This window comes from Bacteroides sp. AF25-38AC (genome assembly GCF_003602995.1).
Classification (GTDB): domain Bacteria; phylum Bacteroidota; class Bacteroidia; order Bacteroidales; family Bacteroidaceae; genus Bacteroides; species Bacteroides uniformis.
This window is the reverse complement of record NZ_QTMD01000031.1, coordinates 1-55,574: the sequence shown is the minus strand read 5'-3', so window position 1 is coordinate 55,574 and position 55,574 is coordinate 1. Positions and strand designations below refer to the sequence as shown.

The window sequence follows — 55,574 nt, the reverse complement described above, 5'->3', positions numbered from 1 at the left end:
ATAGACTTGCTAAATTATATGCTTAAATATAAAATACCTCAGATTGTTACGTTGACCCCATTTCTACTGCTAAAATCAGGAAATGTATAAAAAGAAAAAGTGCCGATAATCATTGGATTACCAGCACTTTACTCAGTCGGGATGACAAGATTCGAACTTGCGACCACACGCCCCCCAGACGCGTACTCTACCGGGCTGAGCTACATCCCGAATTGCGGGTGCAAATGTACGGCTTTATTTTAAAATAGCAAATATTTATAGTGCTTTTTTTATTGAATGAACCTATATTTTGCAGTTTCAAGGCTTTCGGTCAACGTGTCCTGCTCTCTTTTTACTTGTATGCCTGCTTCGCAAGGCAATGGCTTTGAGCGGGCAGGCATACTTTGAATGAAGTTATTGCAGGTTTAGGCTGTTTCTTACGGAAGTGATAGCCGGACTTTCGGGCGTTACGGATTTCCGGGTACAATAATCGAATTCCGCAGATTTTTCGCCGCTAAATGATTTCCACTTCAGTTTCAATTTAACGGTCTTGCCTTCTGTATCAGGCAGGGCATCCAACTTGAAAGCAACCAGTCCGTCCGCATACCTGCCGTAAATGTCGCCCTTGGCATTGTGGCGGAATTCTACTTCATACGGGTTTTCCGGATTCTCGCTCAGCAGCAGATTGACAAAGTGCTTTGTTTGATAGTCTCCTTGCTGAGTTCTAAAGCGAAGGGTCAGATAACCGTCTTCTGCGATGGTTACCCAATCGTTCACTATTTCCACCGGGTCGGTGCCGTATACGGTATCGTTCTCTTCACCCAAATCCGGGGCGATGGGTTTGGTAAGGATACTGTCTATCCAGTTTATATGTACAGCTTGGGTGTAGATATCGCTGGGCTCGTCCACTTCCTTGTAGTTTACTAAAGCGCGGACTTCCTTCTCGCCGTAGGGAGATTTCGTCATGTTGGTAGGCAGCAGAGTGGTCTTGTCATCCAATTGCAGAAAGACTGTCTGGTCTGCATCGGTCTTTACCGTTACCAGGGCATTGGGGAATCTCATGGCATAATTATCATCGTCGTCCAGGCACGATTGGAGGCTTAAGGAGCTGATGGTTGCAATAGCGATTAAAATTTTCTTGTTAAAGATTGACTTCATTTTCATAGTGTACTCTTTTAAATTAAACATTTGGAATAGGTCTTGCTTTTATAGAAATAGCATATTTGCGAAAACCCTGCATGCAGCATTGTTAATTAATGATAAGAGCCGGAGTAAGCTGGTGCGGAATATTATTCCCCGATACATGAAAGATATTTGTATATCAGGTGGAATATGATTACCTTTGCTGTATGAGATGCACATCTCGCGTGTGTTGAGATGTATGTCTCGAACTGCATGAGATGTGCATCTCGTGCATGTTGGGGAATAGCTGTCCGGCCGTATGGAAACTGGCTTTCTGTTTAGGGGAAGTAACTTTCGGGTGGGGTGTCAGCGGTCTGGTTGCAGTAAGAAACATTATGTTCATTGTGAAAAGAGTATGAGTATAGTCTATTTGGTTCGAAAGAAGGTTTTCCGCACGGCAGAAGGGGTGAAGCAACTCTATTATGCTGTGCAGCGTGTGTTACAGCGGCGTGGAGGTGTGACGGCAGAGCTGCTGGCGCAGCGTATGGCATCCAGAAAAGGGATGAGTTCGGGAGACGTGCAGAGTGTATTGATAGATTTGCCGAAGTTTATAGAGGAAGCGCTGATGGAGGGAGAGTCGGTGACCATTAAGGGGCTGGGTTCCTTCCATGTGGCGGTGACGAGTGACGGGTTTGAGCATCCCGACGATGTGATGCCGGGCAAGGTACGCTTATCCCGTGTCTATTTTCGTCCGGATAAGTCGCTGGTGGCGAGGCTGAACAGCGGGATGGATTTCTACCGTTATCCGCTTAGCCGATATTTCCCTCACGATATGTTGCGACCGGAAACGCTGCGAAAGGAGCGGGCCGAGGGAAAGACGGGAATTCCGGATGAAGACCCAGTTGGGATGGAAAATGATACGGAGGACTTTTCGGGGGAGGAGTGAGCGATGAATGTGGAAGAATTCAGAGAATACTGTCTCTCCTTGCCGGGAGTGAGCGAGAAGATGCCTTTTCCTAATGTGGCCGACAGATACAGCCGCGATGTGCTTTGCTTTTATGTGGGCGACAAGTGGTTCTGCTTTGTCAATATCGAAGTGTTCGACTTCTGCTGCATCAAGTGCCGCCCGGAGGAATCAACGGAGCTGCGGGCAAGGTACGAGGGGGTGAAGCCGGGGTGGCACATGAACAAGAAGTATTGGAACAGTGTGTATTTTAATCAGGATGTACCGGACAGCATTATCCGAGAACTGGTGGCACGCTCCTATCGGCTGGTTGTGGAGAGCCTGCCGAAGAGGGAGCGGGAGCGTTATACCCCCATGCACTCCCTATAAAAGTCGAACATTTCGAAGATAGTCTCCTTGTCTGCCGTCTGGTTGAGACAGATGTTACCCACTTCTTTCAATAGGGTGAAGTTGATGACTCCGGCGGTATTCTTCTTGTCATGCTTCATCAGTTCGTACAGCTGGTCGTACTGTTTGCAGTTGAAGGTGAAGCTGCCATAATTCTCTTTGACGAATTGGATGGTCTGGCGCATCTTGTCCTTCGGGAATCCGGTCTTTATATAAGAAAGGTAGAGTTCGCAGACCAGCCCCCATGCCACTGCATAGCCGTGCAGCACCGGACGCCTTTCGGCAAGGGCGAGGCTTTCGAAGGCGTGTCCCACGGTGTGCCCCAGGTTCAAGGCTTTGCGGATGCCATGTTCCAGTGGGTCCTCTTCTACGATGCGTTCCTTTACCTGCACGGAACGTCCTACCATGGACTTCAGCAAGGCATAATCTATCTTTTCCGTATCGAATGACAGCAGTTCTGCCAGATGTTCCGGGGTACTGATGAGGCCGTGCTTCAACATCTCCGCATAGCCGGAGAAGAAGTTATGGGCATCGAGGCTGCGCAGGAATTCGGTTTCCAGCAGCACGCAGGCGGCAGGAGCAAAAACACCGATTTCATTCTTCAGACCGTTGAAGTTGATGCCCGTCTTGCCTCCCACGGAAGCGTCGACCATGGCGAGTAGCGTAGTGGGAACGTTGATGTAGGCGATGCCCCGCTTGAAGGTGGAAGCGGCAAAACCGCCAAGGTCGGTCACCATGCCACCGCCCAGATTGATGAGCAGGGAGTGGCGGCTGGCCCCTTTCTCGCTCAGGGCTTGCCATACGGCAGCCAGCGTTTCCATATTCTTGTGCACATCTTCTGCCCCGATAATAATCTCTTCCGCTTCTTCCAGGGCGGGGATACCGTCCAGATGCGGGCGGCAGAGGCGGTGGGTATGCTCGTCGGTAAGGATGAAAAGCTTGTCATGGGGACACTTCGCTATGGCATGCGTCAGGCTGTTTGCCAGTCCTTCGCAAAGGATTACTTCTTGTTTACTCATCTTGTTAATTACAAATTACGAATTACCAATTACTGATGTTACGGATTATGAAGGAAAGGGAGCCTTCTTCATTATATTGTGGCACAAAGATAGCTCTTTTGGCAATAAAACGTTATCTTTGTCCCGTGAAATTCTATGGGTGGCAAGGCGTTTCCGTCATCTGTCTCCTGCTATTTGTAATTTGTAATTGATTGATAGAAATGAGAGCATTACTTCCCGTTTATTGCCGTCCGCTGGGTTATTTCATCATAGCTCTGGCGTTGTTCCTCCCTTTCATATTCCTATTGTGGGGAAAAGTGACAGATGCCAACCTGCTGTTTTACAAGGAATGCTCCAAACTCCTGATGATGATGGGGGCACTGATGATAATCTTTGCCTTGACGAAGAACGAGAATAAGGAGATAGAGCAGGTGCGCAACAAGTCCACGCGCAATGCCATCTTTCTGACCGTTCTTTTTATCTTCGGCGGTATGCTCTACCGGGTGGCGCAGGGTGACCTCCTTTCGGTCGATTCTTCTTCTTTTCTCATATTTCTTATATTGAATGTGCTTTGCTTGGAATTTGGTATAAAGAAAGCGACCGTTGATAGATTATTTAAGCGGAATAGTCGATAAACGGAGCAAATCGTCATGTGGGGCATTAAACCTTTTGCCCGGAAGTCTGTCAAATGAAACAGTGAATAAAAGGCATTGTTCATTTAGAATAGACAAAGAATAGACACATGAAGAAAATTATCACGGGGATGGCGTTGCTGTTGGTAACAACGCTGTCTGCATTTTCACAGACCAAAAACATTACGGTATCGGGCCGTGTCGTGGAGGACACCAAGGAGCCTGCGATACAAGCTACCGTGCAGTTGCTTTTGTTGCCAGACAGTGTTCAGGCATCGGGTACGGCCACTACGGCACAAGGTTATTTCACTCTTCCCAAAGTCAGTGCGGGTAAATACGTGCTGAAGGTTTCCTACATTGGATTCAAGAGCCAGTACATCCCTTTACACCTTTATGCTACGACAACTGCCAAGAACATGGGTACACTGACACTGGAAACGGATGCGGTGATGCTGGCCGAGGCTGTGGTTACGGCGGAAGCGCCGCAAGTGCAGGTGGTGGAAGATACACTGGTATATACCTCATCTGCCTATCGTACCCCCGAGGGAGCCATGCTCGAAGAGCTGGTGAAGAAGCTGCCCGGTGCGGAGATTGACGACGAGGGTAATGTGAAAATCAACGGTAAGGACTTGTCGAAGATTATGGTCGACGGTAAGGAATTCTTCGGTGGAGACGTAAAGACCGGTTTGAAGAACCTGCCGGTAGATATGATAGAGAAGCTGAAAACCTACGACAAGAAGTCCGATTTGGCACGTATCACCGGTATTGACGACGGTGAGGAGGAGACGGTGCTCGACCTGACCGTAAAGAAAGGCATGAACCAGGGTTGGTTCGGTAATGCCGACGTGGCCGGAGGGACGGAAGACCGCTATATGGGCCGCTTCATGCTGAACCGCTTCGTGGACAAAACCCAGGTGTCGGTAGTGGGTTCTGCCAATAACGTGAACGACCAGGGCTTTTCGGGCGGTGGTGGTCCTCCGCGCTGGCGCAGGAACAACGGACTTACTGCAACGAAAATGCTGGGTGTGAACTTCGCTACCCAAACCGATAAGCTGGAACTGGGCGGTAGTGCACGCTACAACTATCAGGATGGGGATATTGCAAGTATCGGTTCTACCGAGGACTTTCTGCCGGACGGCAACTCTTACTCCAACTCGAACAGCAGGCAACGTAACAAAGCCAAGAATTTCAATGCCGATTTCCGTATGGAGTGGAAGCCGGACTCGATGACGAATATCATTTTCCGTCCCAACTTCTCGTACGGCAAAACGGACAATCTCTCCAATTCTGAGAGCGGTACGTTCAATTCCGACCCTTACAGTCTGGTGAGCGACCCCAATAACTGGCTGAATCTGGAGAAGATTCTCAATCCGGACGATGACCCGTTGAGAAGTATCCGTATAAATGCTATCAACAGCGGTTCGCTGAACGACAACAAGAGTGTGTCTACGGATGCAACCTTGCAGTTGAACAGAAAGCTGAATGACAAAGGACGCAATGTCACGTTCCGTGGAAGATTCGGTTATACCAATAATGACAACAACCAGTATACGGAGTCGGAAACACATTACTTCCAGTTACTGAATGCTTTGGGAGGAGACTCCATCTTGGTTCGTAACCAGTACATCACTACTCCTACCAAGAACTACAATTACAGTGCACAGCTGACTTACAGCGAACCGATAGCCCGCGCCACTTTCTTGCAATTCAGCTATCAGTTCCAGTACAAGTATAGCGAGAGCGACAAGACGACGTATGATTTGCAGGGTTTTCCGGATTGGGGATTGTCAACCCAGCTTCCCACGGGATATGAAGAGCATGCGGTGGATAGTCTGGGTAAGTATGCGGAATACCGCTACTACAACCACGATGCATCCGTGTCTTTGCGCTTTATCCGCGAGAAGTATCAGTTGAGCGCAGGTATGTCGTTCCAGCCGCAGCATTCTGTATTGTCCTATAAGCGCGGCGACTATATGATTGATACCACCCGCAATGTGTTCAACTTCGCTCCGAACCTGGACTTGCGCATCCGTTTCTCCAAGGTGAGCCAGTTGCGTATGACATATCGCGGGCGTAGCAGCCAACCGAGTATGGAGAATCTGTTGCCGATTGTGGACAACTCCAATCCGCAGAATGTACGTATCGGTAATCCGGGCTTGAAGCCTTCCTTCACGCACAACATGCGATTCTTCTATAATACGTATAATGCCGAAAAGCAGCGCGGTATTATGTCGCACGTCAACTTCTCGGCAACGCAGAATAGCATCAGCAATAGCCGTGTGTACAATTCGGAGACTGGTGGATGGACTACAACTCCGAAGAATATCAACGGTAATTGGAATGCGTTCGGCATGTTTGGCTTCAATACGGCACTGCCCAATAAGAAGTATACCATCAACTCCTTCTCCAATGCCAACTATCAGAACAATGTGGCTTATCTGACGTCCGGTAAGGGAGCAGATGCCGTGGAACGGAAGAATACAACCACCAACCTGACGCTGGGCGAACGTCTGAATGCCGCCTATCGTAATGACTGGTTTGAATTCGGCTTGAACGGAAGCATCTCCTATTCAATAGAGAAGGATAAACTGACGCCTGACAATAATCAGGAGCCCTATACCTTCTCCTACGGTGCCAATACGCAGATTTCCATGCCGTGGAACATGACGCTCTCTACCAACATTGCCAACCAGAGCCGTCGAGGATATACGGACAGCAGTATGAACCGTAACGAGCTTATCTGGAATGCACAGTTGTCGCAGACTTTCCTGAAAGGGAATGCCACCGTCAGCTTCGAGATGTACGACATTCTGAAGAAGCAGAGTAACATCAGCCGTTCGCTGACTGCAAGCGGCCGCTCGGTGTACGAATATAACGGCGTGAACAGCTATTGCATGCTTCACTTCATCTATCGTCTGAATATTTTCGGCAGCAAGGCCGCCCGCGATAAGATGCAGGGCAGACGCGGCTTCGGCGGTCCGGGCTTCGGTCCGGGTCATGGTCCTGGCGGTTTCGGAGGACGCAGGCCGTTCTAAAGCGGAGGGGATCACCCCCCTAATCAGCTTGTCATTCTGATACACTCTCAATTCTGTGGCAGGTTTCTTTTTGATTATTTTTCAGACGCGGATGACGCAGATAAGAATATTAAAAATCTGCGTCATCCGCGTCAAAGCGATAGCAAGTATAAGTTTTCAGACAAGTTGGGGGAAGAGGGACTTTTATGTTAATCTCTGTAATCTTCGGTGAAAGTTTCTGTGTTTTTCCTACATTTGTTTCACACTTAATTGTCTGTGAACATGCTTGATTGGAACTTCATTGCCAGCCAGATTGCTACGATAGCCTTCGACATTGTTTATTTCGGTGCCATCATCGGAACGATTGTCGTCATTATTCTCGACAACCGCAATCCGGTGAAAACCATGGCATGGATACTGATACTGATGTTCCTTCCCATCGTGGGGCTGGTGTTTTACTTCTTCTTCGGGCGTAGTCAGCGCCGTGTGCGCATGATAGGGAAGAAGAGTTACAGCCGCTTGTTGAAGAAACCTATGGCGGAATATCTGGCGCAGGACTCATGTGCGCTTCCCATCAATTATAGTCGTCTCATATCCTTGTTCCGTAATACCAACCAGGCTTTCCCCTTCGATGGAAACCGGGTGGAAGCCTATACCCTGGGGCTCTCCATGCTGCAATCCCTGCTGCGCGAACTGGGGAAAGCAACGAAGCATATCCACATGGAATTCTATATCTTTGAGGACGATGCCATTGGGCGCTTGGTGCGTGATGTCCTGATGGAAAAGGCGCGTGCCGGGGTAGAGGTACGTGTGATTTATGATGATGTGGGTTGCTGGCATGTTCCCAACCGTTTTTTTGAAGAGATGCGCGAGGCCGGTATCGAGGTACGCAGCTTTCTGAAGGTACGTTTTCCGCTTTTCACCAGTAAGGTGAACTATCGTAATCATCGGAAAATAGTTGTCATTGACGGGCGCATCGGCTTTGTGGGGGGTATGAATCTTGCCGAACGCTATATGCGCGGATTCTCATGGGGCATCTGGCGGGACACACATCTGCTGCTGGAGGGCAAGGCTGTTCACGGATTGCAGACCGCCTTCCTACTCGATTGGTACTTTGTGGACCGTACACTGATTACGTCTACCCGCTATTTCCCGAAAATAGAAAACTGCGGTACTTCCTTGGCGCAGATTGTAACGAGTGAGCCCGTAGGCCCATGGAAAGACATTATGCAGGGACTTGTCATATCCATTTCCAGCGCAAAGAAATATTTCTATATCCAGACTCCCTACTTCCTGCCCACCGAAGCCGTACTTGTTGCTATGCAGACAGCCGCCTTGTCAGGTGTCGATGTGCGTCTGATGTTGCCCATGCGTGCTGATAACCGCTTGACGCATCTGGGTTCCTGCTCTTATCTGGCAGATGTGCTCTATTCGGGAGTCAAGGTCTATTTCTATAAGAAAGGCTTCTTGCACTCCAAACTGATGGTTTCGGATGATGAGTTGTCCACGGTAGGCTCTACGAATGTGGATTTCCGCAGTTTTGAACATAACTTTGAGGTGAATGCCTTCATCTATGACACAGAAACAGCGCTTCAGATGCGCGAAATCTTCCTTCAAGACCAGCGCGACTGCGTACAAGTATTCCTGAAGAACTGGGTGAAGCGCCCCTGGTATCGTAAGGCTGCAGAGAGTGTGGTGCGGCTGATGGCGCCGCTGTTATAATGAAGAATGATGAATGAAGAATTTCTTGAAGTGTATTCATATCGTACCATTCTTCATTCATCATTTAAATATCGTGAAGTTCACGCTCCCGTATACCCTTCTCTCCACAAAGTGCGGATGTTCCTCGAAACTGTTTTTCTTCCCGTGTTCCAAGACGAAGAGTCCGTCTTCTTTCAGCAAGTTGTTCTCGAAGATGAGATCGGGCAAGGTTTCCAGCCCGGCAAGCTCGTAGGGAGGGTCAGCAAAGATAAAGTCGAACTGCTCGCGTCCGCTTTTGAGGTATTTGAATACGTCACCGCGTATGGGTAGGCACTTGTCCGTCTTTAATTCCTGCATAATTTTGCAGATGAAGGCATAGTGGTCGCGGTCTTTTTCCACGCTGATTACTTGGTCGCAGCCTCTGGACACAAGCTCGATGCTGATGCTGCCCGTACCGGCAAATAGGTCGAGGGCACGGATGCCGTCCTCAAAGTCCATGTAGTTGGAGAGCACATTGAACAGATTCTCTTTGGCAAAGTCTGTGGTGGGGCGTGCCTTGAAGGAGTGGGGCACGTCGAAACGTCTTCTTTTGTATATTCCGCTGATTACTCGCATAGGGTTATGGCTTGCAGGTCAAGATTAGTGGCGGGATTCATGATGAATACCTGCCGGATGAATTTTCGCAGTTCGGGCAGTAGCAGTTCTTTGTCGTTTAGGTCACCGGTCAGGTGCAGCTCATCGCGTTCCTGCTCGAAGCCGAGTTGTTTCCATATATATAATAGGTAGTAGACACGGTCGGGTGTGCTTCTGCATTCAAAGGAATTGGCAAGAAGGAGGCGTCCGCGCTCGTAGCCGTATACGTCTACGGCATCTTTTCGCAAGTGTGCATACATCTTCCGGTTGTTGCCCAAGCGGCTCTTTGAGGAGAAGAACTCAATGAAGGGGCTGGCTTGGGAATAGAACTTGACATCGGGATACTGTTCGCGAAGGAAGGAGCAGGCACTCTTATCCATGCCGAACAGTACGACAGTGCTGCTCTTATGCAGTATGTTGTATTGTACGGTTTCGTTTTCCCGTTTAGGATGGTTGTGATAGAAAATGATTTCCGTTTGTTCGTCCTCGAAGAACTCCAGGGGAATGAACGTGAAGCGTTTGTCTGCCATGAGCACATTGACACGGCGGAAGGGGCGTTCCAGCCATGCCAGTTCGCGGAAGGTCTGTTTCAGATTGGCAGTGAGGGAGAGGGACTCGTCCACTGCACGGTCGTAGTAAGAGAACTCGCCGTCGCCCAGAGGGTTGAACACAGAAAAAGAAAATCCATCCGTACTGAGACGGATGGATAATGTATACTGTTCCGATTTATTAAAATCAGTCGTTTCTATCATACGTTTGTCGGGGTGAGATTATTCCCAGTTACCGGCGTTGTTGTTAGCTGTTTCCAAGCTACCAATCATCAGACCGCAGTACTTGCCAAGTTTGGTTTGTACGTCCTTGATGTTGGCAATTTCTTGTGCATCCAGACCGTTCAAATAAACTTCGTACGGAGTCTTCACTTCGAGCAGACAGAAAGGAGCACCGGATTTAGCTGTATCGTTCTTGATGGCCATTTCGAACTGTGCACCGTTTCCGAAGGGAACATATCTCATTGAATCGGGGTTGAAGCCCTTCGGGAAGATAGTGTCCAATACGGCTACCCACAAGGTGTCACGTTTGAAGTTTTCCAATCCCCATTTCTTGACGTCAGCATAGTTACCTGTCTTCTTTGCCTTATTGATGATGTTGATGGCTTTCTTTTCAGTCAGACCGTCTTCCAGCTGCTTATCGTTCAGTTCTCCTTGCTTGAAGATGAACGGAAGTTTCTGGTTTTTAACAAAGTCAATCAGAGAGTCGAAGCTTGCAGTATATTGCTGGTCATGTAAAGTACGATATTCCAATTGTGCTTTACGGATGTCAATCAGACGTGCAATGACGGCTGCGTCTCTGTGCTTCTTTGCTTTTTCAAAGTTGATAGGACCCATAATGCTGGCATAACAAATATAAATTAGCACCAAAGCACATAAGCCTAAAATGACATTAAATACTGTTTTCATGATAAATATGTTTTTTAGTTGTTATATTCGCACCGCAAAAATAAAAGAAATTAATTTAAAAACGATAGTTCCCTTTACTTTTTTCTGTTACAAAAATGATAAATAACTATTTAGAAAGGCAAATTAAGGAAAATTTTCCTTACCAACCAACTCCTGAACAAGAAATTGCTCTAAAATCTTTATCGGAGTTCCTGCTGTCGCCCCGTAGCGAGGTGGTTTTTATGCTTCGTGGTTATGCGGGGACGGGTAAAACATCGTTGGTCGGTGCCTTGGTGCGGACGCTGGACAAGTTGCAACAGAAGTCGGTATTGCTGGCACCGACCGGACGGGCGGCAAAGGTTTTCTCGGCGTATGCGGGGCATCCGGCGTTTACGATTCATAAAAAAATCTATAGACAGCAATCTTTCTCCAACGAGCTGAGCAATTTTTCTGTGAACGATAATTTGACAACTCACACTCTCTATATAGTGGATGAGGCATCGATGATTTCCAATGAGGGACTGTCCGGTTCGATGTTCGGCACGGGCAGGCTGCTGGACGACCTGGTGCAGTTTGTCTATTCCGGCCAGGGATGCCGCTTGTTGCTGATGGGCGATACGGCGCAGTTGCCGCCGGTGGGGGAGGAGCAGAGTCCTGCCCTTTTTGCCGATGCCTTGAGAGGCTACGGGCTGGAAGTGGTGGAGGTGGACTTGACGCAGGTGGTGCGCCAGGAACAGCAGTCGGGTATTTTGTGGAACGCCACCCGCCTGCGGCAGTTGATAGCGGAAGACGATTGCTACAGCCTGCCGAAGATAAAGGTTTCGGGGTTTGCCGACATTAAAGTTCTGCCCGGAAATGAGCTGATAGAAACGCTGAACTCTTGCTACGACCATGACGGGTTGGATGAAACTATCGTGGTGTGCCGCTCCAACAAGAGGGCGAACATCTACAACAAAGGCATCCGTGCGCAGATTCTCTGGCGTGAGGATGAATTAAACACCGGTGATTTGTTGATGGTGGCGAAAAATAACTACTTCTGGACGGAAAAGGAGAAGGAGATGGATTTCATTGCCAACGGTGAGACTGCCGTGGTGCGCCGCGTGCGCCGTACGCGAGAGCTGTATGGCTTCCGCTTTGCAGACGTGACGCTGGTCTTTCCCGACTATAACGACTTTGAACTGGAAGTGAACATGCTGCTCGATACGCTGCATACCGACTCGCCTGCGCTGCCCAAGGCAGAAAACGACCGGCTTTTCTACTCCGTCCTCGAAGATTATGCCGACATCACCGTGAAGCGCGAGCGGATGAAGAAGATGAAGGTAGACCCGTACTACAACGCCTTGCAAGTGAAGTATGCCTATGCCGTGACTTGCCACAAGGCGCAGGGCGGGCAATGGAAGAATGTCTTTCTGGACCAGGGGTATATGACGGATGAATACCTGACACCCGATTATTTCCGTTGGCTCTACACCGCCTTTACCCGTGCCACGGGAACGCTCTACTTGGTGAACTATCCGGAAGAACAAATAGTTTGAAAAAGAGAGGGGTACCGATGCAGTATTCCGGCATTTTTTGTATTTTTGTAGATAGAACAACTATAACTGAACAAGTATGAAGAAACTATACTCTCTCTTTGCCTTGATAGCACTGCTGTTTACCGCTTCCGGTTGCGAGGACGATTACCGAAGCATGGTACTTTTCGAAGGTGTGGAGCCTATCTACCAGATTGGGACATGTGACAATCTGGTGTCCAATCTTTCTTATTATCTTTCTGAAACAAACGAAGATACAGTGCTGGGCATTGACGGCGGCGACGGTTCCTATAATGTGATTAACGAGCACGAGTCGGTGGCTTCCGTGACTTTTACCGATGATGTCAACGGGTATCAGCGTATCAAGATTCATCCGCTGGCAGAGGGGGAGACGATTGTGAAGGTGATGGATGGTTCCGGTGAGGAAACACAACTGCGCATCACGGTGAAAGGTCGTAGGCAATATACGTTGACGAAAATGGGCTTCGAGTATGGTATCAGTAGTGGTGCACCGACGGAACTGCTGGGTGATGTTTCTAAGGCACTTGCCGAGCGTCCTTGGGTGAAGGATGGCGGGTATTATGTGCTGGTGCCCGAAGATTTCTCCAATAGTATGTGGAAAGGTGTATTGGAAATCTATCCGACGGGAAAAGAGGAGGAACCGCTAATGGGGATATACGAGACAGTTCCGGTGGAAGATGAGAACGGAGATACATATGCATTGTGGCAGTTTACTTATAATGGAGAGAAGAGGCTCTTTACGCGGACGGTCTCGGGAAATGGTAAATGTGTACTTGCGGAAAATGTAACTCCTTTCTGTCCTTCCGGTTTGCTGCCCGAAGGTGCACTGGTGGTTTATCGCGAAATGTTTATACTTCGGATGGAATAAGGTTTTAGTGGAAATCTTGTCAAGAGCAGATTTACGAAAGATTAACAGACGGGAGGCTTAGGCTTCCCGTTTTTGTTTCTGTTGCGCATCATCTGTCTGTTCTGTATGCATCATTCGTTTGCTTCGAATGCATTGTCTGTTTGTTCTGGACTAATCATCCGTTCCCTCCACTTCACTGTCCCAAACCTTAGGGTTTTTCACGGAAACCCCAGGGCTTTGGAGGGTAAATGCCAGCCATTTCACTTGCTAAGGTGTGGCATTTAGGATGGTAAGGTGTGGAGTTTGGGGAGCCGGCATGTGGCATTTCAAATGGAATACCGTGGAGGATAAAAAGAAAAGGAGAAGCAATGCTCCTCCTTTCCCGGTAGTTTAATTTTGAAATATCTAAAAAATGACATTACAAATATACAACATCACAGAGGCGATGTCAAGTGTTTCGCCAATTATTTTCAATTATAATCCTGCCAATTCCAAAACTTTGTCAATGGCAGCGTTCAGTCCGTCAGCATTCTTACCGCCGGCAGTTGCAAAGTGGGGCTGGCCACCGCCACCGCCTTGGATAAGTTTGGCAGCTTCTTTCACCAGGTTACCGGCTTTCAGTCCGCCTGCCACGAGGTTGTCGCTCAGCATGACGGTCAGCATCGGCTTGCCTTCGGCTTCTGTTCCCGCTACGAAGAACAGGTTTTCCGTAATCTGGCCACGCAACTGGAAGGCGATGTTCTTCACTGTTTCTGCCGACAGGGGAGCACAGAACTTGATGACTTTAACGCCATTGACTTCCTGCACGTTCTTCAGCAGTCTTTCTTTCAGCTGTGCTTCTTTCTCTTTCATGAAGTCCTCTACCTGCTTCTTCAGTCCGGCGTTTTCGTCAATATACTTACGGATGGTTCCGGCAAGGTCGGGTGCGTTGTTGAAGAGCGCCTTCAAGTCGTGCAGCGTGTCCTCGATGGTGTTCATCAGTTCCTCCACGCGTGCACCCGTGTAGGCTTCGATACGGCGCACACCGGCAGCCACGGAGCTTTCGGAGATAATCTTCACCATACCGATGTTTCCGGTTGCAGCCACGTGCGTACCACCACAGAATTCTACGGAAGAACCGAACTGGATAACGCGTACATGGTCACCGTACTTCTCGCCGAACAGAGCGATGGCGCCCAGTTCTTTGGCTTCTTCGATAGGAATGTTGCGGTATTCCTTCAAAGGTATGTTGGCGCGAATCTTTGCATTAACGATGTGTTCCACCTTGCGGATTTCCTCGTCCGTCACCTTCTGGAAGTGTGAGAAGTCGAAACGCAGGGAGTCCGGTGTAACCAAAGAGCCCTTCTGCTCTACATGCTCGCCCAATACTTCGCGCAGCGCAGCATCCAGCAAGTGGGTGGCAGAGTGGTTGGCGGCACAAGCGGCACGCTTGTCGGTATCCACGCATGCCATCATCGGAGCTTCCATGTGTTCGGGCAGCTTCTTGGTGATGTGGATAGGCAGGTTGTTCTCCTTCTTGGTGTCTACCACTTCGATGGTTTCAAACTCGTTCACCAATACACCGGTGTCACCTACCTGACCGCCGCTTTCGGCATAGAACGGAGTCTTGTCCAGTACAATCTGATACAAGGTTTGGTTCTTCTGCTTCACTTGGCGGTAGCGCAGAATGGATGTTTCGTATTCCGTATAGTCATATCCTACGAATTCGGTAGTACCCTCCTTTAGCGTAATCCAGTCACCAGTCTCTATGGCGGCGGCATTGCGGGCACGCTGTTTCTGCTGCTGCATTTCGGCGTCAAACTCCTTGATGTCGGCAGTCATGCCGTTTTCGCGGAGAATCAGTTCCGTCAAGTCGAGCGGGAAACCGAAGGTATCATATAAGGTAAAGGCATCCTTTCCGCTGATTTCGTTCTTGCCGGCGGCTTTGGCGTCTGCCATGGTCTTTTCCAGCAGGCGGATACCCGTCTCCAGGGTGCGGAGGAAGGAATCTTCTTCTTCCTTGATAACTTTGGCAATCAGTTCCTTCTGTGCATCCAGTTCGGGATAAGCGGCGCCCATGTTCTCGATGAGTACGGGGAGGAGCTTGTACATGAATGCCTGCTTCTGTCCGAGGAACGTGTAACCGTAGCGCACGGCACGGCGGAGGATACGACGGATGACGTAACCTGCCTTGGCATTGCTCGGAAGCTGTCCGTCGGTGATGGAGAAGGCGATGGTGCGGATGTGGTCGGCAATTACACGCATGGCGATGTCCGACTTCTCATCTTCGCCATACTTCTTGCCTGCCATGTCTCCGATGGCTTTCAGTATCGGTTGGAATACGTCGGTGTCGTAGTTGGAGGTCTTTCCTTGCAGTGTGCGCACCAGTCGCTCGAAGCCCATGCCGGTGTCGATAACCTTGGCGGGAAGTCCTTCCAGGCTGCCGTCCGCCTTGCGGTTGAACTGCATGAACACGAGGTTCCAGATTTCAATCACCTGCGGGTGGTCTTTGTTCACCAGCTGGCTGCCGGGTACTTTGGCCTTCTCTTCTTCCGAACGGGAGTCCACATGGATTTCCGAACACGGACCGCACGGTCCCGTATCACCCATTTCCCAGAAGTTATCGTGTTTGTTGCCATTCAGAATGTGGTCTTTCGGCAAGAACTGCTCCCAGTAAGAAGCGGCTTCGTTGTCGCGTTCCAGTCCTTCTTCGGCGCTACCTTCGAATACGGTGGCGTAGAGGTCTTTGGGGTCGAGTTTCAATACATCCACCAGATACTCCCATGCCCAGGAGATGGCTTCCTTCTTGAAGTAGTCGCCAAACGACCAGTTGCCCAGCATCTCGAACATGGTGTGGTGGTAGGTATCGTGACCCACTTCCTCCAGGTCGTTGTGCTTTCCGCTTACGCGAAGGCATTTCTGCGAGTCAGCAACTCTTTTGTATTTCGCCGGGTGGTTGCCCAAAATGATATCTTTAAACTGGTTCATTCCCGCATTGGTGAACATCAACGTGGGGTCATCCTTAATCACCATCGGGGCCGAAGGCACTATCTGGTGGCCTTTACTTTCGAAGAAACTCTTGAAAGAGTCTCTGATTTCGTTTGCAGTCAACATACTCTCTATTGATTTATCTGATTCTAATTTGATTTACCTTCTCTTGTCGTTTTTTGCCCGTTTCTTACTACTAACTACTTGCTACTTAGTCTTAATATTCTTGAAAAAACTGTGCAAAGATAGCTTGTTTTTATTACTTTTGTCGCATTGACAAGCGAAATATTTCCTAAGATGCGCAAAGTTTACTACATTTATAATCCCCAGACGCAGACGTACGACCGTATTTATCCTACCGTGAGGCAGCGGGCGCTGAGCATTCTCCGCCGTTTGTTCATCGGTATGGGGCTGGGTGCGGGCAGTTTCATCGTATTGCTGCTTATCTTCGGCTCTCCGTCGGAGAAGGAGTTGCGAAAGGAGAACAGCAAACTGCAGGCGCAGTACAACGTCCTCTCCCGCCGGCTGGACGAGGCTATGGGAGTGCTGCAAGACATACAGCAGCGTGATGACAATCTGTACCGGGTGATTTTCATGGCCGACCCTATTCCTTCTGCCATCCGTCAGGCTGGATACGGCGGTACCAACCGCTATGAGCATCTGATGGATATGGCTAACTCCGACTTGGTTATCAATACCACGCAGAAAATGGATATGATTAGCAAGCAACTCTATATCCAGTCCCGCTCCTTTGACGATGTGGTGGAGATGTGCAAGAATCATGATGAAATGCTGCGCTGCATTCCTGCCATACAGCCGGTTTCCAATAAAGACCTCCGTAAGACCGCTTCGGGTTACGGTACGCGTATCGACCCCATTTATGGTACCAGCAAGTTCCATGAGGGTATGGACTTTTCGGCTCCCCAGGGCACGGATGTCTATGCCACGGGAGATGGCACCGTGGTGCAGATGGGCTGGCAATCGGGCTATGGCAACAGAATTGTGATAGACCACGGCTTCGGTTATCAGACGGTGTATGCACACTTGCGCGATTTCCGGACGAAGTTGGGCAAGAAAGTGGTACGTGGTGAGGTCATTGGCGGGGTAGGCAGTACGGGCAAGAGTACTGGTCCGCACTTGCACTACGAAGTACACGTCAAGGGAAAAGTTGTGAATCCCGTCAACTACTACTTCATGGATCTCAGTGCCGAGGATTATGACCGCATGATACAGATTGCGGCGAACCATGGTAAGGTGCTTGATTGACGGATGATTTATAGAGAAAGGATTACATCATGCTGAATACAGATAAGAATTTAAAGTTATATTACTCCATCAGCGAGGTGGCTGCCATGTTCGATGTCAACGAATCACTGCTCCGTTTCTGGGAAAAGGAGTTTCCGCAACTCAATCCGAAGAAGGGGGGGCGGGGAATACGCCAGTACCGTAAGGAGGACATTGAGACAGTGAAACTTATCTATCATCTGGTGAAGGAGCGCGGAATGACCTTGCCCGGCGCCCGCCAACGGATGAAAGACAATAAAGAAGCTACGATACGCAACTTTGAAATCGTAGATCGCCTGAGAGCTATCCGCGAAGAACTGGTAGGCATGAAACTGGCATTGGATGAGTTTACTTACGAGGATGTGGAGAGCTTGAAGGAAAATATTCAAGGACTGAAGTAGAATAAATACCACTCCGTTTATTCCTCTACTCTCGTCACTTGTTTTATATTCTGTATCTGCTTCAGGTTATTGCAGATAGTGCGCACGTCGTCCACATCGTGTACATAGAGTTGTATCTTTCCTTCGAAGATACCGTCGTTGGTTTCGATGGTCAGTTTACGGATATTCACGTTGAGCTGGCGGGAGATGACTTGAGTTACTTCGTTCAGCAATCCCATGCTGTCTATACCTTTTATATATATGGTGACGAGGAACGACAAATCCTTGTGAGTGTCCCACTCGGTGGCGATGATACGGTTTCCGTAGCTACTCTTAAGGCGGGTGGCAACGGGGCATTGGCGCTTGTGGATGACAACACGGTTTTGCTCGTCGATGTATCCCAGTACGTCGTCACCCGGAATGGGATGGCAACAGTCGGCCATAATATAGTTCTTTGAGATGGTCTCTTCCGTCAGCTTCAGAATCTGCTTAGTGTTGATTTTCTCTTGCGGTGTTTTCTCTTCCGGTTGTTCTTTGGCATCCTTGTTGTCCTTGTTACCGAAGGAGAAGGTCAGGAACTTCTTCCAGTTGCTGTTCTGCTTTTCCTTGAACACGTTCTTGTCGGCATCGCCCAGCACAACCCGTTTGTTGCCGATGGCAACGAGCAGCTCGTCGCGGGTGTGGAAGCCGTGCAGCCTGGTCAGCTTGTCCAGAGCAGCATCATCCATACGTATATCCTCGTTTTTGAAGAATTCGTTCAGTATGGTTTCACCTTCTTTCTGATAGGTTTTCGCCTCTTTGCGCAGGATGGCGGCAATCTTGGCGCGGGCGCGGGCGGTGGTGGCATACACTTCCCACTCCGGCTGCACGCGTTGCGATTTGGAGGTCAATATCTCTACCTGGTCACCGCTTTGCAGTTTGTGGCTTAGGGGAACCAGTTTGTGGTTTACCTTGGCGCCGATGCAGTGGCTGCCGATGTCGGTATGCAAGGAGAAGGCAAAGTCCAGTGCCGTAGAGTTCTGCGGCATGGTCTTGAGGTCGCCTTTCGGGGTGAAGACGAAAATTTCCGATGCAAACAAGTTCAGTTTGATGGTATCGAGAAAATCGATGGCGTCCGGTTGTGGGTCGTCCAGAATTTCCTTGATGGTACGCAACCATTTCTCCAGTTCGCCTTCATCTTCGCTGCCTCCGCCTTCTTTGTATTTCCAGTGGGCGGCAAAGCCTTGTTCGGCAACGTCATTCATGCGTTCACTGCGGATTTGTACTTCAATCCATTGCCCGTTGTTACCCATAAGGGTGACGTGCAGGGCTTGGTAGCCGTTGGCTTTGGGATGGCTCACCCAGTCGCGCAGGCGGTCAGGGTGGGGCTTGTATATCTTGGATATGGAGACGTAAATGTCGAAGCAGTCGTTTAGCTCTTCCTCTATATTGCGGGGCTCGAAGATGATGCGGACAGCAAGCAAATCATAGATTTCCTCGAAGGGGACATGCTTGGTCTGCATTTTGTTCCAGATGGAGTAGATGGACTTTACACGGGCAAGGATACGGTATTTCAGTCCCATTTTGTCCAGTTGCGCCCGTATCGGAGCGGTGAACTCATTGAATACCTTGTCGCGCTCCACGGCGGTGGCTTCCAGTTTCTCTTCTATCTCGTGGTACTCTTCCGGATGTTCGTACTTGAAGCTCAGGTTTTCCAGTTCTGTCTTGATTTTGTACAAGCCGAGGCGGTTGGCGAGCGGGGCATAAATATAGAGTGTTTCGCCTGCAATCTTGAACTGCTTGTTGGGCAGCATGGAGCCGAGTGTACGCATGTTATGCAGACGGTCGGCTATCTTGATGAGGATAACCCGGATATCGTCGGACATGGTGAGCAGCAGCTTCTTGAAGTTCTCTGCCTGCGCCGAGGCACGGTCGCCGAAGATACCGCCGGAAATCTTTGTCAGCCCGTCTACAATCTGGGCGATTTTGGGACCGAAGATGTTTTCAATATCCTCTACGGTGTAGTCGGTGTCCTCCACCACATCATGCAGCAATGCCGAGCATATGGAAGTAGACCCCAGTCCTATCTCATTACAGACAATCTTTGCCACAGCAATGGGGTGCATGATGTAGGGCTCGCCGGAACGACGCTTGATGCCCTTATGCGCCTGGTTGGCAAAGTTGAATGCTTTGGTTATTATTTCGACGCGCTTGCGGTGCTTGGTGGCCAAATAGTCGTTCAACAGTTCTTGGAATGCCTGTTCGATCATTTCCTCTTCGGCTTTTTCCTTTTCCTTCTGACTTATATTTTCTTCCATATACTGCTTTCTCCTTTCTTCACTTCACTTTTTGCAAAAATAAGCAATTTTCAACACCGGGCAAGCGTTTATGTCTTTATTTATAAATCTTCAAGCGCTTTCCTGCGGAGATTCTGGTACTGCGCAATCCATTCCAACTTTTTAACTGATTGACAGTGACGCCGTATTTCCGTGCAATGCTGCCGAGATTCTCGCCACTGCGTATCTTGTGGTAGGTGACATTCCCCGTAGCGGTACTGCCTTTGCTGCTACGTGCCGTCGAGCGTGTATTGGAAACGGCCACGACTCTGCGGTTCTTGAACAGCTCGTTACTGCGGTGGGCATAGATGGTGTCTTGCTTGTCAATGAAGGCACTGATGTAGTTGATGGGGAGGCGTAGCGTCTGCGGCTTGCTCTCTCCGGGGATGATGCTTTTCTTGAATTGGGGATTTAGGCTCTTTATCTGGTCCAGGCTGATGCCGCATAGGTCGGAAATCTGCTCGAAATGAAGGTTACGGCTTACTTGCACCGTATCGGTTGCTTCCGGAATGTCGGTTTCCATGGGGCAGATGTTGTGCTTGCAGTAGTAGGTCATTACGTAGTTGGCGGCAATGAAGGCGGGCACGTAGCCGCGTGTCTCTTTGGGCAGATAGTTGTAGATTTCCCAATAATCGGTTTTCCCTCCCGAGCGGCGGATGGCTTTGTTGATGGTGCCCGGACCGCAGTTGTAGGCGGCAATCACCAGGTTCCAGTCTTTGTAAATGTCATACATGTCCTTCAGGTAGCGTGCTGCCGCCCAGGTCGCCTTTATCGGGTCACGGCGTTCGTCTACGAGGCTGTTGCTTTCCAGTCCGTATATCTTTCCGGTGGCGAGCATAAACTGCCATAGTCCGCAGGCTCCCGCGCGGGATACGGCAGAAGGGTTGAGAGCGGATTCTATGATGGGCAGGTATTTCAGCTCGAGCGGCAGGCCGTAGGCATCCAGCGCTTCTTCGAAGATGGGCATATAGAAGTTGCAGGCGCTCAGCATGAAGGCAACCTGGTTGCGCAGACGTCCGGCATACATGTCGATGAACTTGCGCACAATCTCGTTGTATGGCATTTCCATGACGGTCGGCATGCGCGACAACCGGTCTATGTATACAGAGTCACTGAACATCGGGTTTACGGTAGAGGTGCTGCAGTCTTTTCCCAAGTCTATGTAATTCTTGGCTTTCCAGTCATTGAGCAGGCTGTCCAGCGGATAGGTCATGCTTTTGGGCAGCTCGATGGATTCCTGGCGTTCCGTGCCGTTTTCGCGGATAAGCACTTCCACGCTTTCTTGCGCATGCATGGCCGGAGCGGTGAAGAGGGCACAAAACAGAAGCGAGGAACCGAGAATAATTCTTTTCATATATATGGCCTTGTGTGTCATTAGGTAATAATTTATGCTTTAATTTTCGTTTTTAGAATCGGAAACTGCATTGCACGCCGACGTTCTTATTAGAGGAACCAGTCATCTGGCTGTTGATTATGGCAGGTTCCACTTTCATGCTGAGGTCGGGGGTGATGTCAAAGTTGGACAGCTCTGCGTCTACGTATGCGTCGACAACAGACAGCAGGTATACACCGATAAAGGCGAAGATGCTCAAGTCGCGGTATCGTCGGAAGGTATCCTTACGCTTCCGTAGTGTCTCCGTCAGCTGGCTTTCGGTATAGTTATAGTTGGGAGGCAGCAGGTCGGTAATGGTACTGGAGTTGAAATTACCATTTACGGCATCCTTGTAGGCGGCCGAATAGTCCTTATACATCTTGCTGTTCCACGTAAGGGCATAGGCACAACCGGCAAATCCTCCATAGAAGATGGGCAGTTTCCAATACTTGCGGTTGTAAATTTGTCCACCGCCGGGAATGACGAGGGCAAGCCAGGTGGCTTTTGTGGGATTAGGTACCCACCTTTTGGGGTCGATGGCCTTTTGCAGACTGTCTGTAGGCACGGGCTGTTCCTTCAGGTCGGGGCTGGCAGTCATTTCCAGCATCTTCCGCTTGTTTTCGGCTGCAAGACTGTCGGCAACAGTGAGGCTGTCCCGGTTCACCACGGTGTTGAGTGTATCGGTCTGATGCCGCTGCGCACGCTTGGAAGCGGCACGTGGACGGTCCTGACCATACATAGCAATCCCTGCCATCTGTAAAAAACAGAGCAGCAGGGCAATGGCTAACTGATATATTCTTCCTTTTTTCCTCATTTATTTCTTCAGCGTATCAAGAATGCCGATGATACGTTCCAATTCTTCTTCGTTATTGAACGGGATACTGATTTTACCTTTTCCTTTCTCCGAGCAGGTTAGCTGCACCTTGGTACTGAAAAAGCCCGAGAGCTGTTGTTTCAGCATATTGAATTCTTCGGGCAGTTTGGCGCGCTTGGGGGCAATCTTACGACCACCGCTCTTCACGCTTTCGCCTTCACTCAGTGACTTTACGATTTCTTCCACTTTGCGTACGGAATACCCGTGCTCCAGGATTTCTTCGAAAATCTTCACTTGCAGTTTGGGATCGCCAAGCGTTACCAAAGCGCGGGCATGTCCCATGTCTATCTGCTTGTTCTGCAGTCCCATCTGGACGGGGGCGGGCAGTTTGAGCAGGCGCAGGTAGTTGGCAATGGTGGTACGCTTCTTACCAACGCGTTCGCTGAGGCGTTCCTGCGTCAGTCCGTATTGTTCCAACAGATGCTGGTAAGCGAGGGCTATTTCTACGGAGTTCAAGTCTTCGCGCTGTATGTTTTCGATGAGCGCCATTTCCATGACGTTCTCGTCATCTGCAGTGCGGATATAGGCAGGGATGCTTGTCAGTCCGGCAAGCTGCGAAGCACGGAAACGACGCTCGCCGGCGATAATCTGGTATTCGTCGTCGCTAAGCTTGCGCAGGGTGATGGGCTGTATGATGCCGATTTCGGAGATGGAATCGGCTAACTCCTGCAACGCAACCGGGTCGAATTCATGACGGGGCTGGTTGGGATTGACCGTAATCTTCGACAGCTCTATCTCATTGATAGAGGAGGAGCCTTCGGTCTTTACTTCATCCATGGAGAAGAGGGCGTCTAGCCCGCGTCCTAATGCATTTCTTTGTGCCATCTGTTTATTTACTATTTGACGATTTACAATTTAACCATACGGGATGATTTGTTTGTGCATTGTAAATATGGTATTTATCACTAATCATTAATCACTAACCACTATAATCACTTCTTTTCGTTTCTGCTTATCAATTCCTTGGCAAGTGCCATGTGGTTTTTGGCTCCGGTTGAGTCTGCGTCATAGAGAATGGTGGGCAGGCCGTAGCTGGGAGCTTCGCTCAGTTTCACATTGCGCTGGATGACGGTGTTGAATACCAATTCCTGGAAGTGGCGTTTCACTTCATCGTAAATCTGGTTGGCCTGGCGCAGGCGCGAGTCGTACATCGTCAGCAGGAAGCCTTCGATTTCGAGGGCAGGGTTCAGCTTGGACTTGATGATTTTAATGGTATTCAGCAATTTGCTGATGCCTTCCAGTGCAAAATATTCCGCTTGTACGGGGATGATTACCGAATCGGCGGCAGTCAGTGCGTTGACCGTAATCAGACCCAAAGACGGGGAACAGTCTATCAAGATATAATCAAACTCATTCTTCAGCGGAGCGAGTACTTCTTTCAGTATCTTTTCGCGGTTTTTCAGATTGAGCATCTCTATTTCGGCACCTACCAGATTGATGTGGGAGGAGATTACCTTCAGTGTGTCTATCTCCGTGTCATGAAGGGCCTCGCGTACGTCTGCACGGTCAATAATGCACTCGTAGATAGTACATTCCGACTGCTTGATGTCCACACCCAATCCTGAGGAGGCATTGGCCTGCGGGTCGGCATCTACAACGAGCACTTTCTTTTCAAGCGTGGCGAGTGAGGCTGCGAGGTTGATTGTCGTCGTAGTCTTGCCTACACCACCCTTTTGGTTAGCCATAGCAATTATTTTTCCCATAATCTCAATATTTATTGGCAGCGAAATAAGTGATAATTCCGGATAGCGCCTACAAATTTGGAGAAAGATTGCAAAAACGGTTGATAAGTCGGCTGTTTTGTTAATAACTCACAGACGTTTACCGCTGTTTTTCTTCTTGTAAATTGCGCGTAAAGCGTTCTTTCTCTGTTTAGTGGGCAAATATACGTATTTATCTTGAAATGAAGCTGATTTTTTGTCTCGCTTGCAGAAGATTAAGATTTGTAAACCAATGGAAGACATTGGCTTGGACTATTCTCTCTACTTGCATGAGATGTACATCTCGTGTTGTTTGAAACGTGCATCTCATGTTGCTCGAGATGTACATCTCATGCAGATGGACTACCGTGTGGAAGATGGTCGGGGGATAAGTTGTTCCCGGGCAGAAGGAGAGGAGCTGGTGTCAGACCAAGGCTTTGACGAACTCCCAGCAGAAGTACGCACACATCACACATTTCACTACTGTGCCCAGCAAGAATCCAAGCAGCGAGCCCAGCCCCGATTTCAAGGCCTGGTCTGTCTTGCTGCCTCCCATCAGTTCGCCGGCAAAGGCTCCGAGAAAGGGGCCGAGGATGATGCCCCAAGGCATGAAGAACAACCCTACGATGGTGCCTATGAGGCAGCCGCGCGTTCCCCACCGACTGCCTCCGCTGTATTTGCTGCCCAGCATCGGGACGAAATAATCCAGTATCTGTACAAGGACGACTGCTGCCAGCCATAAAAGTAACTGCGTGGTGGAAAACTGCGCCTTGTCCGTGAAATGTAGAAGCAACAAGCCTGCATAGGCTACGGGCGGTCCCGGAATCATAGGCAGGATGCAGCCTGCCAATCCGACAATCAGGCAGAGGATGCCCAAGATGATGAGAAGAATGTCCATAGGTGTATCGTTTCTGTTGGTGAAGATGACAGCGGTTGTTCCCTGCTACTCGAATCGGTTGTATATGACAATGGGGCGGGAGCGGCGTGTGCTCATCGACGGGAACCATATATCGTCGGCTGTGAGGCCGCATTGCTTGATGGCTTCGGCGCAGTATTCCAGTCGTCCGAAGTCGGCATCGACATTGTTTGTACCGAATGTGAGTTTGATTCCACGTGCTTTGGCGCGACGGATAATCTCGAAACTGGGAATCCGGTAGCGTGCATTGATTTCCAGAGCGATTCCATGTTGTTGCAATACATTCAATACGCGTTCAATGCGTCCGTCCGTCCAGTACTTGTCGTAATCATGCGCCATAGTATCGGGCAAGAAGGTAGGGTTGGCATAAATGTCGGCTGGCTCGTTGGTCAGAATCAGGACTGTTTGGTCGACAAGGTGGTCCATATACTGTTCAAGCGTAATGTCATCAAAGAGTGCTTCTTCGGCCCGGTAGATGCGCGAATTACGTCCCTTGTGGTCTATGATGGTCATGGCGTCGGTAAACAGGTAATCGAAAATCCCCAAAGCTTCCTGCGAGAAAGTTGCCGTCCATTTGCGTCCCTCACCTTGTACACCGCACAGGAATGGCATCCCTTTTACTTCATTAAAATAGTCGTACACTTCTTTGTCATCGGCCAGCATACGTCCTACGCCTCCTTCTCCGGCATTGGGGGCGACACCATAGTTGATACCGTAATTCATGGACATGGCGTGTGCCATTTCCTTCGTCAGCCCTCCTTTCAAGTGAACGTGATAGTCTATAACTGGGAAATCGTGCTGCTGTAGCCTGATTATCTCATCCGTGCGCTCGTCTACCGGAGCAAGCGTGTCGGCTTCGTTGCGTGCCTCCTTGGCAAGCCGTTCGATGGCGAGATTCCGGAATGACACTTCGCCGTGTATGCCTTGCAGGGCAATGGAACCTTGACTCAGCAGTTGCCGGGCGTGCTCCTCTGTGCGATATGGGTGTCCGGGTTCGGTATAACAAACAACTTCGGTTCCGTTAATGCAGACAATGATGTTTTGTCCGCGTACGGTTATCTCGAAGTCAAACCATTCTCCATCTTTTGCGAGTGAGCGATAGAGGTTGCGCACCGAGGCGAGTGAGCCGCTCTTGCGTGTGCCGTCGATGTCTCCGTTACGGAATATCACTTCATAACCGGACTCGCCGTCCGTATGAAAGAGGAGGCCTGCTTCGGAGCCGGGTTGTGTGAGGGCTTCTCCGGTGAGTCGGAAATTTTGGTATTCTTTGTCGTTGAAGAGCTTCCGGCCTTCTGCAATGACCGGGTCTGCCGTGTGAAGCGTAGATGTCCCGTCATTCCATTGGTCAAGTGGCTCGGGAGAACTGCTCCTGCCACAGCTTGTCAGGGTTGTTAGAAACAGAATAATTGCGGCAGCTGCCGTCTCGATGCGTGCAGCAATGGTAGAATGGCAAAAAGTGTTCATTATAGCATGGATTTTATGAATGATTATATTCCAATTATTGTCGGTACAAAGTTAGCCTTTTCTGAAAATATCTTTGAATACAAAAGAATTATTATCTTTGTAGCATTCTGTTTAAAGCCTTTTTAGCTACTTTTGCACGATAATAAAAAAGAAAGTTATGGAAAATCAGAGACCTTTGATATTGATTTCCAATGATGACGGCATCATTGCGAAAGGTATTAGCGAGTTAATCAAATTCCTCCGTCCGCTGGGCGAGATTGTGGTAATGGCGCCGGATGCACCCCGCTCTGGAAGTGCGTGTGCGCTGACTGTAACGGAACCTATCCACTACCAGTTGGTCCGTAAGGATGTTGGGCTGACGGTATACAAGTGTTCCGGTACGCCGACCGATTGTGTGAAGCTGGCTTTTCATACGGTGCTCGACCGCAAGCCCGACTTGGTGGTAGGCGGCATCAACCACGGCGACAATTCTTCTGTAAACCTGCATTATTCCGGTACGATGGGCGTTGTGATAGAGGGATGCCTGAAAGGAGTGCCTTCCATCGGATTCTCCCTTTGCAACCATGAGCCGAACGCTGATTTTGAACCTGCAGGTCCTTACATCCGCGAGATAGCCCGGCTGGTATTGGAGAAAGGACTCCCTCCGTTGACATGCCTCAATGTCAACTTCCCCGATACCAAAGAATTGAAGGGTGTGAAGATTTGCGAACAAACCAAGGGGCAATGGACCAATGAATGGGAAAACTTTGCCCATAGAGGAGATGCCCATTACTACTGGCTGACCGGCGAGTTTGAGAACAACGATGCCGAAAATGAGAAGAATGACCATTGGGCGCTTGATAACGGTTATGTGGCAATCACCCCGACCACGGTGGATGCAACGGCATACGGCTTGATTGATGAACTGAAAGCATGGTTCTGAATTAATTGACAATTATCAATTGATATGAAGTATTACTTGATTGTCGGTGAAGCTTCCGGCGACCTGCATGCCTCCCATCTGATGGCTGCATTGAAGGAGGAGGACTCGCAAGCGGAGTTCCGTTTCTTCGGAGGCGACCTCATGGCTGCAGTGGGCGGTGTGATGGTGAAGCATTACAAAGAGTTGGCGTATATGGGGTTCATTCCCGTATTGCTGCATCTGCGCACCATCTTTGCCAATATGAAGCGCTGCAAGGAGGATATTGTTGCGTGGCAGCCGGATGTGCTGATTTTGGTGGACTATCCGGGCTTTAATCTGGATATAGCCAAGTTTGTCCATGCCAACACAAGGATTCCTGTCTTTTATTATATTTCTCCCAAGATTTGGGCATGGAAGGAATACCGCATCAAGAATATTAAACGGGATGTGGATGAGCTGTTCTCCATCCTACCGTTCGAGGTGGAGTTTTTTGAAGGGAAGCACGGGTATCCGATACATTATGTCGGCAATCCGACAGTGGATGAAGTGACGGCTTTTCTTGCTTCCAGCTCAGAGACATTCGACGACTTTGTCCGGGCAAACGGACTTTCGGCCAAACCCGTTATTGCTCTGCTGGCTGGTAGCCGCAAGCAGGAAATCAAGGACAATCTGCCCGACATGCTTCGTGCGGCAGCTTCTTTTCCCGATTATCAACTGGTGCTGGCCGGTGCTCCGGGTATTTCCCCCGAGTATTACAAACGTTATGTGGGTGGGGTGGATGTGAAGATTATCTTCAACAAGACATTCCCTTTGTTGAGGCAGGCAGAGGCTGCACTGGTCACTTCGGGGACGGCAACGCTGGAAACAGCTCTGTTTCGTGTGCCGCAAGCGGTATGTTACCATACTCCGATAGGGAAGGTTATCGCTTTCCTGAAACGGCATATACTGAAAGTGAAGTACATTTCCCTGGTCAATCTCATAGCCAACCGGGAGGTGGTGAAAGAGCTGGTTGCGGATACCATGACGGTAGAGCAGGTACGCTCGGAGCTGAACCGCATTTTGTACGATAAGGAATACCGCCGTCAGATGCTCGAGGGATATGAGTATATGGCATCCTGTCTGGGAGAGGCAGGGGCACCCAAACATGCTGCCCGCGAGATGGTGGCATTACTGAGGAGGAGGGAAGAATAATCGAAAAATTAAGAATTTGTTAAAATGGGAAAAGCCGGTGCAGTAAATGCCCGGCTTTTGTATTTTCTATACAGAAACAAATGAAAAGGACTTTGATTATGAAAAAGCTATATTGGTTATTTATGGCAATATGTTTGGCAGTGATGCCCGCTTTGCAATCATGTGATGATAACGACGGATATTCTTTGGGTGATTTTACCCCGCCTTTGTGGGCCACTGTGCGTGTTACGGGAAATGCCTTTTATTTAAACTGCGATGTTTGGGGGACGCTCTGGCCGGTGAATACGGACATAGGGTGGTATGATGCCGTGGATGGGCAGCGTGTGATTACCGTGTTCAATCCTTTGTGGGACGACTATGCAGGATATGATCATGCTGTGAAGCTGCTGCGTCTGCAGAACGTTTTGACGAAAGAGGTGGAGACGCTGACTCCCGAAACCGAAGAGGAATTCGGTAATGACCCCGTGCGTATATATAAAGGTGATATTACCATCAGTGGTGGCTATATGAACATTTTTTTCATGCAGAACCTGCCATCTTCGACTGATAATAAACACCGTATCAGCCTGGTGCGTCCGCAAGAAGATGATACTTTGTATGGCGAAGATGGATACGTCCATTTGGAACTCCGCTATAACGACTATGATGACCTGACGGGACGTCGTAGTCCTGGTGCTGTCTCCTATAACTTGAACAGTCTGGACATCCCCTCTGAAACCAAAGGCATCAAGTTGAAACTCAATTCAGAAGAGAATGGAGAGGTGGAAGTAACCTTTGATTTGAAAACTGCGGGGAGTAATGAAAAGCTGACTACTAATGTGGATTTGTCCAATATGCAGTTGAAGTAAGAAAGAGTTTGCGAGAGTATATAGTTAGAAAGAGCACCCGTGATTTTGATGTCATTCATCTTGCCCGGGTGCTCTTTTTATATCTGTTTTATGTAAGTTTGGTCATGTGAGCCGTCGTTAGAACATCGTCAAGGCATATAGATAAACAACTGCTGCAGGAATTGCCATCAGGGCACTGTCGAAACGGTCGAGCATCCCTCCATGCCCCGGCAGAATGTTACCGGAATCCTTGATGCCCAATTGGCGTTTCATGAGTGATTCGGTCAGATCGCCCCAAGTGCCGAAAATGACGACAACGATTGCCAGACCTACCCATTGCCATCCTGGCATAAAAGGAAAGAAATGTGCAAAGCCAAGAGAGGAAGCGATGGAGAATATTCCGCCGCCGATGCTGCCCTCCCAGGATTTTTTAGGTGAGATACGTTCGAACAGACGGTGTTTGCCTATCAGCGAACCTACGCAATAGGCACCTGTATCGCTCAACCAGATAAATACGAAAATGGAAAGCGGTAGAATAGGGTTGTAGGTCACACTGCTCGTTTCCGGGGAATTCTGAAAAGCAAGTACGTTCAGCAGGGCAAAGGGGAGTGCCACGTACAATTGGCTTAGCATGGAGTAGGCCCAGTTACCCGTCGGATTCTTTTTCTTGAGGTAAAGTTCCGTAATCATCATGTAGAGCAATAGTCCCAAATAAGGAAGGAATACTCGTGCTCCTACAGACTGCTGGGTACAGAAACTCATCAATGCAAGGAAAAGGTAGGCTCCCCCCAATGCAGTGATGGTCTTGTTAATGCTTACTTCGCCGCTTTTGCTGACTAATTGGGCAAACTCATGTACGCTCAGTGCGCTGATAATGGTGAACAGTATACCGAACGAAAGGGGGCTGTAAATAATACAGCCCACCAATACTATGACGAATAACACGCCGGTAACGGCACGTTGGATAAAGTTATTTTTCATGCTTTTCTTCTTCTTCCTTGACTTCCTTTTCTGCTTCTATGGCTTTTTGCTCTTCTTCTTGCTCCGCTTTTTTCAGCTCGGCAGCAGTCTTGTTTGCACTGATTTCCTCCGAGCGGGAAGCCCATGGACGTTTCCCAAAGATGTGTTCAACGTCTTCGGCAAAGATTACTTCTTTGTCAATCAGCAGTTGTGCCAGCCGGTTGTGCCCTTCTTGGTTTTCGGACAATATTTTCTTGGCACGTTCGTACTGTTCGTTGACCATCTGCTTCACTTCTTCGTCAATCAGTTCCGCAGTCTTTTCGCTATACGGGCGGTTGAAGGAATATTCCTCATTATTATAATAGCAGAGGTTGGGTAGTTTTTCGCTCATACCCAGATAGGCAATCATACCGTACGCCTGCTTTGTCACGCGTTCCAAGTCATTCATGGCTCCGGTGGATATTCTACCTAAGAATAGGTCTTCGGCGGCACGTCCTCCCAAGGTGGCACACATCTCATCGAGCATCTGTTCCTTAGTGGTGATTTGCCGTTCTTCCGGCAGATACCAAGCCGCGCCCAAAGCGCGTCCACGGGGTACAATGGTTACTTTAATCAGCGGATTGGCGTATTCCAGTAACCAGGAGATACTGGCATGGCCGGCTTCGTGTATGGCAATGGAACGGCGTTCGGCCTCGGTAGTGATTTTGGTTTTCTTTTCCAACCCACCCACAATACGGTCTACGGCGTCCAGAAAGTCTTGCTTTCCGACAAACTTTTTGCCGTGGCGGGCAGCTATCAAAGCTGCTTCGTTACATACATTGGCAATGTCTGCCCCCGAGAATCCGGGAGTCTGGCGTGCCAGAAGGTCTACATCCACACTATTGTCTATCTTGATGGGGCGCAGGTGTACACCGAATACTTCCTTACGCTCATTAAGGTCGGGTAGGTCTACATGTATCTGGCGGTCAAAACGTCCGGCGCGCAGCAATGCCTTATCCAAAACGTCCACACGGTTGGTGGCGGCTAAGATGATAACACCACTGTTGGAGCCGAAACCGTCCATCTCGGTCAGTAACTGGTTCAATGTGTTCTCGCGCTCGTCGTTGCCACCCATAGCGGCTGCTTTGGCACGGGCACGCCCTACAGCGTCAATCTCGTCGATGAACACGATACAAGGTGCTTTTTCCTTTGCTTGGCGGAACAAATCGCGGACACGGGAAGCTCCCACGCCGACAAACATTTCCACAAAGTCGGAACCTGCCAAAGAGAAGAAAGGTACGTTGGCTTCTCCGGCCACGGCCTTTGCAAGCAGGGTCTTTCCGGTTCCCGGAGGGCCTACCAGCAAGGCGCCCTTGGGTATCTTACCTCCCAAATCGGTATATTTCTGGGGCTCTTTCAAGAACTCGACAATTTCTTCTACCTCTTGCTTGGCTTCAGCAAGTCCTGCCACATCCTTGAATGTAATCTTGATGGGGGAACCTTTTTCAAACAATTGGGCCTTGGACTTTCCTACGCTGAAGATGCCTCCACCTCCGCCCATGCCTCCACCACCGCTCATGCGGCGGGACATGAAAATCCAGAAACCGATAAGGAATGCAAAGGGGAGAATCTGCCACAAAATGGCACCGAAGTAGTTCCGCTTTTTTTCGTAGTTAATGGAGCCGTCAAAGTGGGCGTCGTCTCTTTCCTTTTGCAGGAAATTACCTAGGCTCTCGCGTGAGGGGGCCTCGGTCGTAATAAGCGGATTCTTGCCTACGCGGCTGGAGTCCTGACGAAATACGTTTCCTACGTGCTGGGGTTTGACGTATGCTTCGACGGAATTGTCGTCGTAGCCGATGACTTTGCTTATATAACCGTCTCGTACATATTGCTGGAATTCATCATAAGAGATGTTTTTAGTTGCCGTACCACTTTCATTGGTCAGGTACAACCCCAGCAACATCATCGCTATAATCATATACAGCCAGTTCAGGTTGAACTTGGGCATATTCACTTTATTGGGTTTCTTGTTGGTATTATTGTCCATACGTTTTGATTAATCGAGGTCAGGAATTTGAGTTAATTTGGCGTCTGCCCATAGGTGCTCCAGATTGTAGAATTCCCTTGTTTCAGGCAGGAAGACATGCACCAATATGTCCGAGTAGTCCATAGCTACCCATTCGGCATTGCGCAGCCCGTCTACGGCAAAGGGCTTGGTATCGGCACCCTTGCGTGTGAAGTCCCTGATGGATTCTACAATGGCTGTCACTTGGCTGGGAGAGTTTCCTTGGCAGATGACGAAATAATTGCATATTGTATCGTCGATTTTTGTCAGATCTGCGATGACGATTTTTTTTCCTTTTTTATCTTGAATACCTTCTGTTATCTGTTGAATCAGTTTCTTCGTTTCGTTCATTATACATTATTATATTAAAACAGTTGACAAATATACGTTGATTTCTCATATCAAACACGCAAAAGAGGAAAACTCTTTCAATTTTTGATTTTTTTTAGTTATATAATCCTTTGGATTACGGTATCTTATCAGTTTTTTGCGAAAAAAATACTCGTTTTTGTTTTGATTTATAGAAATCTTTGTATCTTTGCAACCGCAAAACGGAAATAATAACAATTGGGCTATGGTGTAATGGTAACACTACAGATTCTGGTCCTGTCATTCCTGGTTCGAATCCAGGTAGCCCAACGAACTTACCTTATTTAAGTCAAAAAACCACTAAAATCGCAAGTTTTAGTGGTTTTTTGTTGCTTTTCGACCATGTACGAAAATTTCAGTGTAGGCATTCGGTGGCAAATTCAGTGACAAGGCTTCTGTAAGCCGGAAATATTCTGTAAATTTGTAGCATTTCAACATTAAAGCAGAATTTTATGGCAAAAGAATTAGCACTGAAGTACGGCTGTAACCCTAACCAGAAGCCGGCTCGCATTTTCATGCAGGAGGGGGAGTTACCTATTGAGGTTTTGAATGGACGTCCGGGGTATATTAATTTTATGGATGCCTTGAATGGATGGCAGTTGGTAAAGGAACTGAAAGAGGCGACCGGTATGCCTGCTGCAACTTCATTCAAACACGTCAGTCCGGCGGGTGCCGCCATCGGCTTGGAACTCAACGAGACAATGAAGAAGATTTATTTTGTGGATAATCTTCCGCTCTCTCCGCTTGCTTGCGCATATGTGCGTGCCCGCGGTGCCGACCGTATGTCTTCCTATGGTGACTTTATCGCTTTGAGTGATGTGTGCGACGAGGCTACTGCACGTTTTATTAACCGCGAGGTCTCGGATGGCGTTATTGCTCCGGGGTATACGGACGAAGCACTGGCTATCTTGAGGGAAAAGCGTAAAGGAACTTACAATGTGATTCAGATAAGTCCCGGCTATAAGCCTGCCCCGATTGAACATAAGGATGTCTTTGGTATCACGTTTGAGCAGGGACGTAATGAGATAAAGCTGAATGGAGATGAACTCTTTGCGAATATTCCTACTCGGAATAAGAATTTCCCGGAAGCAGCGAAACGTGATTTGATGATAGCCCTTATCACTTTGAAATATACGCAGTCGAATTCTGTATGCTATGTGAAGGACGGTCAGGCTATCGGTATTGGTGCCGGCCAGCAGAGCCGTATCCACTGTACTCGCTTGGCGGGCAACAAGGCCGACATTTGGTATTTACGCCAGCATCCGAAGGTGTTGAATTTGCCATGGGTAGAGAAAATCCGCCGTGCCGACCGTGATAATACGATTGATGTCTATATCAGTGAAGACCATGACGATGTGCTGGCTAACGGTGTTTGGCAGCAGTTCTTTACGGAGAAACCTGAAGTGCTGACCCGTGAAGAAAAACGGGCTTGGTTGGATACATTGAAAGGTGTTTCTTTGGGTTCGGATGCATTCTTCCCTTTTGGAGACAATATTGAGCGTGCCCATAAGAGTGGAGTAGATTACATTGCCCAAGCGGGTGGTTCTGTACGCGATGACCATGTGATTGAAACTTGCGATAAATATGGCATTGCCATGTCGTTCACGGGTATCCGTCTGTTCCATCATTGATAAGGGGTATAAAAGTAGGCCCGCCCCCACGGCTGCATAGCTGTAGGGGCGGGTTCCTTTTTTATTAAGTCTTATCTTGTTACGTTATCCTTGGTTTTTGATGTTCTCGTCCACCACTTTTATCTTTTCTTTCACAAGCTCGATGTCTGCTTTCAGCTTTTCCACCTTGCGGTTGATTTCTGTCAGCAGACTATTTCCCTTCTTGGAAGAAGTGGTCAGGAAGCCGAGATTGTTTTCATATGTCTGGAGCTCGTTCTTCATATTGTCGAAGGCACGTACCAGCTTCTCACGTTCCCGGTAAAGGGCTTGTGGACTACCTTCCTGAATGGAGCTGATAGTCGACTTGAAGTTGCTTAGCTTCTTGTTGGAGACGCTGATGTTGAAGTGTTCAAACAATTTGTCTACCTGGCTGTGGTATTGCTTATAGATTCGGTCTTTCTCTTTGAAAGGTACATGTCCTATGCCGTTCCATTCTTTCATGAGGTCGCGTACCAGTTGGGTAGCTTCCTCCGTATCCATTTGGTCATCGATAGCATTCAGTTTTTCGATGATGGCTTTTTTCTTTTCCAGATTTTCCTGCTCTACGCTGCGCTGTGAAGAAGTGGCTTTGTTCTTTTGTTCGAAGAAGTAGTCACAAGCGGAGATGAAACGTTTCCATACGGCATCCGAATATTTCTTTGCTACCGGACCAATGGTTTTCCATTCTTTCTGAAGTTTGGTCAGTTCATCGGCGGTTGCTTTCCAGTCGGTACTGTCCTTCAGAGCTTCTGCTTTTTCGCACAAGGCGCGCTTCTTTTCCAAGTTTTCGTTCATACCTTCCTTCAGGCTCTTGAAGAACTCTCCCTTTTTACGGAAGAACTCGTCGCACGCTTTGCGGAAACGTTCGAAAATCTTCACGTTCATTTTTTGCGGAGCGAAACCGATGGTTTTCCATTTGTTTTGAAGTGCGATGACTTCTTGCGTCTTGCTCTCCCAAGAAGCAAAGTTTGTCAGTTCTTTGTAGTCAATGGCTTCTATGATTTCGCAAATTACAGTCTTTTGGTCAAGATTGTGTTGTTCCACTTCCTTCAATGCTTCGAAATGTTGCTGGTGACGTCGGTTTACGGTTGTAGAGGCAGCTTTGAAACGTGCCCAGATTTCGTCGCGTAGTTCCTTGGCTACCGGTCCCGTATCACGGAATTCCTGATGTAGCTTCTGTAACTGATGGAAAGCTGAAACTACATCCGCTTCATCCGCCAGCTTTTCGGCAGCTTCACAGAGATGTGTCTTGATTTCCAAATTCTTCTTGAAATCGTATTCGCGGAATTCATTGTTCAGTTTCAGAAGGTCATAGAATTTCTCAACATACAATTGGTAGTTTTTCCAAAGCTCGTTGACCTTAGCTTGCGGAACGAGTTTAACTTCGTTCCATTGCTGCTGTAGTTTCTTGAACTCCGTATAGCTCTTGTTGGCGTCATCTGGAGATTCAACCAGCTCCTTCAGCTCTTCGATGATGGAAAGCTTTACCTGCAGGTTCATTTCCTTTTGCTTCTCCAGTTCGGCTGTGAGTGCACTTCTTTTTTCTTTGATGACGGACATGATATTCTTGAACTCTTCCTCCACACAGTCTGTTTGTGGAACAAAGTTCTCCGCGGCGCCTCCGTTTTCAATGAACAGTTTTCTGGCCGCATCCTGCTCAGCATTGTGCAGCTTGTAGAAAGATTGCTTCAAACCGTCTATTTCAGGTTTTGCCACGTTCTCCACGTCTGCAACCACCTCTTTGAGTTTGGCAAGTATTTCCTCTTTCGTGAGCTTCTGAACTGGCTCTACCGGCTTTTCCGAAACGATTTCTTCAGCGGGAGTTTCTGTTGTTGCCGGTTCAGAAACCTCTGCTGCCTTCTTTTCTTCTTCTAATTCCACCGGCTTTTCGGGGAGATTAGTGTCATGAGTGTCCGTCATTGTATTTACTTTTTTAGAAACGGGTTCCTCCCGTTCGGGTTACATTAGGCTACAAATTAATGAAATAAAATGATTACTTCATACAATTTGCCTTGATTTTTTTCTATTTTCTTGTTTTTATGACAGTAAGACAGTGATACCCATGTACAGCATCATGCCTATAATGTCATTGGTAATGGAGATAAACGGGCCGGTGGCAATGGCCGGGTCAACCTTCAGTTTCTCTAAAGTCATGGGGACTAGCGTTCCGAAGATGGAGGCGAACATGACGACTGCAAAGAGGCTGATGGAGACGGAATAAGTGACCGTAGCCGTAGCTCCGAACCGGATAAAATTATAGATGTATACCAGCAGGGAGATGATGGTGGCATTGATGACCGCCACTACTGCTTCCTTGGCTACCTGCTTGAAGGTGTCTTTGGCATCCAGTGAGCTGTTGGCAAGGCCTTGCACGATGATGGCAGACGACTGGGTTCCCACGTTTCCCCCCGTACCACCAATCAACGGAATATAAAGGGCCATTTCCGGATGGGCGGCGAAAGTCGTGTCGAAGTTACCCAATATCATGGAGTTGCCTATACCGCCTAACATACCGATAAGTAACCATGGAAGGCGAGCAGAAGTTTGGCGCATGACATTATCGTCCGTTTCTACATCTTGGGACAAACCGGATGCCAGCTGGTAATCACGTTCCGACTGTTCGCGGACTTCGTCCATAACGTCGTCTACGGTAATCTGGCCTACCAGACGCCCGATACTGTCTACAACAGGAGCTGCCACCAAGTCATACTTTTCGATGATTTGTACCACTTCGTCAATGGGGGTATCTACATGGACGGAGATAGGATCTTTCCGCATCACATGCTTTACCTTGGAGACAGAAGGGGAAGTTATCATTTTCTTCAATGGGAATACCCCTTGCAGACGGTCTTCGTCGTCGATGACGTATACGTAGTAAATTTCATCCAGCTTTTCAGCTTGCAGGCGCATTTCCTTCAGGCACTCCGGCATACTCCAGTTTTCATTGACAGTCACCATTTCCGTACCCATCAAACCACCGGCAGTGTCTTCATCATATTTCAGCAGGTCAACGATGTCACCGGCTTGTTCTATATCTTCGATGTGCGAAAGTACTTCCTCCTGCTTGTCTTCATCAAGTTCGCGCATCAGGTCTACGGCATCGTCCGTGTCCATATAATCCACGAAACGCTTGGCAATGGTCTCCGAAGGAAGAAGTTCCAGGAATTCTTTCCGGATGTCTTCGTCCATTTCAACCAGTACGTCCGCTGCCGTTTCGTTGTCAAGGAGGCGGTAAACGAAGCGGGCTTCCTCCAAGCCGAGGTCATTACACAGTTCTGCAATATCCGCCGGGTGAAGGTCTGTCAAAAGTGTTTTGACGTTTTCCGCGTCTTTCTGTTCTATCAGGCTTTTGACTTTGTCTATGTATTCTTCGTCTATTTCCATGATTGTTCGTGTTTGATCACTAATCATTAATCGTTTTCAATGCCTGCTCCACTTGGTTGGTCAGCTGAATAAATTCCTTTACGGACAGTTGTTCCGGGCGTTTATTAAATAATACGTCCTCCGTCAGTGGACAGTCTTTGCCGAGTATCGGCTTTATGGAGTTCCGTAGAGTCTTGCGTCGTTGATTGAACGTGGTTTTCACTACTTGCTTGAACAATTTCTCATCGCATCCTAAATCGTGCGTTTCATTGCGCATCATGCGGATGACGGCACTTTTAACTTTTGGGGGTGGGTTGAAGACATGTTCGTGTACCGTAAACAAGTACTCCACTTTGTACCATGCTTGTATCAGTACGCTTAGGATTCCGTATGTCTTGCTGCCCGGTCCGGCTGCTATGCGCTCGGCTACTTCCTTTTGTATCATACCCGTACAGCAGGGAATCAGGTCCTTATATTCCAGCATTTTGAAGAATATCTGGCTGGAGATATTATAAGGATAGTTTCCCGTCAATACAAAAGCTTGTCCGCCAAACAACCGTTGCAGGTTCATTTTGAGGAAGTCGTCCTCAATGATGTTGTCTTCCAGTTGCGGATAGGCTTCCCGTAGGTAGGCCACTGACTCGTAGTCCAGTTCTACTACTTTGACGTTGCGCTCTTTGGGCAGAAGAAACTGGGTCAGTACTCCCATTCCCGGACCAACTTCGAGGATGGGAATTTCGGGACAGACATCTACCGTGTCGGCGATGTCTTGTGCCACTTTCAGGTCTTTCAGGAAGTGCTGCCCGAGAAACTTTTTAGGTTTAACTACTCTCATGTATCAACTAAATCATTACTTTTGCTCCGTAAATGCAGGCTGTAATGCGAACTACAACCTATCTTTACACGGAGCAAAGGTAGTTCTTTTCAATGAAGAATGAAGAATGAAGAATGAAGAATTTGGGAATATCGTATGAATAAGCTGCTAAAAAAGACATTGAAAATCATCTTACCCATTTTATTAGGTGGTTTTATCCTCTATTGGGTATATCGTGATTTTGACTTTTCAAAGGCAGAAGAAGTTCTCCTTCATCAGACGAACTGGTGGTGGATGTTGTTGTCCTTGTTCTTCGGTGTGATGAGCCATGTGTTACGAGGCTGGCGTTGGAAGCAGACTTTGGAGCCACTGGATGCTCATCCCAAAACAAGCGATTGCGTCGATGCCATTTTCGTATCTTATGCCACCAATCTGGTACTGCCCCGTGTGGGAGAGGTTTCACGTTGTGGAGTACTTGCCAAATATGATAATGTTTCCTTTGCGAAGTCCTTGGGGACGGTGGTGACAGAGCGGTTGGTAGATACGCTTTGCATTCTGCTGATTACGGGGATTACTTTTTTGGTGCAGATGCCCGTTTTTTTCCGTTTTTTCGAGGAGACGGGCACCAAGATTCCTTCGCTGGTGCATCTTGTGACTTCCCCTTGGTTTTATGTGGCTTTTTTTTCTATTATTGGTGTTTTGGTACTTCTCTATTTTCTGTTGCGTATGCTTTCTTTTTTTGAAAAGGTAAAGGGAGTAGTCTTGAATATATGGGAAGGTGTGATGTCGCTTAAGAATGTGAAGAATGTGCCTTTGTTTGTTCTTTACACTTTACTTATTTGGCTATGCTATTTCTATCATTTCTATATAACTTTCTATTGCTTCCAGTTTACGGAGCACCTTAGTTTCCTTGCCGGGCTGGTGATGTTTGTCGGCGGAACGTTTGCAGTCATTGTTCCCACGCCCAACGGGGCAGGACCCTGGCACTTTGCTGTCATCACTATGATGATGCTTTATGGGGTAAATGCTACGGATGCGGGTATATTTGCTCTGATAGTGCATGGCATACAGACGTTGCTGGTGATAGTGTTAGGCATCTACGGGTCGTTACACCTGGCATTGGCGAATAGGGCAAAGAAATAGACGTTTCTTGTGGTGGGTTCCTATATTGTCACTTCTTGTGTTAGAGGACAGAGACAGTACTTATAGAGAGTACTCCTTTAAAAGTACTGTAATACTTCTTTGCAAGTACTTCAGTACTTCCTTATAAGTACTGAAGCCTAAAGGTTGTTGGAAGATTGGTTTCTTTAAACGATATTGTTGCTTGGATATAGAAGTGGGAGAAATTCCTAAATATGGTAGCTATATTAGGTGCAGATGTTCTATCGCAATATGTGAAGATGTAAAAGCCATGTTTAAGATAGCTGATGATTTAGTACTTTAGAAAAATCCCGGTTTATTGTACTTTCCGAGAATAAACCGTTATATTTGCGAAAACTAACTTTTTAGAATTATGAGTACAATCTTACAGTTAGCTCCACAGAATGTATGGAAGCACTTTTATTCACTGACCCAGATTCCCCGTCCGTCAGGACATATGGAGAAGATTACCAAATTCCTTATTGATTTTGGAAAAGGCTTGGGGTTGGAATCATTTGTCGACGAGGTCGGCAATGTTATTATTCGTAAGCCTGCCACTCCGGGTATGGAAAACCGCAAAGGCATCATCCTTCAGGCGCATATGGACATGGTGCCTCAGAAGAACAACGATACTATTCACGATTTTACAACAGATCCCATTGAAACCTATGTTGACGGTGATTGGGTGAAAGCCAAAGGTACCACGCTGGGAGCAGATAATGGTTTGGGAGTAGCTGCCATTATGGCGGTGCTCGAAGATAATAACTTGAAGCATGGCCCATTGGAAGCCCTGATTACCAAGGATGAAGAAACGGGAATGTATGGTGCATTCGGTTTGAAACCCGGAACTATGCAAGGGGAAATTCTGCTGAACCTTGACTCTGAGGACGAAGGCGAACTCTATATCGGCTGTGCCGGTGGTCTTGATATTACTGCTACTTTGGAATATAAGGAGGAGACGCCTATGGCCGATTTCGTTGCCCGTAAGATTACGCTGAAAGGTTTGCGTGGCGGTCACTCCGGTTTGGAAATCAATGAAGGGCGCGGTAATGCCAATAAATTGCTGGCACGCATCGTACATGATTTGCTGATTGAGTTTGACTCCCAGCTGGCAAGTTTTGAAGGTGGTAATATGCGTAATGCTATCCCCCGCGAAGCACATGCGGTATTGGTGTTCAATCCTGAGGATATGGACGGTTTGGAAGATTATATGAAGGAATACGAGGCACAACTGAATGACGAATATGCTCCGATTGAAAGTGGTATTACCCTGAGTATAGAAGAGGTAACTCTACCCACTGCCGTTGTTCCTTCAGAAATTCAGGATAATATGATTAACGTGTTGATGGCTTGCCAGAATGGTGTGATGCGTATGATTCCTACTGTTCCCGATACTGTAGAAACTTCCTCCAATTTGGCTATCGTAATCATTGCAGACGGTAAGGCCGAAGTTCGTATTTTGGCGCGTAGTTCTTGCGATACGATGAAGGATTTCCTGGCAGACAGCCTGACAGCTTGTTTCGCTATGGCAGGTATGAAGGTGGAATTGAGTGGTGGCTATTCCGGATGGCAGCCTAATGTGGATTCTCCTATACTGCATGCCATGAAGCTGTCCTATAAGCAGCAGTTTGGTGTGGAACCTGCCGTGAAGGTTATTCACGCAGGTCTGGAATGCGGTATTATTGGTGCCAATTGTCCAGGACTCGATATGATTTCTTTCGGTCCCACTTTGCGTTCTCCGCATTCACCGGACGAGCGTGCGTTAATTCCTACTGTTTCCAAGTTCTATGATTTCTTGGTGGCTACATTGGAGCAGACTCCTGAAAAGTAGAGAATACTTTATGTAATGAATAGGGGCAGGGTGCTTTATTAAGTATCCTGCCTTTTTTGTCTGTGACAGTTTGTCCTCTTTCTGCCAGAATGTCCCAGACTTATTACAATGGTATGTCAATATCCTTGCACTTTCTCCCTAAAAATTGACCTAAGTCAAGAAATATGTTATAAAACATGTTTTCTATCCGTTTTTTGCTTGTTATCTTGAACAAAGGCTCTATTTTTGTGTTGTAAAACATGAAAACAATAGAAAACTAGTAGATTTTTTAAGGATAACAAGATTGATTTTAGGAGGATAACAAAATGAAAATGTTAAAGAGTTTTTTTAAGCATGTCGGCGAAGCCGATAAGAACATTTGGGGTTACGTAATGCTTTAAGCATTCCCCCCCTTTCGTGAAGTATTGAATTTTAGTTTTCAGGTATTAGTTTAATTTTTTAAGATTATGAAAAAGAAGATTGCAAATTCATTTAAGCACATTCTTACCGCAGCTGGTAAGAATTGGATGGAGGCAATGAGATATTATAGCCTCCAAATGTGAGTACACTAACATTTAAGTATAGCACAAGGGATATGTTTGCAAACATATCCCTTGTTTTTTTGTAGGAGTAGAATAAGATTTTTTATGTCCAAAAGTACATTTGTTTGAACTTTATTCACTTCCTTTGTTATTAATACAAAGACTAACAAACGAATAATTATGAGAGTAATTCAAAGAATTTGTAGCATATTGTTACTGCTGGTTACATTTGGGGCTTCGGCATTGTATGCGCAGACGTACGATAAGTTGTGGAAGCAGGTGGAGCAGGCTCAAAAGAAAAGCCTGCCTCAAACAGTGATAAAACTGGCTGATGAAATCTATCGGAAAGGTCGGCAAGAGCAGAATGCTCCGCAAATGTTGAAAGCCTACATTTGTAGGGAGACTTATCAAGAGGGGCTGACTCCGGACAGCCTTTACTCCAGTCTGAAATATATGGAATCTTGGGCACAATCGGAGAGGAATCCGGTGAACAAGGCTATTCTACACTCTTTGTTGGCATATGAATATGCTGACTTGATGCGGAAGAATCGCCGTGTCTTGCTGTCACGTACTTTACTGACTGTTGACGAGGTTCCAGCAGATATCCGTGAGTGGAGTATCAGCCAGTTTGTGGATAAAATAGATAGGTGTAACCGTGCATCCTTGCAGGATTCCATCCGCTTGCTCAATACATCTGCAGAACAATATGTGCCTTTTGTGGTGTTGGAAGACGGTAGCCGGTTCTATGGGCACGATATGTACCATCTATTGGTGAGCCGTGCTGTTGATGCTTATCGGCAGCTGGATGGTTTCAGCGTGGATTCTTTGGTACAGACCCGTATCGAAAGGATTTATCTGGATATGATGAATGCTTATCGCCATCGTGCCGGTTCGGAAGATGCTATGTTGCTCTGTTCTCTTGATTATTGGAACTGGAAGTTGACCGGTGGTATCAGCCAGCAGCCTTATCCTACTTTCCGAATGCGTCAGGAAAAGGCTAATCGGGAATATCTTGAGGTTTTGAATAAATTGATAAAGGAATACGGTTCACGAGAGGTTTGTGCCGAGGTTTACATTCATAAAGCCAACCACCTGCGCCGTTTGGAACCGAAACGCGCTGATGAGGCTCTAAAAGTCTGTGAAGAAGGCTTGAAGCGCTATCCTGCGTATAAGCGTATCAATGAGTTGAAAAATATCCGTGAACAGATTTTACAGCCTGAACTCATTCTGACTATGAATGAAAGCGGTTATCCCGGCGATTCGGTGAATATGAGGCTGCATTATCGTAATGTCGAGGGCTTCACTCTCAACTTATATACCACTACTTTAAGTGAAGTACCTTGGATGGACCATGGTATAAATAAAGATACTTATAGAAAGTATGCCCGGAAGTTTTCTTCCACGCATTTTGGCTTAAAGCCGTTGCCAGGCAAGGATAAATTGCCTGAAGATGTCCCTTATCTTGCCTCGGACACTGTATTTAAGTTCATGATTCCTCGGGAAACGGGAGTCTATATTCTTCAAATAGTACCTGATACTGAAACGGCCCGTACAGATGATAAATTTCTGGTATCTACCCGCTTCAAGGTGCTGACATTGGATTTGGGTGACAACCGTATGGAAGTGGCTACATTGGATGCCCGTAGTGGACAGCCGATTGCTGGTGCCAAGGTGAGTTTCTACTCTTTTTATGATGAGAAGAATAGAAAAGCGATGGCAGAGGTACTGACTGATGCCGGGGGGAAAGCTGTATTACCCTGGCAGAGTGAAATCCGAAGTTATGTGGCGCGTAAAGGCAGAGACACAGCCATGATGCCGCAGAACGTTTATATGAATCATCCTTATTACGGTATTAAGGATACAGATTGGAGGCAGATGGCATTGCTGACAGACCGTTCGCTTTATCGTCCCGGGCAGACCGTTCATGTAAAAGGGATAGCTTACAAGCAGAATAGTGATAGCGCCCAGGTACTACAAGGAGTTGATTATGAGCTTGTCTTGTTGGATGCCAACCGCAAGGAACTTGCCACCAGGAAGGGGCGGACCAATGATTTCGGCTCTTTTGCTACGGAGTTTGTACTTCCGGCAGCTTGCCTGAATGGCATGTTCAGCATACGAACCAAAGAGCCTCAATCTACCGTCACTTTTAGGGTAGAGGAGTACAAGCGACCTACGTTCGAGATTGCCTTCACTCCGGTTTCGGAAGCTTATCGGCTGGGTGACAAGGTTGTGTTGAAAGGAAATGTCAAGGCCTTCAATGGCATGATGGTGCAGGATGTGCCATTGGCATATACGGTGACTCGCCGGAATCCGAGACCTGGTTATTGGAGCAATGCTGATAAACCATTATTGTCTGACACCATACAATTGGATACCAACGGGGATTTTTCCATACCCTTGACTTTGGAAGCTCCGGCTGTAGATACAGACGGGTATGGGAGTGTGTATACTTATCATGTGGAGGCGGTGGTGACGGATGAGGCCGGTGAAACGCAATCCGCTTCGTATAACTTGTTGGCAGGTCCTAAGGCTTATTCCTTTGATATTCGCTTGCCTCAATATGTTTGTAAGGAAGACAGTATGCTTTTCACTTTTGGAGTGAATAATGTAATGAATATTCCTCAGCACATTGAAGGTTCCTATTGCCTTTATCCATTTGCAGAACAAAATGGGGCAAGGAATATTGCAGGTTCTGAACCCTTGGATGATGTTGTATTGGAGGGTACCTTCACAGCCAATCGGCTCCAGGATTTTTCGGCTTGGAACAAGCTTCCTTCAGGTAACTATCGCTTGAAACTTTCTGTACGTGATAGTTTGGGACGTGAAGAGAATAACGGGGCATATGGCAGTGACAGTTTCATGCTCTTTTCAAAGAGTGACAAGCGTCCGGCTGCGTTTACAGATTTCTTTTATTATAAAGAAAATGAGGAATTTGATGTACAGTACCCTGCCGCTTTTCTTTTGGGGACTTCTTATCGGGATGCATATGTGCTGATGGATGTCTTTTGTGACAGAAAACGCATTGAAAGCCGTGTGTTGCAGTTGAATGATACTATTATTCGTATGGAATTCCCTTATAAGGAAGCATATGGCAAGGGAATCACCATTCTTTTCAGTTTTGTGAAAGCTGGCGAGATGTACAGTCATCAGGTTGAACTGAAGAAGCGGGAGCCGGAACGTGCTCTCGACATGAAATGGGAAGTGTTCCGTGACCGTTTGCGTCCCGGACAGGAAGAAGAGTGGAAGCTCGTCATAAAGACGCCTCAAGGTATGCCTGCTGCGGCTGAGATGTTGGCTACGATGTACGACGCTTCACTGGATAAGATTTATAAGAGTAACCAGATACTACGGGTTTTCTATCCGGATAATCTGTATGGGGCATTCCGTGGTGCGAGCCGTTATAATAGCAATTACTTCTCCGTTTATTTCCCGTTGAAGGCTTGGAGGGTTCCGGTGTGGTCGTTTGACTACTTCTGTTCTCCTTATATGGATGGAAGGATGCGGATAGTGATGGTAGAAGACAATGCGCTTTTGGAAGAAGTAAGTGTTGTGGGGTATGGGACTACCCGGAATAGCTCTTTGACCGGTAATCTTAGAATACGTGGTGCCAACCAGCCGATGCTTGCTTCCAAAGCAGAATCCGGGAATGCCGTTGAAGTGAAATATGTTCCTGCACAAGTAGCGGAAGACGCGGTGGAAGATGTTGTTTTTGAATCGGAAACGATACCGGTTGGCGAGGCCTTGCAACCTATTGAGGGGCTTCGCACCAACTTTGCCGAAACAGCCTTTTTTTATCCTCAACTTCGTACAAACGAACAAGGGGAGCTTGCGTTTTCTTTTACGATGCCGCAGAGCTTGACTCGTTGGAATTTCCGTGGTTACTCACATACTAAGGATATGCTGACTGGGATGTTGGATGCTTCCGTTGTAACTGCCAAGGAGTTTATGCTGACTCCGAATATGCCTCGGTTTGTCCGCGTTGGAGATAAAACGCAGATAGCCGGAACAATAGCCAATCTGACGGGTAAAGCGGTGAAAGGAACAGCAGTATTCACACTGTTCGACCCTATGACGGAGAAAGTTATTGCTACTCAACGTCAGAAATTCTTGGTAGAAGCAGGAAGAAATACTGCTGTCAACTTCCATTTCGAAGTGTCCGACCGCTATGATTTGCTTGGTATTCGTATGGTTGCCGATGGAGGTACGTTTAGCGATGGCGAGCAGCATCTGTTGCCCGTATTAAGTAATAAGGAGTATATTACGGAAACGCTTGCTATGCCTATCCGTGGCGAGGAGACCCGTACGTTCTCATTAGACAGCCTTTTCAACCGTAATAGCCGTACAGCGACAGACCGTCGTCTGACTGTAGAATTTACCGGGAATCCGGCTTGGTATGCTGTACAAGCGTTGCCGGCATTGAGCCTGCCTGCCAATGATAATGCCATTTCTTGGGCTACAGCTTGGTATGCCAATAGTCTGGCAGGCTTCATTGCCAACAGCCAGCCCCGCATTAAGACTGTATTTGACAGTTGGAAGGCTGCCGGTGGCACGAAAGAAACCTTCCTCAGCCAGTTGGAGAAGAATCAGGATGTGAAGAATATCCTGCTCAGCGAGTCTCCGTGGGTACTGGAAGCTACTACTGAAGCCGAACAGCAGGCACGTATTGCCACGCTGTTTGATATCAACCAACTGAATAACCGCAATCTTTCCGCTTTTACCAAATTGAAAGAATTGCAGGGTGAAGACGGTGGATGGAGCTGGTATAAGGGAATGTCCGGTAGCCGCTATATAACTGGCTATATTACAGAATTACTTGTTCGTCTTCCTCTGCTGACGAAAAATGAACTGCCTGAAGAAGTTGCCGCCATGCGGCAGAAAGCTTTCGGCTATTTGAATCGGCAGGCTTTGGAAGAGTATCGCAATATCCGTAAAGCCGAAAAAAATGGCGCCAGAATTACTGCCAACTCCGAATCGGCAATGACATATCTGTATCTGATAGCCCTTAGCGGCGAACAAGTGCCGGCAGACAATCAAGCGGCTTACCGCTATTTCCTATCAAAAGTAGGTGCCAATCTTAAAGATGGAACCATGAGCAGCAAGGCGCAGTCTGCCATCATCCTGAAAGCAGTAGGGCGTACAGCCGAGGCGAATGAATTCATCGCTTCCCTCAAGGAACATCTGGTACAGACGGATGAACTGGGTGCATACTTTGCTTTCCAAGCAAATCCGTATAACTGGGGTATGCTGCCCATCCCTGCCCATGTGGAAGTAATGGAAGCCCTGCGTATGGCAGGTGGCAACGATGCTTTGGTGGAGGAAATGAAACTCTGGCTGCTGAAACAGAAGCAGACTACCAGTTGGAATTCTCCGGTTGCAACGGCTGATGCTGTTTATGCATTGCTTTGTCAAGGTACTAATCTGCTGGAAAGTCGGGGAAACGTACGTATCACGTTAGGTAACAAAGTTTTGGAAACATTGTCGCCTACAAAGACCATAATCCCGGGTTTGGGTTATGTCAAGGAAACCTTCGCTCAAGGAAGTCCGGAGCTGAAAGCTAAAACCGTCACCGTAGAGAAACGGGATGCAGGCATTGCCTGGGGAGCTGTTTATGCCCAGTATCTGTCACCCATATCTGATGTAAAGCAGCAGGGGGGGGAATTGAATGTAGAGAAGAAACTTTATGTAGAGCGTATATCGGCCGGTGGTAGCAAGTCCTTGCAACCGGTTACGGAAGGGACCGTATTATCCGTCGGTGATAAAATAGTGGCCCGTTTGACTATCCGCTTGGACCGTACTATGGATTTTGTTCAGTTGAAAGACCAGCGGGGTGCCTGCTTTGAACCTATAGGCTCGCTTTCCGGTTATCGTTGGAGTAATGGCCTCGGTTATTATGCAGAAGTGGAAGATGCCGCAACCAATTTCTTCTTCGACCATTTGGGCAAAGGCGTTTATGTCTTAGAGCACAGTTATCGCATAGCCCGTGGCGGAACATACGAAACGGGGCTGGCCACGATACAGTGTGCGTATGCTCCGGAGTATGCTTCGCATTCGGCGGGAGGGATAATTGTAATAAAGTAACAATAGAGTATGGAGCGGAGCGCAATTTGTACAAATTGCGCTCCGCTATTTTAGGTACTCTCGCTAAAAACACCTATTTTTGATTCATGTATTGAAAATCAGGTGTTTAATAGCTGAATTTCTTTTTTTTCGTACTTATATGCTTTAAGTAGAACACCACAAAGATAGGTATTCTTTTTTATCCAAAGACATTTTGCCCTGCCATTTTCAACTTGGCAGAGTATTATTTTTTCTCTCCATTTCTAAAGCCCTCAAACTCTTATATATGAGAAAAAGCTTGGAGCATTATTCAGCACCATTATAATAAGGTGCATCGACTTCAAGCATAATAACAATAAACAATTACCGGGTCACGCTTATTTTCAGACGATGGATGAGATGGAGATTCGATGATGCGTAGCAATTCCAGTATGTGGACAAGACATAAAGTTCCCCACGAAAGAATGTATGCCGCATGACAGGCCAAGTAAATGCGAGGAGCTATTTATAACGGTTCAACTATCACAACCAGTCGAAAGACCGGTTTGTTTTTTTTCTTCTCCCCCTTCCTTGATTCCCCCAAAGCCTTATATATGAGAAAAATGTATATAAGAGAAATAGAGAATAGAAATAACAGTATTAATAACTTAAAATTCAAGAGAAATGGGAAATTTAATGAAAGGATTGAAGGTCGCAGCTTATGTGGCCGAGATTATCGTGGCAGGTTCAGTAGTGATCGAGCTTGCGGAGAAGTATAGTGGCAAATTCGGGAAAAAGAAGATTGCCACGGGTGAAGTCAAGGCCGTTGATGCTGCGACTGAAAACTGATAGTACGTCTGTGAATGGATTATGATAAAACACAAGACGTGATAATAACGGTATTGGAGGTAGCAACTTCAATACTCAAAGGGATAAAGAAGCTAAGAGGTATATTCATAAAAGCGAAGAAATGACACCTCTTGGCTTTTTTTGTTTCACCGTATTTTATTAACCGACTAAAAATAACAAAGAGTATGGAAACAATGACCAATGAACTTACTGTCATTCCAAGAACAATCGGAATGATGGGCGGAATGGGCATGCTTAAACCTGAATTTATCGAAGATGCTGTAATCGTATCGGAAGAGGAACAGAAGGAGCATCCAAATTTTATTGAGAGCAACACTTCGGGCATTACGCTTGAAGAACTTGAAAGGAACTGTATTGTCCCTAGTTTCGGAGACAACCAGCTTACAATCAGCCACCAGAAATTTATCCACCAGGTAGAGGATGCTGCAAGAATGTATTTTACCGGAGAGAACTTTGGAAACACGGAGATCAGAGTTTCACATAAGATTTTAGGCAGGGTTCCGGGAGCATTGACCAAAAGGAAGGAGGAACTGAAGCCTGAGGACGAGACCATCTATTATCAACGTATGGCCTTCTGTTTTCATATCCGTTCCATGAGCAGAATGATGAACGGTGAGGAAGTCCATTTATGTATTGGAGGTGTAAGAAGCCTGAACGAGGAAAACTTATACGCCCGAAAATCACCCGAGAAATTCAAGATATTCATAGGTTGGCGTGTGCGTGTGTGTTCAAATCTGATGCTGACCAATGATGGCTTGACCGGACGACTGGAAGTGATGAGTGATGCAGATATATACAGTTCAGCACTCAGACTATTTCAGGATTTTAACCCTGAACAGAATTTGAGATTACTTGAAAACCTGGGAAGAACAAAGATTTCACAGGAACAGTTCTGTCAGATAATAGGAAGATTGAGATTGTACCAAGCTTTGCCTGCTTCACAACTCAGAGAACTGCCGAAGGTAATCCTGGGTGATTCCAATGTCAATGCAGCTACGAAAGGCTATATAGAGAATCCAAATTTCGGGTTACGTGGCAGGGATAATATTTCATGCTGGGACTTGATGCAGCTACTCAATGACGCCGCCAAGCAATCCTACATAGACAAGTTCCTGGAGAGAAATCAGAACTGCACTGACTTCGCTGTAGGTATCCAGAAAGCCTTGAACGGTGAGGATACAGAGAATTACGGATGGTTTTTGAGCTAGACCGGAAAAGAAATTAGCTCACAAGGGAGAAAGAACTAAAATATGGCAAACCGGTTCTTTCTCTCTTTTTTTGTTGAACCCTTTTAAAAATAAATGATATGAGCAGATTGGATATACTTAAAGCCTCCCTGGAAAAGAAGCAGGCTGAATTTAATAGAAAACTGAATGAACACTTTGCCGATGTGAAAAGAACCAACGGACAGCCTCTTAACGACAAGAGAAACGGATATTCAACGATGAAGCGTTGGGACAGACAGAATGATGCCCTTTCCAGAATGCAGAAAGAGATTGAAAAGACTCAGACGGCAATTGAACATGAAGAAAGCAGAATAAGATGTATTGACCGCAACAGGAACTCAATGCCGGAAGAGATTCAAGAACTGATCAATGACGGTACTTTAAAACAATGGGGTAAATATCCCCATATCATGTTTGTGGAAGGTGTGGACAAAGCACGTATCATATGGGATGACAAGAAGAAAACAGTCATGCATAAGTTTGTAAGTTCCATCGCCGATATGGAGCAGAGAAAGAAGTTTGCCCGGGTGTATAACTCCCTCAATGCATCAATAAACAAATAAAAAATAGAAAGACATTATGGAAAGACATGAACTGGAAAACAGCAGGGAATTCAAGGCTGCAAAAGAACTTGAACATGCCCTGAACGACTATGGGTGGAATGAGAAAAGGTTCGCTATTGCAGTTACCACATTCCACAGGACCCTACAACAGACCTTATTCAGAAGTATGGTTGAAGTGATTAAGATTATGGGAAGTGAAGGTTACGGATATGACCTGAGGAACAAGGCTTCGCATGAGATTTGTAAGAAGATTGTGGAATCGGGAGTTCTGGAAGAGGATACGATACCATTCATCTGAAACGGTTGGGACATACCGAGATAATATTCCGGGGAGGGATATTCCTGTAACAAGGGGTATCTCTCCTTTTTTATTTACTGACAATTAAAAAAGAAGATTATGCTATACTATAATTTTTACGGTTACGAAGGATTCAAGTCTTGTTTCGGACTTGAAAAAAGAGATAATGGTACAGTGGTAAGAAAGAATAAGATACTGCTGGGACACCTAAAGAATACTGCACTACTCAAATATTGCAGGGAACACGACAACTATGACTTGTTAAGGATGCATGATATGGCTGACCTACAGAAAAAAGTGGTTGAGGCCATTGCCAAATCAGGAGAAGAAGATGAAAAGCTGCCTTATAAAGTAGAGTTGATAGGAAGGACTTACTATTCAGCCAAATATCAGACTGACGATGCAAGAGGGATATGTGAGGATCTAGACAAACATTCGGTACGTTACATCAATGTAGAGCGTAATCGGGTTTTCAAGATGAAGGCAGGAAAATTTATGAGAGAGCTGATTCTTGAGACTGAAATAGGACAGCTGCTTTCTCCCAGTGTTGTAAACTGGATAGCAGGTGATGTGTTTACCCAAGAGTGGTGCACTTACACCTGCGGATATACTCCTGATATAGAATTACATATCAATGACAAATTCTGGGAAATCTATGACAGTGAATGTTGCAAAGGTGATTTTGGTTCATGCATGGTTGATAAAAACCATACTTCATTCTATCGCGAAGCAGTAAAAGCTAAAGCGGCATACATAACAGACAAGACCAGAATGGTTGTTGCAAGAGCCATACTTTTCACGGATGTTGCAGATCAGGAAGGAAAGAAATGGAGGCTCTTGGAGAGGCAATACTCCTCTGGTGGTGACGATATACTGAAACGTCTGTTGATAGACAAGCTTATTAAAGGGAATTACATAGACGGATATAAAATAGTGGGTGCATCTTGCCATGAGGCTAACGCGTTTGTTGATGTAAACGGTAATTCATTATCCGACAAGAAATTTGAGATTGACTGTAACCTGGGATTGGAAGACACACTTTCTTATCAGGATTCATTTAAGTGGTACAACTACGAACTGGGCAAAGCTTATAACTACGAGAACCCTAATTGTTCGTATAATCTCGGCACCACAGACTTAAATCTTTATGGTGATACTGATGATGATGAAGACGAGGGGGAATGGGATGATTATCACCAATACCATTGTTCCGAAACCAGACTCTGCTATCGAAACGGAATAGAAATATGGGTAGACTCAGAAAATCTGGATGATTTCGTATGGATAGAATCAATACAGGAATATCATCATGAGAACGATTGTACTTGCTGCGATGAATGTCAGACAGATGTATTGTCGGATGATGCGATGTACTCTGATATAACAGGAAAATACTACTGTAGCAAAGAATGTATGGAAAATGCCGAGAAGGAATACAAGCGGAAGAACTGGTGCTTTTCCGAGTATGATAATGAATGGTATGAGGACTATACTGACCTTACGTGGTTCCATTGTTGGAATGAGGCAAAAGGTGTCTATGAGGAGAAATCCATTGCTGTAGATTCCTTGAACAAACTGGTGATGAATGAAGAAGCATGGGAATTTGATAGCGAGGTGTTTGATAAGATTGACCCGGCGACAAACCTCCCATACGGTTATAAACTTAAAAAAGAAATGAATCATGAATATGCAATTATTGAAGAGACTGTATAACATCTACAGTCCGAGTGGAAAGGAAGAGAAGATGGTAAAATTCCTCTGTTCCTATATAAGACAGCTTCCCGGAAATATTTCTATGTCTAAAGATAAATTCGGGAACCTATATGTGGTGAAGGGAGAATCAGAAAGTTATCCTTGTTTAGTGAGTCATATTGATCAGGTCTCACACTGTAATCACTCAAAGGATTTCAAGGCGATAGAAACCAGAGATATTATATTCGGTTATTCGCCAAAGAACAGGAGATTTGAGAATTTGGGGGCCGATGATAAAAATGGAGTATTCATCTGCCTTGAATGCTTGAAGAAACATGATGCCATCAAGGTCGTGTTTTTCAGGGAGGAAGAAGTGGGATGTCGAGGAAGTTCAGAAGCGATGATGTCTTTCTTCGATGATATTAGGTTTGTTATTCAGCCTGACCGGAAAGGTAATTCTGATCTAATTACAAACATAAGCTATTCGGAACTATGCTCTGAGAAGTTCTTGGAGGAAGTGGAACCGGAGAAATGGGGTTACAGGGAAGAGAACGGATTGATGACGGATGTACTGACCTTGAAAGAAAATGGACTTGGTGTTTCCTGTATCAATGTCTCATGCGGATATTATAACCCACATACAGATGAAGAGGTTACGGTAAAGAAAGATCTGATGAAAAGCCTGAGTTTTATAGAACATATCATTGAGGATTGTACTGATGTCTATCCACATATCCTAGATTATGGCTATTGGGGGCGTTATGACTATGAACTTGAAGATGAGATTTACGAGATGCTGAATAGTGATCCGACTTTAACTCCCAAAGGTCTTTACGATATGTATTCCACCACCTATCCGTACTTGGGATTAGAGGATTATGAAAGGATATACAAGGATTTCCGGATGTTTGGAGGTGATGAAGAAAGTATTAACGAAAAAATGAACGATTATGAAGAAAGAAGAGGACTATGATGCAGGACTGGCCAAGTATATCTGGTCAATCCTAAAATCCAATCTCCCTGTGCTTATGTCTTGGGGAGTCGAGCTTGATACAGTAAAAGTAATCAAGTGTGGTATTGAATTCAAAGTAAACGGATTCAAGCATACTGGAATAGTGAGAATCGTCCTGAATGAAGGTGCGGATCTGTTTGAAGTATATCTTATCGGAGAGAATGAGGAAATCAAGGAAATGAGAGAAGGCATCTACCTTGATATGCTTGTTTCTGTCGTAGATGAACTTGTAGAGAAAACAGACGACTACGAGAAGAGGATTTCTGATACATATAATATTATAAGGTATTAGCGATTCTCTGAAAAACTGAGAAATGTAAGAACCGGCTTTCTGTGGGAGAGTAGAATTTATAAGAACTCGAAATCTCACGGAAAGCCTTTTTTATGGATTAATGTGAACGGTTCCATAAGTTAGACGTCCGTCTAAGCGGTGGAACTATTGTTAAAAAACGAATAACAATGAAGAATGAAAATCAATATGTGGCTTATCTTCGGGTGAGTACACAAAAACAAGGATATTCAGGACTGGGACTTGAGGCACAGAGGGAGATAATACAGAAATACCTTTGTGGCAAAAATCCGATTGCTGAATATGTTGAAATAGAATCGGGCCGGAAAAAAGATAGGCCCAAACTTAAAGAAGCGTTGACCCTATGTAGAAAAGACGGAGCTACGTTGATTGTTGCAAAATTAGATAGATTAGCGAGATCGGTTTCATTTCTGTCCAACCTTTTGGAGAGTGGCGTGGAAATTTTGTTCTGCGATTTTCCTCAAGCTAACAAAATGATGCTGCATATCTTATCCGCAATATCGCAGTATGAAGCGGAACTGATAGCAACAAGAACCAAATCAGCACTGAAAGCTAAGAAAGCAAGAGGGTACAAGCTGGGGAATCCTGAACATCTATTGGATAAACATGAACAGGCAATCCAAAACAGCATCAAGACTTGTAAGGAGAAAGCGGACAACAATCCTAACAACAAAAGAGCGGTCGCCATACTCAGAACCCTTGTCAAAGAGAAACATACACTGCAAGAGATAGCTGATATTTTAAACAAGGAGGGATTCGTTACTTCCCAAGGATGCAGTTTCTCTAAATCAACGGTATATAAATTGATTAAAAGACATAACTTAAAATGAGATTGAAATTATGGAACCAAGGTATGTGCTGATTTTGGATTTTTGTGTCGGATGTTTGAATATCATAAAACTGACCGATGAAGAATTAAGAGAATCAGAGAACTATGAGGACTTTGAATCCTTCCTTGTTACTATCGAAGAGAAGTATGGATTCAGATTAAAGAACTGTTCTTGGATGGTTACTGAGAATCTATCCATTTACAGATATGAAGACGGAAAGGAGGTAGAAAATGCCTAACTGGTGTAATTGTACTTATAAGTGCGTCGGTGAACTGAAAGAAGTAAAGTCGCTGCATAAGAACTTGAAGTATATAGATAAACGTAAGACTTCAATCCTAAAGAACGGTTTTGGAAAATGGTGGCTGGGCAATCTGGTCACTAAACTTGGTGGAGATTGGGAGAAATACAGGTGCCGTGGTGAGATTACCGGCTATGAACTGAATGACAATGTCCTTACTATCCATCAATCAACAGCGTGGTGCGAACAGGAAGGAGTAAGGGAGATCATAGAAGAGAAATTCCCGTTCATCGTAAGCGACTGCTCAACTACATCTTGTGTATTCGATTTTTTATTGAGGTGCACTCCATT

44 protein-coding genes, 2 tRNA genes and 1 pseudogene are annotated in these 55,574 nt (G+C 46.8%); 27 read left to right on the top strand and 20 right to left on the bottom strand.

Features of this window, described 5'->3' with window-relative positions:
* Window positions 1-136: 136 nt before the first annotated feature.
* Window positions 137-210 (bottom strand) — tRNA-Pro (locus DWY55_RS17725).
* A 183-nt stretch (window positions 211-393) separates the two neighbouring features.
* A complete protein-coding gene (locus DWY55_RS17720) occupies window positions 394-1,143 on the bottom strand; it encodes a NigD-like protein (RefSeq protein ID WP_008665687.1) in 750 nt (249 codons plus the stop codon).
* A gap of 373 nt (window positions 1,144-1,516) precedes the next feature.
* Between DWY55_RS17720 and DWY55_RS17715 the strand changes: the two genes are divergently transcribed.
* Both DWY55_RS17715 and DWY55_RS17710 read left to right on the top strand, forming a co-directional pair.
* Complete coding sequence (locus tag DWY55_RS17715) at window positions 1,517-2,047, top strand: HU family DNA-binding protein (protein WP_008665685.1); 531 nt, start codon at window positions 1,517-1,519, stop codon at window positions 2,045-2,047.
* Window positions 2,048-2,050: 3 nt separating this feature from the next.
* The gene (locus DWY55_RS17710) at window positions 2,051-2,434 is read left to right on the top strand and encodes an MmcQ/YjbR family DNA-binding protein (RefSeq protein ID WP_005824086.1); all 384 of its coding nucleotides are present in this window, start codon (window positions 2,051-2,053) and stop codon (window positions 2,432-2,434) included.
* On the opposite strand, the gene aroB is transcribed toward DWY55_RS17710, so the two are convergent.
* Window positions 2,410-3,471 (bottom strand): 3-dehydroquinate synthase, encoded by a 1,062-nt coding sequence (gene aroB / locus DWY55_RS17705; RefSeq protein WP_120178217.1) that lies wholly within the window; start codon window positions 3,469-3,471, stop codon window positions 2,410-2,412. The two genes, DWY55_RS17710 and aroB, sit on opposite strands and share 25 nt — an antisense overlap.
* 200 nt (window positions 3,472-3,671) lie before the next feature.
* On the opposite strand from aroB, the gene DWY55_RS17700 reads away from it, so the two are divergent.
* The 3 genes from DWY55_RS17700 to cls all read left to right on the top strand — a co-directional run bounded on the left by DWY55_RS17700 (window position 3,672) and on the right by cls (window position 8,818).
* Complete coding sequence (locus DWY55_RS17700) at window positions 3,672-4,085, top strand: hypothetical protein (RefSeq protein WP_005824079.1); 414 nt, start codon at window positions 3,672-3,674, stop codon at window positions 4,083-4,085.
* Window positions 4,086-4,192: 107 nt separating this feature from the next.
* Window positions 4,193-7,117 carry a TonB-dependent receptor gene (locus DWY55_RS17695; RefSeq protein ID WP_120178215.1) on the top strand — a complete coding sequence of 975 codons (2,925 nt, stop codon included), beginning with the start codon at window positions 4,193-4,195 and terminating at the stop codon, window positions 7,115-7,117.
* 261 nt (window positions 7,118-7,378) lie between these two features.
* Entirely contained in the window at window positions 7,379-8,818 is a 1,440-nt protein-coding gene (gene cls, locus DWY55_RS17690) for a cardiolipin synthase (protein ID WP_005824073.1), read from the top strand.
* A 60-nt stretch (window positions 8,819-8,878) separates the two neighbouring features.
* On the opposite strand, the gene rsmD is transcribed toward cls, so the two are convergent.
* From rsmD to DWY55_RS17675, 3 genes are read right to left on the bottom strand one after another with little or no spacing between them, the layout of a single operon-like run.
* Window positions 8,879-9,412 carry a 16S rRNA (guanine(966)-N(2))-methyltransferase RsmD gene (gene rsmD, locus DWY55_RS17685; RefSeq protein ID WP_005824070.1) on the bottom strand — a complete coding sequence of 178 codons (534 nt, stop codon included), beginning with the start codon at window positions 9,410-9,412 and terminating at the stop codon, window positions 8,879-8,881.
* Window positions 9,403-10,182, bottom strand: a complete 780-nt coding sequence (locus DWY55_RS17680; RefSeq protein WP_120178213.1) for a DUF3822 family protein — start codon at window positions 10,180-10,182, stop codon at window positions 9,403-9,405. Before DWY55_RS17680 ends, rsmD begins: the two co-directional genes overlap by 10 nt.
* Window positions 10,183-10,200: 18 nt before the next feature.
* Entirely contained in the window at window positions 10,201-10,887 is a 687-nt protein-coding gene (locus tag DWY55_RS17675; protein WP_005835160.1) for a hypothetical protein, read from the bottom strand.
* Between the two features lie 95 nt (window positions 10,888-10,982).
* Here DWY55_RS17675 and DWY55_RS17670 point away from each other — a divergent pair, with 95 nt between their 5' ends.
* Together DWY55_RS17670 and DWY55_RS17665 are read left to right on the top strand one after the other, a co-directional pair.
* Complete coding sequence (locus DWY55_RS17670; RefSeq protein ID WP_057254324.1) at window positions 10,983-12,401, top strand: ATP-dependent RecD-like DNA helicase; 1,419 nt, start codon at window positions 10,983-10,985, stop codon at window positions 12,399-12,401.
* Between the two features lie 76 nt (window positions 12,402-12,477).
* Entirely contained in the window at window positions 12,478-13,287 is an 810-nt protein-coding gene (locus DWY55_RS17665; protein WP_005835166.1) for a hypothetical protein, read from the top strand.
* A gap of 453 nt (window positions 13,288-13,740) precedes the next feature.
* On the opposite strand, the gene alaS is transcribed toward DWY55_RS17665, so the two are convergent.
* Window positions 13,741-16,359 carry an alanine--tRNA ligase gene (gene alaS / locus DWY55_RS17660; RefSeq protein WP_117680640.1) on the bottom strand — a complete coding sequence of 873 codons (2,619 nt, stop codon included), beginning with the start codon at window positions 16,357-16,359 and terminating at the stop codon, window positions 13,741-13,743.
* Between the two features lie 171 nt (window positions 16,360-16,530).
* On the opposite strand from alaS, the gene DWY55_RS17655 reads away from it, so the two are divergent.
* Together DWY55_RS17655 and DWY55_RS17650 are read left to right on the top strand one after the other, a co-directional pair.
* A complete protein-coding gene (locus tag DWY55_RS17655) occupies window positions 16,531-17,499 on the top strand; it encodes a M23 family metallopeptidase (RefSeq protein WP_005824061.1) in 969 nt (322 codons plus the stop codon).
* Between the two features lie 29 nt (window positions 17,500-17,528).
* Complete coding sequence (locus DWY55_RS17650; RefSeq protein WP_005824060.1) at window positions 17,529-17,918, top strand: MerR family transcriptional regulator; 390 nt, start codon at window positions 17,529-17,531, stop codon at window positions 17,916-17,918.
* A gap of 17 nt (window positions 17,919-17,935) precedes the next feature.
* Here DWY55_RS17650 and DWY55_RS17645 read toward each other — a convergent pair whose 3' ends face one another.
* From DWY55_RS17645 to DWY55_RS17615, 7 genes are all read right to left on the bottom strand, one after another.
* A complete protein-coding gene (locus DWY55_RS17645; protein ID WP_022402310.1) occupies window positions 17,936-20,194 on the bottom strand; it encodes a RelA/SpoT family protein in 2,259 nt (752 codons plus the stop codon).
* A 76-nt stretch (window positions 20,195-20,270) separates the two neighbouring features.
* Window positions 20,271-21,566, bottom strand: coding sequence for a lytic transglycosylase domain-containing protein (locus DWY55_RS17640; protein WP_200998832.1), 1,296 nt, complete (start codon window positions 21,564-21,566; stop codon window positions 20,271-20,273).
* Window positions 21,567-21,618: 52 nt separating this feature from the next.
* On the bottom strand, window positions 21,619-22,398 hold the full coding sequence (locus DWY55_RS17635; RefSeq protein WP_005824056.1) for a DUF5683 domain-containing protein: 780 nt from the start codon (window positions 22,396-22,398) through the stop codon (window positions 21,619-21,621).
* The gene (locus tag DWY55_RS17630) at window positions 22,399-23,283 is read right to left on the bottom strand and encodes a ParB/RepB/Spo0J family partition protein (protein ID WP_005824054.1); all 885 of its coding nucleotides are present in this window, start codon (window positions 23,281-23,283) and stop codon (window positions 22,399-22,401) included. It abuts the gene before it with no gap.
* A 107-nt stretch (window positions 23,284-23,390) separates the two neighbouring features.
* The gene (locus DWY55_RS17625) at window positions 23,391-24,161 is read right to left on the bottom strand and encodes a ParA family protein (RefSeq protein ID WP_008665665.1); all 771 of its coding nucleotides are present in this window, start codon (window positions 24,159-24,161) and stop codon (window positions 23,391-23,393) included.
* A gap of 421 nt (window positions 24,162-24,582) precedes the next feature.
* Entirely contained in the window at window positions 24,583-25,056 is a 474-nt protein-coding gene (locus DWY55_RS17620) for a DUF456 domain-containing protein (RefSeq protein WP_005824051.1), read from the bottom strand.
* A gap of 45 nt (window positions 25,057-25,101) precedes the next feature.
* Window positions 25,102-26,538 carry a DUF1080 domain-containing protein gene (locus DWY55_RS17615; protein ID WP_120178211.1) on the bottom strand — a complete coding sequence of 479 codons (1,437 nt, stop codon included), beginning with the start codon at window positions 26,536-26,538 and terminating at the stop codon, window positions 25,102-25,104.
* A gap of 157 nt (window positions 26,539-26,695) precedes the next feature.
* On the opposite strand from DWY55_RS17615, the gene surE reads away from it, so the two are divergent.
* The 3 genes from surE to DWY55_RS17600 all read left to right on the top strand — a co-directional run bounded on the left by surE (window position 26,696) and on the right by DWY55_RS17600 (window position 29,478).
* Complete coding sequence (surE, locus tag DWY55_RS17610; protein ID WP_005824046.1) at window positions 26,696-27,460, top strand: 5'/3'-nucleotidase SurE; 765 nt, start codon at window positions 26,696-26,698, stop codon at window positions 27,458-27,460.
* 24 nt (window positions 27,461-27,484) lie between these two features.
* Window positions 27,485-28,630 carry a lipid-A-disaccharide synthase gene (gene lpxB, locus DWY55_RS17605; protein ID WP_005824044.1) on the top strand — a complete coding sequence of 382 codons (1,146 nt, stop codon included), beginning with the start codon at window positions 27,485-27,487 and terminating at the stop codon, window positions 28,628-28,630.
* Between the two features lie 98 nt (window positions 28,631-28,728).
* Complete coding sequence (locus tag DWY55_RS17600; RefSeq protein WP_165859522.1) at window positions 28,729-29,478, top strand: NigD-like protein; 750 nt, start codon at window positions 28,729-28,731, stop codon at window positions 29,476-29,478.
* Window positions 29,479-29,595: 117 nt separating this feature from the next.
* On the opposite strand, the gene DWY55_RS17595 is transcribed toward DWY55_RS17600, so the two are convergent.
* From DWY55_RS17595 to rsfS, 3 genes are read right to left on the bottom strand one after another with little or no spacing between them, the layout of a single operon-like run.
* The gene (locus DWY55_RS17595; RefSeq protein ID WP_087333343.1) at window positions 29,596-30,438 is read right to left on the bottom strand and encodes a phosphatidate cytidylyltransferase; all 843 of its coding nucleotides are present in this window, start codon (window positions 30,436-30,438) and stop codon (window positions 29,596-29,598) included.
* Window positions 30,428-32,443, bottom strand: coding sequence for an ATP-dependent zinc metalloprotease FtsH (ftsH, locus tag DWY55_RS17590; RefSeq protein ID WP_016274133.1), 2,016 nt, complete (start codon window positions 32,441-32,443; stop codon window positions 30,428-30,430). The genes DWY55_RS17595 and ftsH overlap by 11 nt, the downstream gene beginning before the upstream one ends.
* A 9-nt stretch (window positions 32,444-32,452) precedes the next feature.
* Entirely contained in the window at window positions 32,453-32,812 is a 360-nt protein-coding gene (gene rsfS, locus DWY55_RS17585) for a ribosome silencing factor (RefSeq protein WP_005824036.1), read from the bottom strand.
* A 217-nt stretch (window positions 32,813-33,029) separates the two neighbouring features.
* On the opposite strand from rsfS, the gene DWY55_RS17580 reads away from it, so the two are divergent.
* A tRNA-Gln gene (locus DWY55_RS17580) sits at window positions 33,030-33,100 on the top strand.
* Between the two features lie 182 nt (window positions 33,101-33,282).
* A complete protein-coding gene (locus DWY55_RS17575) occupies window positions 33,283-34,461 on the top strand; it encodes a phosphoribosylaminoimidazolecarboxamide formyltransferase (protein WP_005824030.1) in 1,179 nt (392 codons plus the stop codon).
* An 84-nt stretch (window positions 34,462-34,545) separates the two neighbouring features.
* Here the strand turns inward: DWY55_RS17575 and DWY55_RS17570 are convergent, their stop codons facing one another.
* From DWY55_RS17570 to rsmA, 3 genes are all read right to left on the bottom strand, one after another.
* Window positions 34,546-36,399 (bottom strand): DUF349 domain-containing protein, encoded by a 1,854-nt coding sequence (locus tag DWY55_RS17570; protein WP_044468379.1) that lies wholly within the window; start codon window positions 36,397-36,399, stop codon window positions 34,546-34,548.
* Window positions 36,400-36,516: 117 nt separating this feature from the next.
* Complete coding sequence (mgtE, locus tag DWY55_RS17565) at window positions 36,517-37,863, bottom strand: magnesium transporter (RefSeq protein ID WP_005824027.1); 1,347 nt, start codon at window positions 37,861-37,863, stop codon at window positions 36,517-36,519.
* A gap of 19 nt (window positions 37,864-37,882) precedes the next feature.
* A complete protein-coding gene (gene rsmA, locus DWY55_RS17560) occupies window positions 37,883-38,677 on the bottom strand; it encodes a 16S rRNA (adenine(1518)-N(6)/adenine(1519)-N(6))-dimethyltransferase RsmA (RefSeq protein WP_009037169.1) in 795 nt (264 codons plus the stop codon).
* A gap of 135 nt (window positions 38,678-38,812) precedes the next feature.
* On the opposite strand from rsmA, the gene DWY55_RS17555 reads away from it, so the two are divergent.
* From DWY55_RS17555 to DWY55_RS17500, 13 genes and pseudogenes are all read left to right on the top strand, one after another.
* Entirely contained in the window at window positions 38,813-39,799 is a 987-nt protein-coding gene (locus tag DWY55_RS17555; protein WP_009037168.1) for a lysylphosphatidylglycerol synthase transmembrane domain-containing protein, read from the top strand.
* 370 nt (window positions 39,800-40,169) lie between these two features.
* Entirely contained in the window at window positions 40,170-41,627 is a 1,458-nt protein-coding gene (locus DWY55_RS17550) for an aminoacyl-histidine dipeptidase (RefSeq protein WP_009037167.1), read from the top strand.
* A gap of 701 nt (window positions 41,628-42,328) precedes the next feature.
* Window positions 42,329-48,226: an alpha-2-macroglobulin family protein gene (locus tag DWY55_RS17545; RefSeq protein ID WP_117713618.1), complete on the top strand. Its 5,898-nt coding sequence runs from the start codon at window positions 42,329-42,331 to the stop codon at window positions 48,224-48,226.
* Window positions 48,227-48,868: 642 nt separating this feature from the next.
* Window positions 48,869-49,033, top strand: a complete 165-nt coding sequence (locus DWY55_RS22040; RefSeq protein WP_165859521.1) for a hypothetical protein — start codon at window positions 48,869-48,871, stop codon at window positions 49,031-49,033.
* 185 nt (window positions 49,034-49,218) lie between these two features.
* Window positions 49,219-50,262 (top strand): DUF3871 family protein, encoded by a 1,044-nt coding sequence (locus DWY55_RS17540; protein WP_120178207.1) that lies wholly within the window; start codon window positions 49,219-49,221, stop codon window positions 50,260-50,262.
* 98 nt (window positions 50,263-50,360) lie between these two features.
* Complete coding sequence (locus DWY55_RS17535; protein WP_117879171.1) at window positions 50,361-50,843, top strand: hypothetical protein; 483 nt, start codon at window positions 50,361-50,363, stop codon at window positions 50,841-50,843.
* A gap of 16 nt (window positions 50,844-50,859) precedes the next feature.
* Entirely contained in the window at window positions 50,860-51,141 is a 282-nt protein-coding gene (locus DWY55_RS17530; RefSeq protein ID WP_120178205.1) for a hypothetical protein, read from the top strand.
* A 99-nt stretch (window positions 51,142-51,240) separates the two neighbouring features.
* Window positions 51,241-52,854 carry a hypothetical protein gene (locus DWY55_RS17525; RefSeq protein WP_120178203.1) on the top strand — a complete coding sequence of 538 codons (1,614 nt, stop codon included), beginning with the start codon at window positions 51,241-51,243 and terminating at the stop codon, window positions 52,852-52,854.
* The gene (locus DWY55_RS17520) at window positions 52,823-53,806 is read left to right on the top strand and encodes a hypothetical protein (protein WP_120178201.1); all 984 of its coding nucleotides are present in this window, start codon (window positions 52,823-52,825) and stop codon (window positions 53,804-53,806) included. The genes DWY55_RS17525 and DWY55_RS17520 overlap by 32 nt, the downstream gene beginning before the upstream one ends.
* A complete protein-coding gene (locus DWY55_RS17515) occupies window positions 53,784-54,137 on the top strand; it encodes a hypothetical protein (RefSeq protein WP_120178199.1) in 354 nt (117 codons plus the stop codon). The genes DWY55_RS17520 and DWY55_RS17515 overlap by 23 nt, the downstream gene beginning before the upstream one ends.
* A 167-nt stretch (window positions 54,138-54,304) precedes the next feature.
* On the top strand, window positions 54,305-54,985 hold the full coding sequence (locus DWY55_RS17510) for a recombinase family protein (protein WP_120178197.1): 681 nt from the start codon (window positions 54,305-54,307) through the stop codon (window positions 54,983-54,985).
* A 10-nt stretch (window positions 54,986-54,995) separates the two neighbouring features.
* Complete coding sequence (locus DWY55_RS17505; protein WP_120178195.1) at window positions 54,996-55,223, top strand: hypothetical protein; 228 nt, start codon at window positions 54,996-54,998, stop codon at window positions 55,221-55,223.
* Window positions 55,216-55,574: pseudogene (locus tag DWY55_RS17500) on the top strand (hypothetical protein); the annotation flags it as partial. The gene DWY55_RS17505 and the pseudogene DWY55_RS17500, both read left to right, overlap by 8 nt.

Excerpts from the sequence above, each read along its gene's own strand:
- DWY55_RS17720 (WP_008665687.1), bottom strand. The coding sequence starts at position 1,143 with ATGAAAATGAAGTCAATCTTTAACAAGAAAATTTTAATCGCTATTGCA.
- DWY55_RS17715 (WP_008665685.1), top strand. The coding sequence starts at position 1,517 with ATGAGTATAGTCTATTTGGTTCGAAAGAAGGTTTTCCGCACGGCAGAA.
- DWY55_RS17710 (WP_005824086.1), top strand. The coding sequence starts at position 2,051 with ATGAATGTGGAAGAATTCAGAGAATACTGTCTCTCCTTGCCGGGAGTG.
- aroB (WP_120178217.1), bottom strand. The coding sequence starts at position 3,471 with ATGAGTAAACAAGAAGTAATCCTTTGCGAAGGACTGGCAAACAGCCTG.
- DWY55_RS17700 (WP_005824079.1), top strand. The coding sequence starts at position 3,672 with ATGAGAGCATTACTTCCCGTTTATTGCCGTCCGCTGGGTTATTTCATC.
- DWY55_RS17695 (WP_120178215.1), top strand. The coding sequence starts at position 4,193 with ATGAAGAAAATTATCACGGGGATGGCGTTGCTGTTGGTAACAACGCTG.
- cls (WP_005824073.1), top strand. The coding sequence starts at position 7,379 with ATGCTTGATTGGAACTTCATTGCCAGCCAGATTGCTACGATAGCCTTC.
- rsmD (WP_005824070.1), bottom strand. The coding sequence starts at position 9,412 with ATGCGAGTAATCAGCGGAATATACAAAAGAAGACGTTTCGACGTGCCC.
- DWY55_RS17680 (WP_120178213.1), bottom strand. The coding sequence starts at position 10,182 with ATGATAGAAACGACTGATTTTAATAAATCGGAACAGTATACATTATCC.
- DWY55_RS17675 (WP_005835160.1), bottom strand. The coding sequence starts at position 10,887 with ATGAAAACAGTATTTAATGTCATTTTAGGCTTATGTGCTTTGGTGCTA.
- DWY55_RS17670 (WP_057254324.1), top strand. The coding sequence starts at position 10,983 with ATGATAAATAACTATTTAGAAAGGCAAATTAAGGAAAATTTTCCTTAC.
- DWY55_RS17665 (WP_005835166.1), top strand. The coding sequence starts at position 12,478 with ATGAAGAAACTATACTCTCTCTTTGCCTTGATAGCACTGCTGTTTACC.
- alaS (WP_117680640.1), bottom strand. The coding sequence starts at position 16,359 with ATGTTGACTGCAAACGAAATCAGAGACTCTTTCAAGAGTTTCTTCGAA.
- DWY55_RS17655 (WP_005824061.1), top strand. The coding sequence starts at position 16,531 with ATGCGCAAAGTTTACTACATTTATAATCCCCAGACGCAGACGTACGAC.
- DWY55_RS17650 (WP_005824060.1), top strand. The coding sequence starts at position 17,529 with ATGCTGAATACAGATAAGAATTTAAAGTTATATTACTCCATCAGCGAG.
- DWY55_RS17645 (WP_022402310.1), bottom strand. The coding sequence starts at position 20,194 with ATGGAAGAAAATATAAGTCAGAAGGAAAAGGAAAAAGCCGAAGAGGAA.
- DWY55_RS17640 (WP_200998832.1), bottom strand. The coding sequence starts at position 21,566 with ATGAAAAGAATTATTCTCGGTTCCTCGCTTCTGTTTTGTGCCCTCTTC.
- DWY55_RS17635 (WP_005824056.1), bottom strand. The coding sequence starts at position 22,398 with ATGAGGAAAAAAGGAAGAATATATCAGTTAGCCATTGCCCTGCTGCTC.
- DWY55_RS17630 (WP_005824054.1), bottom strand. The coding sequence starts at position 23,283 with ATGGCACAAAGAAATGCATTAGGACGCGGGCTAGACGCCCTCTTCTCC.
- DWY55_RS17625 (WP_008665665.1), bottom strand. The coding sequence starts at position 24,161 with ATGGGAAAAATAATTGCTATGGCTAACCAAAAGGGTGGTGTAGGCAAG.
- DWY55_RS17620 (WP_005824051.1), bottom strand. The coding sequence starts at position 25,056 with ATGGACATTCTTCTCATCATCTTGGGCATCCTCTGCCTGATTGTCGGA.
- DWY55_RS17615 (WP_120178211.1), bottom strand. The coding sequence starts at position 26,538 with ATGAACACTTTTTGCCATTCTACCATTGCTGCACGCATCGAGACGGCA.
- surE (WP_005824046.1), top strand. The coding sequence starts at position 26,696 with ATGGAAAATCAGAGACCTTTGATATTGATTTCCAATGATGACGGCATC.
- lpxB (WP_005824044.1), top strand. The coding sequence starts at position 27,485 with ATGAAGTATTACTTGATTGTCGGTGAAGCTTCCGGCGACCTGCATGCC.
- DWY55_RS17600 (WP_165859522.1), top strand. The coding sequence starts at position 28,729 with ATGAAAAAGCTATATTGGTTATTTATGGCAATATGTTTGGCAGTGATG.
- DWY55_RS17595 (WP_087333343.1), bottom strand. The coding sequence starts at position 30,438 with ATGAAAAATAACTTTATCCAACGTGCCGTTACCGGCGTGTTATTCGTC.
- ftsH (WP_016274133.1), bottom strand. The coding sequence starts at position 32,443 with ATGGACAATAATACCAACAAGAAACCCAATAAAGTGAATATGCCCAAG.
- rsfS (WP_005824036.1), bottom strand. The coding sequence starts at position 32,812 with ATGAACGAAACGAAGAAACTGATTCAACAGATAACAGAAGGTATTCAA.
- DWY55_RS17575 (WP_005824030.1), top strand. The coding sequence starts at position 33,283 with ATGGCAAAAGAATTAGCACTGAAGTACGGCTGTAACCCTAACCAGAAG.
- DWY55_RS17570 (WP_044468379.1), bottom strand. The coding sequence starts at position 36,399 with ATGACGGACACTCATGACACTAATCTCCCCGAAAAGCCGGTGGAATTA.
- mgtE (WP_005824027.1), bottom strand. The coding sequence starts at position 37,863 with ATGGAAATAGACGAAGAATACATAGACAAAGTCAAAAGCCTGATAGAA.
- rsmA (WP_009037169.1), bottom strand. The coding sequence starts at position 38,677 with ATGAGAGTAGTTAAACCTAAAAAGTTTCTCGGGCAGCACTTCCTGAAA.
- DWY55_RS17555 (WP_009037168.1), top strand. The coding sequence starts at position 38,813 with ATGAATAAGCTGCTAAAAAAGACATTGAAAATCATCTTACCCATTTTA.
- DWY55_RS17550 (WP_009037167.1), top strand. The coding sequence starts at position 40,170 with ATGAGTACAATCTTACAGTTAGCTCCACAGAATGTATGGAAGCACTTT.
- DWY55_RS17545 (WP_117713618.1), top strand. The coding sequence starts at position 42,329 with ATGAGAGTAATTCAAAGAATTTGTAGCATATTGTTACTGCTGGTTACA.
- DWY55_RS22040 (WP_165859521.1), top strand. The coding sequence starts at position 48,869 with ATGGGAAATTTAATGAAAGGATTGAAGGTCGCAGCTTATGTGGCCGAG.
- DWY55_RS17540 (WP_120178207.1), top strand. The coding sequence starts at position 49,219 with ATGGAAACAATGACCAATGAACTTACTGTCATTCCAAGAACAATCGGA.
- DWY55_RS17535 (WP_117879171.1), top strand. The coding sequence starts at position 50,361 with ATGAGCAGATTGGATATACTTAAAGCCTCCCTGGAAAAGAAGCAGGCT.
- DWY55_RS17530 (WP_120178205.1), top strand. The coding sequence starts at position 50,860 with ATGGAAAGACATGAACTGGAAAACAGCAGGGAATTCAAGGCTGCAAAA.
- DWY55_RS17525 (WP_120178203.1), top strand. The coding sequence starts at position 51,241 with ATGCTATACTATAATTTTTACGGTTACGAAGGATTCAAGTCTTGTTTC.
- DWY55_RS17520 (WP_120178201.1), top strand. The coding sequence starts at position 52,823 with ATGAATATGCAATTATTGAAGAGACTGTATAACATCTACAGTCCGAGT.
- DWY55_RS17515 (WP_120178199.1), top strand. The coding sequence starts at position 53,784 with ATGAAGAAAGAAGAGGACTATGATGCAGGACTGGCCAAGTATATCTGG.
- DWY55_RS17510 (WP_120178197.1), top strand. The coding sequence starts at position 54,305 with ATGAAGAATGAAAATCAATATGTGGCTTATCTTCGGGTGAGTACACAA.
- DWY55_RS17505 (WP_120178195.1), top strand. The coding sequence starts at position 54,996 with ATGGAACCAAGGTATGTGCTGATTTTGGATTTTTGTGTCGGATGTTTG.